The sequence below is a fragment of the Sandaracinobacteroides sp. A072 genome (genome assembly GCF_052616365.1).
In genome coordinates this window covers 225,079-277,854 of record NZ_JBQXGU010000001.1, presented here as the reverse complement: position 1 = coordinate 277,854, position 52,776 = coordinate 225,079, and the positions used below count along the sequence as shown (strand labels likewise).

60 protein-coding genes (2 of these 60 cut by a window edge) are annotated in these 52,776 nt (G+C 68.5%); 37 read left to right on the top strand and 23 right to left on the bottom strand.

Annotated features, from left to right (window positions below):
* Positions 1-330, bottom strand: the 5' end (the start) of a protein-coding gene (locus tag ACUJ46_RS01360) for an acyl-CoA dehydrogenase (protein ID WP_445388665.1). The gene continues 870 nt to the left of window position 1, outside the view; the window shows 330 of its 1,200 coding nt (coding positions 1-330); its start codon is at positions 328-330; its stop codon lies beyond the left edge, outside the window.
* A 91-nt stretch (positions 331-421) separates the two neighbouring features.
* Here ACUJ46_RS01360 and ACUJ46_RS01355 point away from each other — a divergent pair, with 91 nt between their 5' ends.
* The 19 genes from ACUJ46_RS01355 (at position 422) to ACUJ46_RS01265 (ending at position 16,759) form a co-directional block, all read left to right on the top strand.
* Entirely contained in the window at positions 422-1,630 is a 1,209-nt protein-coding gene (locus ACUJ46_RS01355; protein ID WP_445388664.1) for a multidrug effflux MFS transporter, read from the top strand.
* The gene (arfB, locus tag ACUJ46_RS01350; RefSeq protein WP_445388663.1) at positions 1,618-2,046 is read left to right on the top strand and encodes an alternative ribosome rescue aminoacyl-tRNA hydrolase ArfB; all 429 of its coding nucleotides are present in this window, start codon (positions 1,618-1,620) and stop codon (positions 2,044-2,046) included. Before ACUJ46_RS01355 ends, arfB begins: the two co-directional genes overlap by 13 nt.
* A gap of 287 nt (positions 2,047-2,333) precedes the next feature.
* Positions 2,334-3,488: a sigma 54-interacting transcriptional regulator gene (locus tag ACUJ46_RS01345; protein WP_445388662.1), complete on the top strand. Its 1,155-nt coding sequence runs from the start codon at positions 2,334-2,336 to the stop codon at positions 3,486-3,488.
* Positions 3,485-3,841: a flagellar hook-basal body complex protein FliE gene (locus ACUJ46_RS01340; RefSeq protein ID WP_445388661.1), complete on the top strand. Its 357-nt coding sequence runs from the start codon at positions 3,485-3,487 to the stop codon at positions 3,839-3,841. Before ACUJ46_RS01345 ends, ACUJ46_RS01340 begins: the two co-directional genes overlap by 4 nt.
* Before the next feature lies 1 nt (position 3,842).
* Positions 3,843-5,486, top strand: a complete 1,644-nt coding sequence (gene fliF / locus ACUJ46_RS01335; RefSeq protein WP_445388660.1) for a flagellar basal-body MS-ring/collar protein FliF — start codon at positions 3,843-3,845, stop codon at positions 5,484-5,486.
* 3 nt (positions 5,487-5,489) lie between these two features.
* Positions 5,490-6,476: a flagellar motor switch protein FliG gene (locus ACUJ46_RS01330; protein WP_445388659.1), complete on the top strand. Its 987-nt coding sequence runs from the start codon at positions 5,490-5,492 to the stop codon at positions 6,474-6,476.
* Positions 6,469-7,140 carry a FliH/SctL family protein gene (locus ACUJ46_RS01325; RefSeq protein ID WP_445388658.1) on the top strand — a complete coding sequence of 224 codons (672 nt, stop codon included), beginning with the start codon at positions 6,469-6,471 and terminating at the stop codon, positions 7,138-7,140. The genes ACUJ46_RS01330 and ACUJ46_RS01325 overlap by 8 nt, the downstream gene beginning before the upstream one ends.
* Positions 7,137-8,468: a FliI/YscN family ATPase gene (locus tag ACUJ46_RS01320; protein ID WP_445388657.1), complete on the top strand. Its 1,332-nt coding sequence runs from the start codon at positions 7,137-7,139 to the stop codon at positions 8,466-8,468. The genes ACUJ46_RS01325 and ACUJ46_RS01320 overlap by 4 nt, the downstream gene beginning before the upstream one ends.
* Before the next feature lie 4 nt (positions 8,469-8,472).
* The gene (locus ACUJ46_RS01315) at positions 8,473-8,910 is read left to right on the top strand and encodes a hypothetical protein (RefSeq protein WP_445388656.1); all 438 of its coding nucleotides are present in this window, start codon (positions 8,473-8,475) and stop codon (positions 8,908-8,910) included.
* A complete protein-coding gene (locus ACUJ46_RS01310; protein WP_445388655.1) occupies positions 8,903-10,171 on the top strand; it encodes a hypothetical protein in 1,269 nt (422 codons plus the stop codon). Before ACUJ46_RS01315 ends, ACUJ46_RS01310 begins: the two co-directional genes overlap by 8 nt.
* Positions 10,164-10,661, top strand: a complete 498-nt coding sequence (locus ACUJ46_RS01305) for a flagellar basal body-associated FliL family protein (RefSeq protein WP_445388654.1) — start codon at positions 10,164-10,166, stop codon at positions 10,659-10,661. The genes ACUJ46_RS01310 and ACUJ46_RS01305 overlap by 8 nt, the downstream gene beginning before the upstream one ends.
* Positions 10,662-10,669: 8 nt before the next feature.
* Complete coding sequence (locus tag ACUJ46_RS01300) at positions 10,670-11,611, top strand: FliM/FliN family flagellar motor C-terminal domain-containing protein (protein WP_445388653.1); 942 nt, start codon at positions 10,670-10,672, stop codon at positions 11,609-11,611.
* 104 nt (positions 11,612-11,715) lie between these two features.
* A complete protein-coding gene (locus ACUJ46_RS01295; RefSeq protein WP_445388652.1) occupies positions 11,716-12,105 on the top strand; it encodes a FliM/FliN family flagellar motor switch protein in 390 nt (129 codons plus the stop codon).
* Complete coding sequence (locus ACUJ46_RS01290; protein WP_445388651.1) at positions 12,102-12,416, top strand: flagellar biosynthetic protein FliO; 315 nt, start codon at positions 12,102-12,104, stop codon at positions 12,414-12,416. Before ACUJ46_RS01295 ends, ACUJ46_RS01290 begins: the two co-directional genes overlap by 4 nt.
* Positions 12,407-13,141, top strand: coding sequence for a flagellar type III secretion system pore protein FliP (gene fliP / locus ACUJ46_RS01285; RefSeq protein WP_445388650.1), 735 nt, complete (start codon positions 12,407-12,409; stop codon positions 13,139-13,141). Before ACUJ46_RS01290 ends, fliP begins: the two co-directional genes overlap by 10 nt.
* 2 nt (positions 13,142-13,143) lie before the next feature.
* Positions 13,144-13,413, top strand: coding sequence for a flagellar biosynthetic protein FliQ (locus tag ACUJ46_RS01280; protein ID WP_445388649.1), 270 nt, complete (start codon positions 13,144-13,146; stop codon positions 13,411-13,413).
* Entirely contained in the window at positions 13,413-14,210 is a 798-nt protein-coding gene (locus ACUJ46_RS01275; protein WP_445388648.1) for a flagellar biosynthetic protein FliR, read from the top strand. The genes ACUJ46_RS01280 and ACUJ46_RS01275 overlap by 1 nt, the downstream gene beginning before the upstream one ends.
* Complete coding sequence (locus ACUJ46_RS01270; protein ID WP_445388647.1) at positions 14,210-15,346, top strand: EscU/YscU/HrcU family type III secretion system export apparatus switch protein; 1,137 nt, start codon at positions 14,210-14,212, stop codon at positions 15,344-15,346. Before ACUJ46_RS01275 ends, ACUJ46_RS01270 begins: the two co-directional genes overlap by 1 nt.
* A 42-nt stretch (positions 15,347-15,388) precedes the next feature.
* Complete coding sequence (locus ACUJ46_RS01265; RefSeq protein WP_445388646.1) at positions 15,389-16,759, top strand: N-acetylmuramoyl-L-alanine amidase; 1,371 nt, start codon at positions 15,389-15,391, stop codon at positions 16,757-16,759.
* Here the strand turns inward: ACUJ46_RS01265 and ACUJ46_RS01260 are convergent.
* Positions 16,737-18,155: a protein adenylyltransferase SelO family protein gene (locus ACUJ46_RS01260; RefSeq protein ID WP_445388645.1), complete on the bottom strand. Its 1,419-nt coding sequence runs from the start codon at positions 18,153-18,155 to the stop codon at positions 16,737-16,739. The genes ACUJ46_RS01265 and ACUJ46_RS01260 overlap by 23 nt on opposite strands.
* Positions 18,156-18,168: 13 nt before the next feature.
* A complete protein-coding gene (locus ACUJ46_RS01255) occupies positions 18,169-19,005 on the bottom strand; it encodes a TetR/AcrR family transcriptional regulator (RefSeq protein ID WP_445388644.1) in 837 nt (278 codons plus the stop codon).
* Between the two features lie 163 nt (positions 19,006-19,168).
* Between ACUJ46_RS01255 and ACUJ46_RS01250 the strand changes: the two genes are divergently transcribed.
* Together ACUJ46_RS01250 and ACUJ46_RS01245 are read left to right on the top strand one after the other, a co-directional pair.
* A complete protein-coding gene (locus ACUJ46_RS01250) occupies positions 19,169-20,029 on the top strand; it encodes an alpha/beta fold hydrolase (protein ID WP_445388643.1) in 861 nt (286 codons plus the stop codon).
* Between the two features lie 129 nt (positions 20,030-20,158).
* Entirely contained in the window at positions 20,159-21,172 is a 1,014-nt protein-coding gene (locus ACUJ46_RS01245) for an NADP-dependent oxidoreductase (protein WP_445388642.1), read from the top strand.
* Between the two features lie 58 nt (positions 21,173-21,230).
* Here ACUJ46_RS01245 and ACUJ46_RS01240 read toward each other — a convergent pair whose 3' ends face one another.
* Genes ACUJ46_RS01240 through rph form a run of 4 tightly spaced genes read right to left on the bottom strand, consistent with a single transcriptional unit; the run spans position 21,231 to position 24,082 of the window.
* Positions 21,231-21,554: a hypothetical protein gene (locus tag ACUJ46_RS01240; RefSeq protein ID WP_445388641.1), complete on the bottom strand. Its 324-nt coding sequence runs from the start codon at positions 21,552-21,554 to the stop codon at positions 21,231-21,233.
* A 36-nt stretch (positions 21,555-21,590) separates the two neighbouring features.
* Positions 21,591-22,739 carry a radical SAM family heme chaperone HemW gene (gene hemW / locus ACUJ46_RS01235; protein ID WP_445388640.1) on the bottom strand — a complete coding sequence of 383 codons (1,149 nt, stop codon included), beginning with the start codon at positions 22,737-22,739 and terminating at the stop codon, positions 21,591-21,593.
* Positions 22,736-23,353 (bottom strand): RdgB/HAM1 family non-canonical purine NTP pyrophosphatase, encoded by a 618-nt coding sequence (gene rdgB / locus ACUJ46_RS01230; protein WP_445388639.1) that lies wholly within the window; start codon positions 23,351-23,353, stop codon positions 22,736-22,738. The genes hemW and rdgB overlap by 4 nt, the downstream gene beginning before the upstream one ends.
* Positions 23,354-23,365: 12 nt before the next feature.
* A complete protein-coding gene (gene rph / locus ACUJ46_RS01225; RefSeq protein WP_445388638.1) occupies positions 23,366-24,082 on the bottom strand; it encodes a ribonuclease PH in 717 nt (238 codons plus the stop codon).
* A 110-nt stretch (positions 24,083-24,192) separates the two neighbouring features.
* On the opposite strand from rph, the gene hrcA reads away from it, so the two are divergent.
* Complete coding sequence (gene hrcA, locus ACUJ46_RS01220) at positions 24,193-25,236, top strand: heat-inducible transcriptional repressor HrcA (RefSeq protein WP_445388637.1); 1,044 nt, start codon at positions 24,193-24,195, stop codon at positions 25,234-25,236.
* Positions 25,233-25,760, top strand: coding sequence for a nucleotide exchange factor GrpE (gene grpE, locus ACUJ46_RS01215; protein WP_445388636.1), 528 nt, complete (start codon positions 25,233-25,235; stop codon positions 25,758-25,760). The genes hrcA and grpE overlap by 4 nt, the downstream gene beginning before the upstream one ends.
* Positions 25,761-25,777: 17 nt before the next feature.
* Here the strand turns inward: grpE and ACUJ46_RS01210 are convergent, their stop codons facing one another.
* Together ACUJ46_RS01210 and ACUJ46_RS01205 are read right to left on the bottom strand one after the other, a co-directional pair.
* Entirely contained in the window at positions 25,778-26,215 is a 438-nt protein-coding gene (locus ACUJ46_RS01210; RefSeq protein WP_445389502.1) for a vgr related protein, read from the bottom strand.
* A 76-nt stretch (positions 26,216-26,291) separates the two neighbouring features.
* Positions 26,292-26,762, bottom strand: a complete 471-nt coding sequence (locus tag ACUJ46_RS01205; RefSeq protein WP_445388635.1) for a copper chaperone PCu(A)C — start codon at positions 26,760-26,762, stop codon at positions 26,292-26,294.
* Between the two features lie 261 nt (positions 26,763-27,023).
* Between ACUJ46_RS01205 and dnaK the strand changes: the two genes are divergently transcribed.
* Positions 27,024-28,925: a molecular chaperone DnaK gene (gene dnaK, locus ACUJ46_RS01200; protein ID WP_445388634.1), complete on the top strand. Its 1,902-nt coding sequence runs from the start codon at positions 27,024-27,026 to the stop codon at positions 28,923-28,925.
* Between the two features lie 56 nt (positions 28,926-28,981).
* Positions 28,982-30,127 carry a molecular chaperone DnaJ gene (dnaJ, locus tag ACUJ46_RS01195; protein WP_445388633.1) on the top strand — a complete coding sequence of 382 codons (1,146 nt, stop codon included), beginning with the start codon at positions 28,982-28,984 and terminating at the stop codon, positions 30,125-30,127.
* On the opposite strand, the gene ACUJ46_RS01190 is transcribed toward dnaJ, so the two are convergent.
* Positions 30,124-30,552 carry a hypothetical protein gene (locus ACUJ46_RS01190; protein WP_445388632.1) on the bottom strand — a complete coding sequence of 143 codons (429 nt, stop codon included), beginning with the start codon at positions 30,550-30,552 and terminating at the stop codon, positions 30,124-30,126. The two genes, dnaJ and ACUJ46_RS01190, sit on opposite strands and share 4 nt — an antisense overlap.
* Positions 30,553-30,624: 72 nt before the next feature.
* Positions 30,625-31,347, bottom strand: coding sequence for an endonuclease III (nth, locus tag ACUJ46_RS01185; RefSeq protein ID WP_445388631.1), 723 nt, complete (start codon positions 31,345-31,347; stop codon positions 30,625-30,627).
* A gap of 21 nt (positions 31,348-31,368) precedes the next feature.
* Here nth and ACUJ46_RS01180 point away from each other — a divergent pair, with 21 nt between their 5' ends.
* Together ACUJ46_RS01180 and ACUJ46_RS01175 are read left to right on the top strand one after the other, a co-directional pair.
* Entirely contained in the window at positions 31,369-31,851 is a 483-nt protein-coding gene (locus ACUJ46_RS01180) for a DUF2244 domain-containing protein (RefSeq protein WP_445388630.1), read from the top strand.
* The gene (locus ACUJ46_RS01175) at positions 31,848-32,477 is read left to right on the top strand and encodes a DUF938 domain-containing protein (protein ID WP_445388629.1); all 630 of its coding nucleotides are present in this window, start codon (positions 31,848-31,850) and stop codon (positions 32,475-32,477) included. Before ACUJ46_RS01180 ends, ACUJ46_RS01175 begins: the two co-directional genes overlap by 4 nt.
* Positions 32,478-32,600: 123 nt before the next feature.
* Here ACUJ46_RS01175 and ACUJ46_RS01170 read toward each other — a convergent pair whose 3' ends face one another.
* Both ACUJ46_RS01170 and ACUJ46_RS01165 read right to left on the bottom strand, forming a co-directional pair.
* A complete protein-coding gene (locus ACUJ46_RS01170) occupies positions 32,601-32,870 on the bottom strand; it encodes a GlsB/YeaQ/YmgE family stress response membrane protein (RefSeq protein WP_445388628.1) in 270 nt (89 codons plus the stop codon).
* A gap of 106 nt (positions 32,871-32,976) precedes the next feature.
* Entirely contained in the window at positions 32,977-33,453 is a 477-nt protein-coding gene (locus tag ACUJ46_RS01165; RefSeq protein WP_445388627.1) for a PRC-barrel domain-containing protein, read from the bottom strand.
* Positions 33,454-33,829: 376 nt separating this feature from the next.
* Here ACUJ46_RS01165 and ACUJ46_RS01160 point away from each other — a divergent pair, with 376 nt between their 5' ends.
* Positions 33,830-34,117, top strand: coding sequence for a hypothetical protein (locus ACUJ46_RS01160; protein ID WP_445388626.1), 288 nt, complete (start codon positions 33,830-33,832; stop codon positions 34,115-34,117).
* 94 nt (positions 34,118-34,211) lie between these two features.
* On the opposite strand, the gene ACUJ46_RS01155 is transcribed toward ACUJ46_RS01160, so the two are convergent.
* Genes ACUJ46_RS01155 through ACUJ46_RS01145 form a run of 3 tightly spaced genes read right to left on the bottom strand, consistent with a single transcriptional unit; the run spans position 34,212 to position 36,927 of the window.
* Positions 34,212-36,128 carry a sensor histidine kinase gene (locus ACUJ46_RS01155; protein WP_445388625.1) on the bottom strand — a complete coding sequence of 639 codons (1,917 nt, stop codon included), beginning with the start codon at positions 36,126-36,128 and terminating at the stop codon, positions 34,212-34,214.
* Positions 36,125-36,667, bottom strand: a complete 543-nt coding sequence (locus tag ACUJ46_RS01150) for a sigma-70 family RNA polymerase sigma factor (RefSeq protein ID WP_445388624.1) — start codon at positions 36,665-36,667, stop codon at positions 36,125-36,127. Before ACUJ46_RS01150 ends, ACUJ46_RS01155 begins: the two co-directional genes overlap by 4 nt.
* The gene (locus ACUJ46_RS01145) at positions 36,664-36,927 is read right to left on the bottom strand and encodes a NepR family anti-sigma factor (RefSeq protein ID WP_445388623.1); all 264 of its coding nucleotides are present in this window, start codon (positions 36,925-36,927) and stop codon (positions 36,664-36,666) included. The genes ACUJ46_RS01150 and ACUJ46_RS01145 overlap by 4 nt, the downstream gene beginning before the upstream one ends.
* A 248-nt stretch (positions 36,928-37,175) precedes the next feature.
* On the opposite strand from ACUJ46_RS01145, the gene ACUJ46_RS01140 reads away from it, so the two are divergent.
* The 6 genes from ACUJ46_RS01140 to ACUJ46_RS01115 all read left to right on the top strand — a co-directional run bounded on the left by ACUJ46_RS01140 (position 37,176) and on the right by ACUJ46_RS01115 (position 41,875).
* Positions 37,176-37,982 (top strand): response regulator, encoded by an 807-nt coding sequence (locus ACUJ46_RS01140; RefSeq protein WP_445388622.1) that lies wholly within the window; start codon positions 37,176-37,178, stop codon positions 37,980-37,982.
* 92 nt (positions 37,983-38,074) lie between these two features.
* Positions 38,075-38,272, top strand: coding sequence for a CsbD family protein (locus tag ACUJ46_RS01135; protein WP_445388621.1), 198 nt, complete (start codon positions 38,075-38,077; stop codon positions 38,270-38,272).
* A gap of 88 nt (positions 38,273-38,360) precedes the next feature.
* Complete coding sequence (locus ACUJ46_RS01130; RefSeq protein WP_445388620.1) at positions 38,361-38,708, top strand: hypothetical protein; 348 nt, start codon at positions 38,361-38,363, stop codon at positions 38,706-38,708.
* 180 nt (positions 38,709-38,888) lie between these two features.
* Positions 38,889-40,385 (top strand): sensor histidine kinase, encoded by a 1,497-nt coding sequence (locus ACUJ46_RS01125; protein WP_445388619.1) that lies wholly within the window; start codon positions 38,889-38,891, stop codon positions 40,383-40,385.
* 6 nt (positions 40,386-40,391) lie between these two features.
* Positions 40,392-40,835 (top strand): response regulator, encoded by a 444-nt coding sequence (locus ACUJ46_RS01120; protein WP_445388618.1) that lies wholly within the window; start codon positions 40,392-40,394, stop codon positions 40,833-40,835.
* Entirely contained in the window at positions 40,832-41,875 is a 1,044-nt protein-coding gene (locus ACUJ46_RS01115) for a histidine kinase dimerization/phosphoacceptor domain -containing protein (protein ID WP_445388617.1), read from the top strand. The genes ACUJ46_RS01120 and ACUJ46_RS01115 overlap by 4 nt, the downstream gene beginning before the upstream one ends.
* A gap of 43 nt (positions 41,876-41,918) precedes the next feature.
* Here the strand turns inward: ACUJ46_RS01115 and ACUJ46_RS01110 are convergent, their stop codons facing one another.
* On the bottom strand, positions 41,919-42,899 hold the full coding sequence (locus ACUJ46_RS01110; protein ID WP_445388616.1) for an aldo/keto reductase: 981 nt from the start codon (positions 42,897-42,899) through the stop codon (positions 41,919-41,921).
* Position 42,900: 1 nt separating this feature from the next.
* The gene (locus ACUJ46_RS01105) at positions 42,901-43,350 is read right to left on the bottom strand and encodes an acyl-CoA thioesterase (protein ID WP_445388615.1); all 450 of its coding nucleotides are present in this window, start codon (positions 43,348-43,350) and stop codon (positions 42,901-42,903) included.
* A gap of 103 nt (positions 43,351-43,453) precedes the next feature.
* On the opposite strand from ACUJ46_RS01105, the gene ACUJ46_RS01100 reads away from it, so the two are divergent.
* Positions 43,454-44,638 (top strand): acyl-CoA dehydrogenase family protein, encoded by a 1,185-nt coding sequence (locus ACUJ46_RS01100; protein ID WP_445388614.1) that lies wholly within the window; start codon positions 43,454-43,456, stop codon positions 44,636-44,638.
* Positions 44,639-44,746: 108 nt separating this feature from the next.
* Here the strand turns inward: ACUJ46_RS01100 and ACUJ46_RS01095 are convergent, their stop codons facing one another.
* Positions 44,747-46,795, bottom strand: coding sequence for a 3-hydroxyacyl-CoA dehydrogenase NAD-binding domain-containing protein (locus ACUJ46_RS01095; RefSeq protein ID WP_445388613.1), 2,049 nt, complete (start codon positions 46,793-46,795; stop codon positions 44,747-44,749).
* Positions 46,796-47,001: 206 nt separating this feature from the next.
* Between ACUJ46_RS01095 and ACUJ46_RS01090 the strand changes: the two genes are divergently transcribed.
* Positions 47,002-47,865 (top strand): FAS1-like dehydratase domain-containing protein, encoded by an 864-nt coding sequence (locus ACUJ46_RS01090; RefSeq protein ID WP_445388612.1) that lies wholly within the window; start codon positions 47,002-47,004, stop codon positions 47,863-47,865.
* A 95-nt stretch (positions 47,866-47,960) separates the two neighbouring features.
* Here ACUJ46_RS01090 and ACUJ46_RS01085 read toward each other — a convergent pair whose 3' ends face one another.
* Positions 47,961-48,968, bottom strand: a complete 1,008-nt coding sequence (locus tag ACUJ46_RS01085) for a zinc-dependent alcohol dehydrogenase family protein (RefSeq protein ID WP_445388611.1) — start codon at positions 48,966-48,968, stop codon at positions 47,961-47,963.
* A 78-nt stretch (positions 48,969-49,046) separates the two neighbouring features.
* Positions 49,047-50,030, bottom strand: a complete 984-nt coding sequence (locus ACUJ46_RS01080) for an NAD(P)H-dependent flavin oxidoreductase (RefSeq protein WP_445388610.1) — start codon at positions 50,028-50,030, stop codon at positions 49,047-49,049.
* Between the two features lie 304 nt (positions 50,031-50,334).
* Here ACUJ46_RS01080 and ACUJ46_RS01075 point away from each other — a divergent pair, with 304 nt between their 5' ends.
* Entirely contained in the window at positions 50,335-51,591 is a 1,257-nt protein-coding gene (locus ACUJ46_RS01075; RefSeq protein WP_445388609.1) for an acetyl-CoA C-acetyltransferase, read from the top strand.
* A 118-nt stretch (positions 51,592-51,709) separates the two neighbouring features.
* Here the strand turns inward: ACUJ46_RS01075 and ACUJ46_RS01070 are convergent, their stop codons facing one another.
* Together ACUJ46_RS01070 and ACUJ46_RS01065 are read right to left on the bottom strand one after the other, a co-directional pair.
* Positions 51,710-52,747, bottom strand: coding sequence for a DUF2889 domain-containing protein (locus tag ACUJ46_RS01070; RefSeq protein WP_445388608.1), 1,038 nt, complete (start codon positions 52,745-52,747; stop codon positions 51,710-51,712).
* A protein-coding gene (locus ACUJ46_RS01065) for an SDR family oxidoreductase (protein WP_445388607.1) crosses the window boundary here: on the bottom strand, positions 52,744-52,776 show its 3' portion. It continues 759 nt past the right edge of the window; 33 of the gene's 792 nt are visible here — the last part of the coding sequence; its start codon lies off the right edge, out of view — the gene reads right to left on this strand; it ends in the stop codon at positions 52,744-52,746. The genes ACUJ46_RS01070 and ACUJ46_RS01065 overlap by 4 nt, the downstream gene beginning before the upstream one ends.

The following is a 52,776-nucleotide window of genomic DNA, read 5'->3' as shown; positions in this document are numbered from 1 at the left end:
CATCACCAGCGACGACTGGACGGAAAAGGCCGAGCGATAGGCGCTATCCACCCGCTCCACCTCGCGCGCGGCCAGCCCGTAGGCGACATAGGAAACCCCCGCGCAGCCATAGCCCCTGATGGTGGGGCCAAGCAGCCCGGCCTCGCCGAAGGCGCGCATCAGGCTGCGGTCGCAGCTTTCGTGGCGGTTGGCCTCCTTCACGATGGGGGCGAGGTGGCGCGCAGCGAAGGCGCGGGCGCTGTCGCGCACCATGCGTTCCTCGTCCGTCAGTTCGGATTCGATGAGAAAGGGGTCTGCCCAGTCGAAGGAAGGCCATGGCCGGCTGGTCATCGAAGAATCCTTGCGCAGATGATTGCCCGTCACCGGAATAGAGCGCCGGCGACGGGGTGCCAAGCCGGGCGGGCCGTGCTAGCTGCGGCGGATGCACGCGACGCACGGCGCCACCAGACCCTCGGTCGGCCTCATCATCCTTCTCGGCACGCTGACAGCCTTCGGGGCGATCTCGATTGATCTCTACCTGCCCGCCATGCCGGCGATCGCCGCCCATTTCGACCAGCCGCCGGCGGCCGCGCAGGCCAGCATGTCGGCCTTCTTCGCCGGCATGGCCATCGGCCAGCTGGGCCTTGGCCCGCTTTCGGATCGCATCGGCAGGCGGCCGCCCCTGATCGCGGGGGCGTTTCTCTATACGCTGGCCTCGCTGGCGCTGGCCGCCGCGCCCAGCCTCGATGCGCTGACAGCCGGCCGCTTCGTGCAGGCGCTGGGGGCCTGCGCCGGGGTGGTGGTGGCCCGCGCCATCGTGCGGGACAGGTTCGACACGGTCGAATCCGCCCGGCTCTTCAGCCTGATGTTCCTGGTGCTGGCGATTGCGCCCATGCTTGCGCCCTCGCTCGGCGCGCTGATGCTGAAGCTCTTCGGCTGGCAATCCATCTTCCTGCTGCTGGCGGTCTTCGGCCTGATATCGGGCATCGCCGTCTTCTTCGGTCTTTCCGAAAGCCGCAGCGACGAGACAGCCGCGCTGGCCGCCAGCGAAAACGCCCTGCAAAGCTATGTCGCGGCCCTGCGGGATCGCCGGGTGCTGGGCTTCGTGCTGGGCGGCGCGCTCAATGGCGCGGCGCTCTTCACCTACATCGCCACATCGCCCGCGCTGTTCATGGGCCATTACGGGCAGAGCGCCGCCGCCTTCGGCTGGATCTTCGCCCTGAACGCGGGCGGGCTCATCATCGCCAGCCAGCTGAACCGCCTGGCGCTGCGCCACCATGCACCGCAGCGGATTGCGCGGGTGGCCGTGATGGTCGCCACGGGCTTCAGCCTGCTGCTGGTGCTTGCCGCCATCACCGGGCTTGCCACCATGTGGGTGGCCATGGCCCTCATCTTCCTCAGCATGGGCAGCTACGGCTTCGTTTCCAGCAACAGCATGGCGCTTGCCCTGTCGGCAATGCCCACGCGCGCGGGCGCCATTTCGGCGCTGCTGGGCGCGGGCTCGTTCGCAAGCGGGGCGCTGGCCAGCGCGCTCACCGCGCCGTTCGCCGATGCCGGGCCGATCACCACAGCCCTCGCCATGGCCGCAGGCTTTGCCGGATCGGCCTATGCGCTCCTCAGGCTTGCCGGGCTGGGCCGATGGACCGGCTGATCCCCATATGCCGCGGGCTCGCCCTGCACGAGGACGAGCTGGAATTCCGCTTCGTCCGGGCGTCGGGGCCGGGCGGGCAGAATGTGAACAAGGTCTCGACAGCAGTGGAGCTGCGGTTCGATCTGGCGCGTTCACCCTCGCTGCCCGATGCCGTGAAGCAGCGGGCGGCGCGCCTGGCGGGCAGCCGCCTGTCTCTGGATGGTGTGATCCGCATCTTCGCGGAACGGTTCCGCAGCCAGCCCGCCAACCGCGAGGATGCGGTTGACCGGCTGGTGGCGCTGCTGGCCGAGGCCGCCGTGCCGCCGAAACCCCGCCGCCCCACCCGGCCCGGTGCCGGTGCGCGCGCGCGGCGGCTGGATTCCAAGCGCCGCCGCAGCGACGTGAAATCGACGCGCGGGCGCCCAAGGGACGATTGAGCGCAACGCCACAGCTGCGCTGCACCGTCAATTTTCTGACACCCGGCGTTGCGAAGCGTCAGGATCCTGACGCCTGAAAGGCGCAGAGGCCATGCCCGGCAGAGGGCGCACCCTTCGCCGGCAGGCTGGCATGCTTCTTGCTTCTGGTCCTCCCGGCGGAAGAACGGCCACGCCCGCGATTTCTTGCATCGAAGTCGATGGCAGGCCGCCAACCGCCGCATTTCAGGGCGCGCAACCGGAAATCGCGGCAGAAAGACGGGGCACGACGGATGAACGCAGACCAGGGCATGGGCCGTGAAGAAATAGGCGCAACCGACCCCTGCGGCCCAAGGCAGGCAAGGCTTGCCGCATGGCTTGCCGGCCGCCATGCGGATCATGATGCAGGCAAGGATAATGGCAGGCCAGTAATCGAAGGGCCGGTAATCGAAGGGCCGGTAATCGCGGACCCCGTCACCAAGGCCCTGTTTGCCGAGGCCGCCGCCGCCGCCGCCAGCAACGCCACCATTCTCGTCACTGGCCCGTCGGGCGCGGGCAAGGAGGTGATGGCGCGCTTCCTTCACGACAGGAGCGCCCGGCGCAGCGGCCCCTTCCTCGCCATCAACTGCGCGGCCCTGCCCGAGACCATGCTGGAAGCGCTGCTGTTCGGCCATGAACGCGGCGCCTTCACCGGGGCGCATGGGCAGCAGCCCGGCCTGTTCCGCGCCGCATCGGGCGGCACCCTCTTCCTCGACGAAATCGGCGAACTGCCGCTGGCGCTGCAGGCCAAGCTGCTGCGCGCCGTGGAGCAGCGCGAAATTCTGCCACTGGGCGCGACTGCCCCCGTGCGGGTGGATGTGCGGCTGCTGGCCGCCACCAACCGCGATCTTGAAGCCGAAGCCGCCGTCGGGCGATTCCGCGAGGATCTGCGCTGGCGGCTGGCGGTCTTTCCGCTGGCCCTGCCGCCGCTGGCGCGCCGCCCGCTGGATATTGTGCCGCTCGCGGCTGCGCTTGTGGCGCGGCTGGGGGGCGATCCGCGCGCCATCGGCGAAGACGCGCTCATCCGGCTGGAAGCCCATGGCTGGCCGGGCAATGTGCGCGAGCTTTCGAACGTGCTGGAACGCGCGCTGATCCTTGCCGCCGGCGGCCCGCTGGAAGCGCGCCATATCCGCATCGAGGGCACCGCCCGCGCACCGATGCCGGCCGCACCAGCCTGCGCCCTGCCCAAGGCCATCCCCCCGCAGGGCGAGCTTGCCCACGCCGTCCGCGCGCGGGAGGCCGAGGCCATCCGCCTGGCGCTCGCCAACAGCGGCGGCCGGCGGATCGAGGCAGCCCGCCGCCTCGGCATTTCCGAACGCACCCTGCGCTACAAGCTGGCCGCCCTCGACGGGCGGCCGCGCCGCGCGGCCTGCGCCGCCCCAGCGCGCGAAATGGTGCGGGAAATGGCGCGGGAGACGCTGCAGTGAACGGCATCGACCGCTCCCTCGGGCTTTCCGGCGTGCTCGCGCTCAGGGCCTCCATCCTCGAGCGCGCCACCCATCTGTCCGCACCGCTGGCGGCCCCCGCCGCCGCCCTGAAGGGACAGGCCGGCCGGGACGGCGGCGGCTTCGGCGCCGCCATGACCGAGGCGATTGCAGCGGTGAACGGCCAGCAGGCACGCAGCGCGGCGGCCTCGGCTGCCTGGGAACGGGGCGAAACCCATGACATCGCCGCCGTGATGCTGGAACGGCAGAAGGCCTCCATCGCCTTCGAGGCGACGCTCCAGGCCCGCAACCGCCTGCTGTCCGCCTATCGCGACATCATGAACATGCCGGTGTGACATGGTGGATAGCGCAAAACCCGACGCGACACGCTCCCTGCCCTTTCGCCCCGACGGCACGGCGGATGACGAAGGCGGCGCGGCATCCCTGACAGCCCGGCTGGGGCAGTGGCGCGACAACCCGCTGGCTGCGCGCGCCTTCTGGCCCGCCATGGGGGCATCGGCGCTCGCGCTCGGGCTGATCGCCTATCTAGCCCTTTCCCCGGCCGGGCGCAGCCCGCTCTACGGCCAGCTTCCCGATGCCGACAAGGCAGCGGTCGTCTCGGCCCTTGAAGGGGCGGGCCTCGATGTCGCGCTCGACCCGCGCACCGGCGCCGTGCTGCTGCCACCCGACGATCATGCCCGCGCGCGCATGCTGCTGGCGGCACAGGGCCTGCCGAAGGCCGCGCCAGCCGCCACCGACATGCTGATGGACCTGCCGCTGGGCGCGAGCCGCGCGGTGGAGGGCGCGCGCCTGAAGGCCGCCGGCGAACGCGATCTCGCCCGCGCGATCGAATCCCTCGATGGCGTGGACTCGGCGCTGGTGCTCATCGCCCGGCCGGAGCCTTCCCCCTTCATCCGCGAACAGGCACCCCCGACGGCCTCTGTCACGCTGACACTGGCGCCGGGCCGGTCGCTCGGCGCCAGCCAGGCGCGCGCCATCGTCCACCTGGTGGCCGGCGCCGTTCCGGGCCTGCGGCCCGATCAGGTGGCCATCGCCGACCAGAGCGGCCGGCTGCTGGCCGGCGGCGCCGAAGCCCGCGACCGCATGATCGAAGACCGGCTGGCGCTTCGGGCACGCATGGAAGCGCGGGCGCGCGAAGCCATCCTCAGCGTGCTGAACCCGATGCTGGGGCCTGGCAATGTAACGGCCGAAGTGGCGATCGAACTGGATTTCGCGTCCCGCGCCGCCGCCCAGGAAAGCTATGAACGGGAAGGCGCGCTACGGTCGGAGCAGACAAGTCGTTCCACCACGCGCCAGCCGCGCGCCATCGGCATTCCCGGCGCCCTCACCAACAGCCTGCCATCGGCCGCCACGGTCACGGCCGCGCCGCCGCCAGCCGCCCCGCCTGCTGAAAACCAGGCAAGCGATGAATCCGCCACCCGCAATTACGAACTGGGCCGCTCGGTGGAAGTGACCAGCCGAACGGGCGGCGAAATCCGCCGGCTGACGGCAGCGGTTGCCGTCAGGGCCGATGCCCTCGGCCCGGCCGAAGGCCGCGCCCGCATGCTGGCCGAAATCCGCGAACTGGCGGAAGCCGCAGTCGGCCATGACGCATCGCGCGGCGACAGGATCGCCGTAGCGGCACGCCCCTTCGCCCCCCCGGCCGATAACGCGCCGCCGCTGTGGCGCGATCCGCTGGCCATCGAGGGCGCGAAATGGCTGGCCACGGCGCTGGTCATCATCGCCTTGCTGGCGCTGGTGGTGCGACCCATGCTGGCGCGATGGCTGCCGCCCGCCGCCCGCCTGCGCAATGGCGCGGCCGAAGGCGTGGCGGCATCCGGCCCCATCGCCCTTACCTCCATCCCCGTGCCGGAAGAGCCGCTGCACGCGCCCGTCGATTATGCCGGCAAGCTGGAAGAAGCCCGCCGGCTGGCCGCCAGCGACAACGCCCGCGCAACACTGGTCGCCCGCCGGCTGCTGGCGGCGCCTTCGGAAGGTTGAGCCATGCTTTCAGGTGCCGAAAAGACAGCGCTTCTCCTGCTGCTTCTGGAAGAACCGGAAGCCGCCGCCCTGCTGGCGCGGCTGGACCCGGCGGAAGTGGAGCTTGTGGGCCGGGCCATGCTTTCGGTGGCCGACGCAAGCCCGGCCACCATCGACGCCCTGCTGGACGAAGTGCTGGCCATCGCGCGCGAGACGGTCGCCGTGGGCGAAGGTCCGCCGACAGTGCGCGGCCTGTTCGGCCGGGCGTTGGGCGAAGACCGCGCCGGCGGCATGATCGAGCGGCTGGGCGAAGAAGCGCGCGCCCCGCTTTTCGAGCGGCTGCAATGGCTTGAGCCGCACGCCATCGCCAGCCTGCTGGATGGGGAGCACCCGCAGGCGCAGGCCGTGGTGCTGGCCCAGATGCCGGGGGAGCGTGCCGCCAAGGTCCTCGCCCGCCTGCCAAAGGACGTGCAGCCCGATCTGGTGCGGCGGGTGGCGACGCTTGGCCCGGTCAGCCCGCATGCACTCGAAGCACTCGACCAGGCGCTGGCCGACCGGATCGCCGTGGCGCGTCCGCGCCAGCCGGTCAGCAATCTGGGCGGCATGAAGCGGGCCGCCGATCTCATCAACATGGCCGGGCTCGACGAGGATGTGGCGCTGCAGGCGCTGTCCGCCGCAGACCCGACCGCCGCCGAAGTGCTCGCGGAAACCCTCTTCACCTTCGCCGACCTTGCGATGCTCGATGACCGGGCGCTGCAATCGGTGCTGAGAACCCTTGAGGCGGAGCTGCTCATCCCGGCGCTGCGGGCAGCGCCCGACGACCTGCGCGCACGGCTGCTGGCGGCCATGCCGCAGCGCGCGGCCCAGGCGCTGGAAGACGAAATGGACAACCGCGGCCCGGTGAAGATCGAGGAAGCGCAAACGGCGCAAAAGCAGATCGCGGCCGCGGCCCGGCGGCTGGCTGCCGACGGCGCGATCAGCCTGCCCGGCAAGGGGCCGGCTTATGTTTGAGGGGCCAGTCCTGCCCGGCGGGGAACCGCAGCCCTTCAAGGAACAGGGCGCGGCGGCAGCCCGGGCTGTGCCGCTTACAAGCCTGTTCCAGTCCGCGCCGGAAGGCCCCGCGCTCGACTGGCTGCTGGCCGAAGCCGAAGCCCGCGGCCGGGCGGAAGGCGCGGGCGAAGCCGAAGCCCGGCTCATGGCGCGCCTTGACGCAGGCGAACAGGCGCTTGCCGCAGCACAGGCGGACCATGCCAGAGCGCTCGCTGCCATGGAAGAGGCGCATCAGGCCGCGACCATGGCGCTGGCGACCGCGCTCGATGCGGCATTGTCGGACAGTCTGGCCCTGCTCGGCATCGCCGTGGCGCGGGCCGTGCTGGCGGCCGAACCGGCGACCGGGCCGGAAACCCTTTCCGCCCTTCTGGCCGATGTGCTGGGACAACTTCCCGAAGGGGCGGCCGGCACGCTCTTTGTCAGCCCCTGCATGGTGCAGCGGGCAGGCGCCATGCGCCCGGCGGGCTGGCGCGTCGCGACGGACCCGGCGCTCGGACCCGGCGCGGTGCGCGCCGATGTCGATGCCGCCAGCTTCGCCAGCAGCCTCGCCAGCCGGCTCGCCCAGCTGGAAGCGCGGCTGCAGGACGCCCCGCCACCGGAAGACCGGCTGGAGGATTGCGCATGAGCAAAAGCCCGGCCCTTGGCAGGCGCGCGGAAGCGCTGGCGCGGCTGGCGGCCGCCACCGCCTTCCGGCCCGAAGCCGGCGGGCGCATCCGCGCCTTCGACGGCATGCTGCTGCGGGCCGAAGGCCTGCACGCGCCGGTTGGCGCGCTGGTGCGGGTGGATGCCGATGGCGGCGAGCTGCTTGCCGAAGTCGCCGGTTTCCGCAGCGGGGATCTTCTGCTGATGGCGCTGTCGCGTGGCGCCGTCGCCCCCGGTGCGCGGGCTGTGCTGGCGGGCCAGGCCGACAGGGTGGCCGTGGGTCCGGGGCTGATGGGGCGGGTTGTCGATGCCATGGGCGCGCCCGCCGATGGCCTGCCCCCACCCCGTGCCGAATCCCGCTGGCCCCTGCATGGCGCTCCGCTTCCGGCGCTGGACAGGGCCGAGGTGACGGCGCCGCTGCCCACGGGCGTTCGCGCCATCGACATGCTGCTGACCCTCGGCCGGGGGCAGCGCATGGGCCTGATCGCCGGAAGCGGCGTCGGCAAATCGGTGCTGATGCAGCAGCTTGTCGCCGGTGCGGCTGCCGATGCGGTGGTGGTGGCGCTGATCGGCGAGCGCGGGCGCGAGATCGCCGGCTTCGTCGGGGCGCTGGCCGATTCCGCCCGCGCCCGCACCCATGTGATCGCCGTGCCGGCAGACCATGCCGCCCCGCTTCGCCTTCGCGGCGCGCTGTCTGCCCTTGCCGTATCGGAATGGCTGCGCGCCCGGGGGCAGCATGTGCTGCTGCTGATGGACAGCCTGACCCGTGTTGCCCATGCCCAGCGCGAAATCGGCCTGGCCACGGGGGAACCGCCCGGCCCGCGCGGCTACCCGGCATCGGCTCTGGCCCTCATTGCGCAACTGGTTGAGCGCGCGGGCAACGATGCCCGCACGGGCGGCGCGGTGACGGCGCTGTTCACCGTGCTGGCCGATGGCGACGATGTGGTGGGCGACCCGGTGGTGGATGCCGCGCGCGGCGTTCTGGACGGCCATGTGGTGCTGGACCGGGAAATCGCGGCGCGCGGGCGCTTTCCGGCGATCGACCTCGGCCACAGCATCAGCCGCACCATGGCGGCCTGTGTCAGCCCGGCCCACATGGCTGCGGCCACGACGCTGAGGAAGGATCAGGCAAGGCTCGACTCCAGCCGCGACCTGATCGCCATGGGGGCCTATGCACCGGGCCGCGACCCGGCGCTGGATGCAGCCCTTGCCCGCGAGATTTCGCTCGAAGCCTTCCTTGCCCAGAAGCGCGACGAGAGGGCCGCCTGGCCCGACAGCCTCGACCGGCTTCTGGCCGGCTGGGGAGGCTGAGCCGATGGCCGATTCCCACCGCCTGCGGCTTCTCGAACGGCTTGCCCGGGCCGAGGACATCGCGCGCCGGCAGCATATGCTGGATGCCGCCCGCGCGCTTGCCGAAGCCGGCGAAGCCAGCGCCCTTGCCCGCCGGGCCGAGGCGCTGATCGAATCCAGCCCGGCGGCCAGCGGGACTGTTGCCGGGCTTGCCGGGGCGGCGGGGCTGCGGGCGCTGCTCGGCCCGGCGGCGGAAACGGCGCACAAGCGTGCTGCCGAAGCCGACCAGAGGGCAAGGGTGGCGGAGGATGCACTGGCCCGCCGGGCGGCGCGCGCCCGGCGGATCGACAGGCGGCTGGAAACGGAAAGGCACGGACAGACCCTGCTGGCCGTGCAGAAGGCGGAAGATCGCGCGCCACCGCCACGCCCACGCAAGAGGCCAGGGGAAACGGCGGATGCTTGAGATGCCGACAGGCCCGGCCCTTCCGGAACGGGCAGACGAGGTGCTGAGCCCCGTCGGCAGGAGCGCCAGCCGGCGCGGAAAGGCAGCGCCTGCCGAGGATTCGGGCGCGCCCGATTTCGCCGCCCTGCTGGAAGCGCCGATGCCCCCAGTCCAGCCCTCCCAGCCCTCCCAGCCATCCCCAGCGCTTCCGGCTCCGGCAAAGGGCGCGGATGGCGCCGGGCACGCGAACGGGGACGAAAAGGAGACAGCCGGAAGCCGGAAGGCCGGGCGCGCACAGGAGGATGCCACCGGGCTGGCGCTGCCACCCCTCGACATTCTGGCCCGGATGCAGGCCGAACGGCCTGATGGGCAGGCTGGCGTGTCGCTGGCTGCGCGGGGCAGTGAAAGTGGAAGGGTGAAAGACGCGCCGCCGGCTGGCCCGGCCGATGCTGCGACGTTACTTGCTGCAGGGTCACTGGCCGCAGGGTCACTGGCCGCCAGCACATCGTCCGAAGCACGGGCGCTACCCGCCACGGAAAAGGCGGAAACATTGACCGCCGGGACCCGCAAACCGGTGCCAGATCAGGGTTCCAGTCAGGCCCCGGATCAGGCCCCGGATCAGGGCCAGGATCAGGGCCAGGATCAGGGCCAAAATCAGGGCCGCAACCCGGCCCGGAACATGGCGCCCGAACCAGTCATGCCGCACAGGGCGGACATCGCCCCGCAGTTGGCCACAACCGCCCTGTCTCGGCCGCTTGCCATGCCTGCACCCGGCCAGCCGGCGGCGGGGCCACCCCCGGCCATGGCCGGCGCGGCAGCTGCGGACGCGACCGCCGTCATGGACATGCCCGTCGCCGCCACCCTGCGCATCGGGCTCGACCGGCTGCAGCGCCTCGACCTACACTTCACCACTGCCAGCGCCCCGGTCGCGGCGCGGCTGGAGCAGGGCATCGACAGCTTGCAAGCCGAACTCGAAGCCATGGGCACCCAGGTCGAGCGGATCCGCATCGAAGCTGCACCCGATGCAGCCCTGCCCGCTGCACCGGAAGAAACCCGGCCCGGCGAAGATTTGCAGGAAGATCGGGCGGAAAGGCCCGACAATAGCCGGCAGGAAAACCGCGACACACCGGGCGGCTCCGGCCAGCCCGGCCGGCGGGCGGGGCAGGATGGCGCGGCACTCCAGCTCTTCGCATGTGCGCAACTGACCCGCCACGCGGATGAAACCAGCGCCGCCGCCACATCGTCGGCCGGGGCGAACGGAAGGATTGACCAATATGCCTGAAACGCCCCCCGCATCCGGTGATGCGCCACCCCGGCCCGGCCTCGTGAAGCGGCTGGCCCTGCCCCTGCTGTTCCTCGTCACCGGCGTGGCGGCGGGGGTTGGCGGCTCCATCTTCGTGCCGCCGCTGCTGCCCGCCGCCGAAAACCCGGACAAGGCCCCCACGCCCCGGCATGCGCCGCTGGAATATGTGGAAATCGACAACAGCTTCACCGCCAATCTGAAGGATACCGGGCGCTTCGTGCAGGTGCGGGTGGCCATTTCCACCCAGGGCGGGCAGCCGGTTGTCGATGCCGTGGAACGGCACCGCATCGCCATCATCGCCGCCGTGCTCGCGATCCTGGCCGATACCGGGGAAGAGGAACTGGCCGCACCCGATGGCCGCGACCGGCTGACTCGGCGGATGCGGGTCTCGATCAACGATGTCCTGCAGCGAAAGAGCGGGATCGCCGGGGTCGATGACGTGTTCCTCACCAGCTACGTCGTTCAATAGGCCCGGCGATGATGGGAACACCCCATGCCGCGCCGGTAGAGACAGCGGGACCGGGCCGCGCCCTTTCCTGGCCGCAGGCCATGCCGGCCGGAGACACGCCCGAAGGCGCCGCCAGCGCCCCGCCAATCGCGGCAGGCGGCCCCGACCTCCCGGGCTTCGCGGCAACGCTGGGGCCGGAGCTGGGCCGGCTTTTCGGCTGCCGCATAACGGCGCGCCGGCTATCCGGCCCGGAGGACAGCGGAACCGGCCCGGCCCTGCCGCGCGGCTGCATGAGCCTCGCCAGCCTCGACCCCCTCGATGGCGCCCCGCGCCTTCACCTTGCAACCGATGGCCCCGGCGCCAGCCTTTTCCTCGAACAGCTGTTTGGCGCCCGCAAGCCCGGGCTGGTGGCCGCCGGGAAGGACGCGGATGCGGAGCCGGCGGGCACGCCCTCTGCCCTGCCGCCCATCCTTGCCGCCCTGCCACCGGGCAGCGCATCATGGATGAGCCTGTGCGGCCTTGCGGCAGAGGCAGCAGGGCGGGCGCTGGCGGCACATGGCCAGCCGGCCGGCGCGGTGCGGATCGCCGCGCGCGCGGCCGCGCCAGACGCCCGGCTGAGTATCGTGGCATGCCTGGCCCTCGATCTCGACGGGCAGGCGGCGCGGCTCTGGCTGCTGCGGGATCCGCCCCCGGTCACGCCGGCCCCGGCGCACGATGTGGCAGCCTGGCGCAGCCGGGCCGTGGCGCGCGCCCTTGAAATCGACCTGCCGGTGGCGCTGCGGCTGGCGGAAACCCGCGTTCCGGTTTCCGAACTCGCCGCCCTTCGTCCCGGCGACATCCTGCCCCTCGCCCGCCCGAAACAGCTTGGGGTGATGGTGGCGGGCCGCTGCATCGCCGGGATTCCGGCCGATGAACTGGCCGCACGCACCGGGTCGGAAAAGGGCACAGCCAGAAGGGAAGAGGACCGTTGAACGCCATTCCACCTCCGATCACGCCTCCGGTCGCGCCTCCGGTCGACAGGGATCAGGCACAGGACGCGCAAGAAGGGGCCGCCACCGATTCCGTGCGGCTCAGCATGGATGCCGAAGCAGGCCGCCCGGCGGCGGAAAAGAGACGCGCAGCCGAAGCAGCTGCGCGCGACGTTCCGCCAGACCCCCTTCCTGACCCATGGCCCGATGCGGGCACGGGCCAGCCCGGCCGCGCCCGCGCGCGCGACACACTGGCGGTTCCGCCGCTGCTGGCCGACATCGAGGTGACGCTGTCCGTCGAGGTGGGCTGCCACAGGCTGCCGCTCAGCCAGCTGCTGGCGGTGGAGCCGGGCCAGATCTTCGCGCTTGACCGGATGACGAACGAACCGGTCAGCATCCTGGCCAATGGCAAGCCTTTCGGACAGGGCGATATCGTCGCCCTGGGCGAGCGCTTCGGCATCCGCCTCCTCAGCCTCGCCGGATCGGATGCGCCATGACGGCGTCGGACTATCTGCTCCGCCTGGCTGTCGCCCTGCCGCTGGTGCTTCTGCTGGCGGCCATCACACTGCTGGCCGCGAAACGCGGCTGGTTGCCATTTGCCGCTCCGGGGCCAGGCAAGCCATGGCTGGCTGGCCGGGAGCAGGCGATGCTGGAAATCCGCCAGGTGACGGCATTGGGGCCGGGCGCGCGCATCGCCCATGTGCGCTTCGGCGGCCGCGATCTCCTCCTCGGCGTTTCCGGGCAGGGCGTGGTGCGTCTGGCGGCGGACGACACCACGACAAGGCGGGAGAGCAGCCCATGCCCGTAACGCTGATCGCACAGGGCGCAGGCGCAGACGGGGCGATGCTGGAGAGCCTGATGGCGCTGGCGGGCAAGGCCGAGGGCGGGCCGCTGTCGCTGCCGCTCCAGGTCCTGCTGCTGATGGCGCTTCTCACGCTGCTGCCCTCCATCCTGCTGATGATGACGGCCTTTGCCCGCATCCTCATCGTGCTTTCGATCCTGCGGCAGGCCCTCGGGCTGCAGCAGGCCCCGCCAAACCAGCTTCTGGTCGGCATGGCGCTGTTCCTCACCCTGTTCGTGATGCAGCCGGCCCTCGACGAGATCGACCGGACGGCGCTGAGGCCCTTCGTGGCCGACAGCCTGGCCGCCGAACAGGCCATCGGCCGCGCCGGCGAGGTGCTGCACCGCTTCATGATGGCCAACACCCGACGCACCGATCTCGACATGTTCGCGCGGATGGCTAAGGCTGGGCCGTTCGCCGCCCCGGCCGATGTGCCGATGCGCGTGCTGGTGCCGGCCTTCATCACCTCGGAGCTGAAGACAGCCTTCCAGATAGGCGTGCTCGTCTACCTGCCCTTTCTCGTGATCGATCTCGTGGTGGCGGCGGTGCTGATGGCGCTGGGGATGATGATGGTTTCACCGGTCATGATCGCCCTGCCCTTCAAGCTGATGCTGTTTGTGGCGGTGGATGGCTGGGCCTTGATCATGGCATCGCTTGCCGGGGGCTTCGCCATCCCGGCCATGGGGGGCTGAGCATGGGCGAGGATCTTGTGGCCGACAGCCTTGCCCGCGCCTTCCGGGTGCTGATGCTGGCTTCGCTTCCGGCGCTTCTGCCGGCGCTGCTGATCGGTCTCGTCGTCGGGCTGGTGCAGGCGGCAACCTCCATCCAGGAGGCAACCCTCAGCTTCATCCCGAAGCTGGTGGGCGTGTTCCTTGCCCTGCTGTTCTTCGGCGGGCTGGCGGGCGGCATTCTGATGGATTTCACCCGCGACATGCTGCAGGCGGCGAGCCTGGTCGGCCGCTGATGGAGGCAAGCGCCGCCATCGCCTTACTGTCAGCCGAACCCGGCCAGCTGCTTGCCGGCCTGCTCTTCGCATCGCTCAGGACAAGCGCCGCCCTTGCCCTTCTTCCGGCGCTTGGGGGGCAGATGATCCCGCTCAGGCTGCGCATCGGCCTTGCCGGCGCGGTCGGGCTGCTGGTGGCCGGCGGCACTGCCCCGCCAACGCCACCGGCCGATCTGCTGTCGCTTTCGGGCATGCTGATGATCGCGGGCGAGATCCTCATCGGCGCCGTGGCGGCGCTGGCGCTGCATGCCGCCTTTGCCGCCGCCCGGCTGGCGGGCGAATGGGTGGCGCAGACCATGGGCCTCGGCTTTGCGATGCAGGTCGCACCCGGCGCGCCGCCGCAGCCGCTTCTGTCGGGCCTGTTCGCACTCGTCACCTGGGCCGTCTTCCTTGAATCCGGCGGGCACATCCTTTTCATCCAGCTCATCGTGGAAAGCCATGTCGCCATGCCGACGGCAGCCGCCCTCCTCCAGCCCGCCCGGCTCTGGGCGGTCACGGGCTGGGCGGGCTTCGCCATCGCCTCGGGCCTGATCGCGGCGCTGCCGCTGGGCGGCGGCCTGCTGCTTGCCAACATCGCCATCGGGGTGGCCGCGCGGTCCGCGCCGCAGCTCAATCTTTTCGCTGTCGGCTTTCCGCTGATGCTGCTGGCCGGGCTGGCCGGGCTGCCGCTGGCCTTTCCCGGCCTTGTCGAAAGCCTGTCCTCGGCGCTGGCCGACATGCAGGCCGCCAGCCGTGCCCTGCTTCTGGGAACTGCCTGATGGCAGAGGACAGGCCCGACGACGAAAAGACCGAGGCTCCGACCCAACGCCGCCGCGAACAGGCGCGTGAAAAGGGCGACAGGCTGGCGTCGCGCGATCTGGCGACAGGGCTGGCCGGGCTGGCCGGGGCCTTGTGGCTGTGGATTTTCGCCGACGGGCTGGGGCAGGCCTTCCGCACCCTGATGGCCCGGGCGCTTGTTGCAGCGGGCGGGGCGGCAAATACCCCCCCGGCGCGCCTGCTCGTCGATCTGCTGATGCCGCTTGGCTGGCCGCTTGCCGCCCTTGCCCTGGTGATCGTGGCGGCAGCGGTTGCCGGGCAGGGGCTGACCGGCGGACTCGGCTTCACCCCGGCCCTGCTGGCGCCCAGGGCCGGCCGCCTCGACCCGCTGAAGGGCCTCGGGCGCATGTTCGGAAAGCGCGGCCTCGTCGAACTGCTGAAGGCGCTGGCAAAGGCCGCCATCCTGCTGGGGGTATCGGCGGTCATGCTGCATGCCAGCCTGCCTGCCCTTGCCGGCCTGCCGCGTGCGCCGCTGGGCGATGCACTCCTCAAGCTGACGGCGCTGGGGCTGAAGCTGATGCTGTGGCTGACTCTGGGGCTGGCCGTGATCGCCGGCGGGGATCTGCCGATCCAGATCATCGACTGGCTGAAGCGCCTGCGGATGACGAAGCAGGATGTGAAGGATGAAATGAAGCAGCAGGAGGGCGCAGCCGATGTGAAATACGCCATCCGGCGCATGGCGCGCGAAAATCTGCGGCGGGCCAACCGGCAGGCGATTGCGGAAGCCAGCGTCGTTCTGACCAACCCAACCCATTTCGCCGTGGCGCTGCGCTACCGGCCAGAAACGGATGCCGCCCCGGTGATCGTGGCGCGCGGGCGCGGCGTGGTGGCCGGAGTGATCCGCGAACTGGCGGCAGAGCATGGCGTGCCCATCCTCTCTTATCCCAGCGTGGCGCGCGCCCTCTATTTCACCGGCCGTGTCGGCGCGTCGATCCGGCCGGAACTCTTTGGCCCTGTCGCCACCATCCTCGCCTGGGTCATGCGCACCGGCGCCCTTTCGGCTCCGGCGCCCGAAGCCGAAGCCCCGCCGCAGGCTCGGTTCGACGAAAAGGGGCGCCGCATCGGCGCCAGCGGCTAGGCCACGGGTTTTCATATGCGCTGCGGCTTGGCATGGGGCGGCATGCCCATTTTCCGGCTCATCCTCTCTGCCTTGCTGCTGGCGCTCGCTGCCGGGCCGTTGCTCGCGCAGGCCGCGACCCGGCCGGACGCCGCCGGCCCGCTGGTGGTTGCCGGAACGGTGCGGGCCATCGAAACGGCGGAAGGGATCAACATCAGGCTGGCGCTTTCCGGCCCGCTCTCAGGGCCGCCGCGCGCCTTCGCGCTCGATGCGCCGATGCGCTGGGCCATCGACCTCCCCTCGACGTCGAGCCTGCAGCGCGAAATTCCCGCCAGCGGCGGCGCGCGCCGGGTGCGCCTGTCGCAGTTCAATGCCGCAACCGCGCGCCTCGTCCTCGATCTCGAAAGGCCGATGCAGCTCGTTTCCGCCTTTCAGGACAGGGATCAGGTGCTTGAACTGCGCTTCCGGCCGATCGACACCGCCGGCTTCCAGCGGCTGGCCCGCCGCGGCCCCGCCCCGGTGTCAGGCTTTGCCCAGGAAGTGCCGCGCGCCGTGCCGCCTGGCCCGGCCCCGGCGCCTGATCTCGCCGCCCAGAGCGCGGCCCGGCTGGATGATGTGGAAAGCGCCCTTGCCGAAGCTTCGCGGCAGATGGCCCAGCCGGGTGCGGAAGCCGCCGCCGCGCCGCCGCTGGCCGCCCCGCGCGAGACCCCGGTCGCAACCGCACGCCCGGCCCGGCGCGCCCGGCAGGTGGTGGTGCTGGACCCGGGGCATGGCGGCAAGGATCCGGGTGCGCCATCGGTTGCGGGCGGCGTGGAAAAGGATGTGACGCTGGCAATCGCACGGGCCGCGAAGGATGCCATCGAGCGGCGCGCCCGGGCGCGCGGGCAGCGCATCGAAGTCCGGCTGACGCGCGATGACGACCGCTTCATCACGCTGGGCGGGCGGGTACGGCTGGCCCGGCAGTGGAACGCCGATCTCTTCATTTCCATCCACGCCGACAGCGCGCCCAATCCGGACGCGCGCGGCGCGTCCGTCTATACGCTGTCCGATGTCGCCTCGGACCGCGAGGCCGCGCGCCTTGCCGCCAAGGAAAACCGCGCCGATCTCATTTCCGGTGTCGACCTGACAGGCGAAAACCGCGAAGTCGCGACCATCCTGATCGACCTTGGCCTCCGGGATTCGATGAACGCCAGCGCCGATTTCGCGCAGGCCCTGCAACGGGCGATGGAACCGCAGGGCGTGCGCTTCCGCAGCCAGTTCCACCGTTTCGCCGGCTTCCAGGTGCTGCGCAACCTCGGCGTTCCTGCCGTGCTGCTGGAAAGCGGCTATCTCTCCAACGCGGAAGACAGCGCCTATCTCTTTTCCCGCCGGGGGCAGGCGGCCATCGCCGAAGGGGTCGCGGACGCCGTCGTCAGCTATCTGTCGCAGCGCTGAAAAGCGGCTCGAATTCGGTGCGCGGCGGCACGCCATGCGCTTCCCCCATCCGACGGATGGCGGCGATCTTCGCCTCCAGCGGGCGCCAGTCATCCGCGTCGGCAATGGCGGACCACAGCGCCTCCACCGTCTCGACCGGCATGGTTTCCGGCCCCGGCCCGGCCCAATAGGGGTGGTCGAGCGCGCCCGCCACCGGCGCGTGGCCGGGCAGTAGCGCGGCAAAGCTGGCGAACTCAGGCGGCAGCGGGTCCGGCAGGCGGCCGCCCCGGAAGGCGAACCAGGCGCTGTCGGGCTGGATTCCGCTTTCGGTGAGCCCGGCCTCGAACGCCCGGAGCAGCGCCTCGTCTTCTGCTTCCCCGCCTGAGGCAAGGCCAAGCCGCCAGAGCGCTTGTGCCGTCCATGCCCTGGCAAGGCGCGCGGGCCAGGCCTTCAGCGCCGGAATCAGGCTTTCGGCGGGTGCCACCAGCCGCAGCGCCTGCGCCAGCTGGAACAGGTTCCATTGCAGCGCCTCGGCCTGTCGCCCGAAGGCATAAAGGCCGAAATGATCGAAATAGGCGGCGGTAAAGCCCATGTCCCACTGCGGCAGGAAGCGCCATGGGCCATAGTCGAAGCTTTCGCCGGTGATGTTGATGTTGTCGGTGTTGAGGACGCCGTGGACGAAGCCGGCGGCATGCCATTGCGCCACCAGCCGGGCGGCGTTGCCGACCGCCTCGTCCATCAGCGTGGCATAAGGGTCCGGCCCGGGCGCACGGTTGCACAGCCGCTCCAGCACATAATGGGTCAGGCGCCCGATCTCGTCACGCAGCTCCAGCGCCGCCAGCCGCTGGAAGGTGCCGTAGCGCACATGGCTGTGCGACAGGCGGACCAGCACGGCCGACCGTGTCGGCGATGGCTCGTCATTGCGCTCCAGCGCCTCCCCCGTCTCGATCAGGGAAAAGCTGCGTGACGTATTCACGCCCAGCGCTTCGAGCATTTCGGTCGCCAGTATCTCGCGCACGCCGCCCTTCAGCGTCAGCCGCCCGTCCCCGAAGCGGGACCATGGCGTCTTGCCCGAGCCCTTGGTGCCCAGGTCCATGAGGCGGCCATCGGCATCGTCCATCTGGGCGAAGAGAAAGCCGCGCCCGTCGCCCAGATCGGGATTGTAGGTACGGAACTGGTGACCGTGGTAGCGCAGGGCCAGCGGCCGGGGGAAGCTTCCCGCCAGCGGCTCGAAGCGGCCGAAATGGGCGATCCACGCCGCATCCGTCAGGCCATCGAGCCCGACGTCCCGTGCCGCCCGGTCGTTCCGGTAGCGCAGGATATGCGCCGGGAAGTCCGCCGGCTCCACGACATCGTGGAATTCAGGCCCCAGATCGCAAAAATCGGTGCGGGGTCGAAAGCCCGCTGGCCCTGTCACGCTGCAGGCCCTGTCACGCCGCCGGCCCGGTATCGACGACCGGATGCCCGGCGGCGGCCGTGCAGAAGCGGATGCATTCCAGCCGCACGCGCCGGCGATCTTCCGCCGTGGCGGCGGGGTGGAAATATTGCTGCATCGCATCCCCCACCAGCGCGAAGATGAGGGAAGCGGCGATGCCCGTATCCACCGGGGACGGCCCGTAGCGGCTGGCGATCGCTTCGAGATGGGCGCGGGTCCAGGTGACGGCTTCCTCGCGGGCGGCGTTGAAGAAGGGCTCGGCATCCGGGTTGCGCTTCAGGCTGGCGGCGGGCGAAGCGCATTGGGCCGCGCCCTTTTCCACAGGCTGGGCCGCGCCCGGCGAGACGTTCCGGGCGTCCTCGCAGCCGCCCTCGCTCCAGACATTGTGGATCTCGCAGAAATCGAAGCAGCGGTTCAGCGTCACCTCGAAGCTCAGCCTGTCGAGCGGGTCGTCGCCCTGCATATGGGCGATCATCTTCTGGCCGTGCAGGCGGCCAAGTTCCACCAGAAGCGCGCGCTTGGAGCCGAAATGGTAGAAGATGGAGCCTTCGGACACGCCAGCAGCGCGGGCTATATCCGCAGTGCCGGTGCTGGCGTAACCGCGCGCCGCGAAAAGCTGGTAGGCTGCCTCAAGGACCCGGCTGCGGGTTTCGGCCGGATCGTAGCGGCGGGCCCGGGCGTCAGCCTCGCCCTTCTGGGCGCCATTCCTGTGGGCGCCATTCTTGTGGGCGCCGCCCTTCTCCTCAGCAGGCTTGCGGGCGGGCGCGGTTGCGGCCCCTGCCCGGGCATTTGGCCTGCCATTGGTTCCGGGTGCGCTCGCCTTCGTCGCCACAGACGTCCGTCCTCTCTCGATCGTCCCGCTACCCGCAAGCCATATGGCGCAAAACTGAGTGGCAGTCAAAACCCCCTCGGGGCAGGTTCAGGCCTTTCGCCATCCTGCCATTTCGATGGACGGCTTCGATTGACAGGCCCCCCGCCGGCTCTAAACCTGCAGCATGGCATCCGCCTTCCAAGACCGCTATTTCTGGACACCGGACAATGTCCGCCTCCATTTCCGCGACCATGAAGGAGACCCGGCGCGCCCGGCGCTCCTGTGCCTGCCGGGGCTGAGCCGCAACCTGCGCGATTTCGAGCCGCTGGCCAGCCGGTTCGCACCGCGCTTCCGCGTGCTGACGGCCAGCCTGCGCGGCCGGGGCGAATCGGGCTATGCGCGCGACCCGCTGACCTATGTGCCCCTTACCTATCTGCGGGATGTCGGCCACCTGATGGACGAGGCCGGGCTGGAGCGCACCATCATCATCGGCACTTCGCTCGGCGGGCTGATCGGCCTGATGCTCGACGTGACGCAGAAGCAGCGCATCGCCGGCCTCGTCCTCAACGATGTCGGCCCCGACATGGAGCAGGCAGGGCTTGACCGGATTCGCGCGCAGTTCGGCCGGGGCGGCGGCTGGCCCAGCTGGTACATGGCCGCGCGCGACCTCGCCCGCCGCCAGGGCGACATCTATCCAGACTGGGCGCTCGAAGACTGGCTGGCGCACGCAAAGCGCCTGTGCCGTGTCTCGCCCGAGGGGCGAATCGACTGGGATTTCGACCCGGAAATCTCGGCCCCCTTCCGCCTTCCCCATGGCGACCAGGCGCTCGACCTGTGGCTGGCGCTCGACAGTTTCCGTGACCGGCCCGTCCTCAGCATCAGGGGCGAATTGTCCGACATATTGTCGGCTGCAACACAGGCGCGCATGGCTGCGCGGCTGCCGAAGCTGGAAATGGTGACGGTGCCGCGCGTCGGCCATGCACCCACCCTGGAAGAGCCTGTCGCCATCGCGGCGCTGGAAGCCTTTCTCGACAGATTCCGCTGAGTGCGCTGCCCCGACAGGCCACAAGGCATCGCCCACTATGAAGATGGCGACCTGTGCGGCCCGGGTGGAAAAGGGTAGAAGCCGGCGATGGCGCGCCCCGGCGGGCGCTGCCGCGGAGGAGAGATGACGATGGCGGAAAAACGGCATGTGTGGCGGCTGGCGAAGCGGCCGGTGGGCGACATTCAGGATTCGGACCTGAAGTATCATGAAGAACCGGTCCCGGCGCTGCAGGACGGGCAGTTCCTGGTGCAGGTGGGCTATCTGTCGCTCGATCCGACGAACCGGATCTGGATGTCCGACATGGAGCAGTACATGCCGCCTGTCGGCCTGGGTGACCCGATGCGCGGCGGCATCGTCGGCCGTGTCGTCGAAAGCCGCAAGCCCGGCGTGGAAGCGGGAACGCTGGTGGCCGGGCTTGGCGAATGGGCCAGCCACATGGTGAGCGACGGCACCGGTCTTTCCCCCTTCCCGGAAGTGCCGGGCATCAGCATCGCCCAGGCCTTCGGCACGTTCGGCGGCGTCGGCCCCACGGCCTATTTCGGCCTGCTCGACATCGGCCAGCCCAAGCCGGGCGAAACGCTGGTGGTTTCGGCAGCAGCCGGTGGCGTCGGCCAGATTGTCGGCCAGATCGGCAAGATCCGGGGGTGCAAGGTCATCGGCATTGCCGGCGGCCCCGACAAATGCCGCTTCATCACCGAAGAACTGGGTTTCGATCACGCCATCGACTACAAGTCCGAGGATGTGGGCCAGGCGCTCGACCGGCTGGCGCCCGAGGGCGTTGACATCAATTTCGAGCAGGTGGGCGGGCCGATCATGTCGGCGGTCGTCTCGCGGATGAAGCTTTTCGGCCGCATACCGCTGTGCGGGCTGATTTCCAGCTACAATGCGACCACGCCGCAGGAAGAGCCGGGCCGCTGGACGCTCATCCTGATGCGCCGCCTGATGATCCGCGGCTTCATCGTGACCGATTTCGCCGACCGCTTCCCCGAATCCTTCCAGGCGCTGGGCGGCTGGATGCTCGAAGGCAAGCTGAAGACGCGGCAGGATGTCCGGCCGGGTCTCGACAAGGCGCTCGATTATGTGAAGCTGCTCTATTCCGGCGGGAATTTCGGCAAGCTTCTGGTCGAGGTGTCGAAGATCTGAGAAGATGTGAAAAGGCATCCGGGAGCCGCGCGGCCCCCGGATGCTTCATAGCGGTAGATCAGGTCCGGCGCTTCAGCTCGCCTTCCAGCGCGCGCGGCTTCTGCGGCGCGCCAAGCACCGCCTGGGGCGCGTTGGGTGGCATGGCGGCAATCGCCGCCGTGCGGGCATCATGGCGCGCCTTACGCCTGTCGAGGTAGCGCTTGAACAGCATGCCGCCAACGGCCGCCGCGACCATTCCGCCCGGCCCCAGCCGGCGCGCGATGGCCGGGATCATGGCGGGCGCTGCCGCGCCGATAACGGCCCCGGCCGGCCCGGCGGATGCCCCGCCGATCGTGCGGGCAATGGACCTGCCAGCGGCTGCAGTCAGTAATTTTCCGATCATCAGTAACCTCCAGTTCCATCAACTGGGACTGGGGCCTCATTGTTTCAAGCGGCAGGAAAGATCGAGCAGAATCCTGTTGGTGAGCGGCCGCCCGGCAGGAGTCACCCGCAGGCGGTCCCCCGGCTCCAGCAGCCCCATGCGCACAAGCCGCGCGCGTGCGCCTGCATCGATGACGCTTTCGAGCGGCGTGCCCGTGCGGGCGGCGAAGCGGGCCGGGTCGATGCCTTCGGCCAGCCGTAGCCCCATCAGCAGCGCTTCTTCCGCCGCTTCGGACGGCTGGACGGGGATTTCGGCCTCGATTCCGCAGCCGCCCGTTTCCACCGCCTCGAGCCAGGTTTCCGGGCGGCGCAGGCGCGTGGTGGCAAGGCCGCCGCGCCGGCCATGGGCGCCGGGGCCGATCCCGGCATAATCGCCATAGGTCCAGTAGACGCGGTTGTGGCGGCTTTCCGCGCCGGGCCGGGCGTGATTCGATATTTCGTAGAGCGGCAAGCCTGCCGCCGCGCACAAGTCGCCTGTCAGGTCGAACATGTCGGCCGCCGCCTCCTCGCCCGGCAGGTCCAGGAGGCCCTTTGCCGCAAGGCTGTGAAAGCGCGTGCCCGGCTCGATCGTGAGCTGATAAGCGGACAGATGGCTGGTGCCGAAGGCAAGCGCGCGCGCCAGTTCGTCATGCCAGGCTTCCGGCGTCTGCCCGGGCCGGCTGTGGATCAGATCGAAGCTGACGCGCGGAAAATGCCGCTGCGCGACATCGAGCGCCGCCAGCCCCTGCGCAAGATCATGCGGCCGGCCAAGCAGCCGGAGCGCGCCGTCATCCAGCGCCTGAAGCCCGAGCGAGACCCGGTTGATTCCGGCGGCGGCGAAATCGGCGAAGCGGGCCGCTTCGACCGAGGAGGGGTTCGCCTCCAGCGTGATCTCGGGCGTGCCGTCGGCCGGCCACAGCCGGAGGGCTTCCGCGATGATGGCGCCAGCGGTGGCCGGCGGCATCAGCGATGGCGTGCCGCCGCCGAAGAAAATGGAAACAAGGCGCATGCCCTGCGTCCTGCCGGCTTCATGGCGGAGTTCGGCGAGCAGGGCGTCCCGCCAGCGCACGTCGTCCACCCGGGCGCGCACATGGCTGTTGAAATCGCAATAGGGGCACTTGGTGACGCAGAAGGGCCAGTGCACATAAAGGGCGAGCGGCCCGCTCACGCCAGCAGCGCCGCCTTCAGCTGCGCGAAAGCCCTGGCCCGGTGGCTGATCCCATGCTTCAGGTCCGGGTCCATTTCGCCGAACGTCTCCGCATGGCCTTCGGGCACGAAGACGGGATCATAGCCAAAGCCCCTGTCCCCGCGCGGCGGCCAGACAAGGTGGCCCGCCACCCGCCCCTCGAACAGCCGTTCGCGGCCATCGGGCCAGACAAGGGCAAGGGTGCAGGCGAATTCCGCCCGGCGGGACACATCCGGCCCGAGGGCTGCGAGCTTTTCCTCGACCTTTCCCATGGCCAGCATCCAGTCCCGCCCGGTGGGCGTTTCGGCCCAGTCGGCCGTGTAGACGCCGGGCGCGCCGCCAAGGGCGTCCACGCACAGGCCGCTGTCATCGGAAAGGGCGGGAAGGCCGGTGCCCTTTGCCGCGAACCGCGCCTTCAGCAGGGCATTGCCGGCAAAGCTGTCCTCGGTTTCCTCGGGCTCGGGCAGGCCGAAATCCGAAACCGGCACGGCCGCGATCCCGAACGGCTCCACCAGGGCCGCAATTTCCTTCAGCTTGCCCTTGTTGTGGCTGGCGAGCACCAGCCTCGGGCCGATTTCCAGCCTGTCGCCTGCCATGCCGCCCTCCGCTCAGCGCCCGGTTGCGGCGCGCTGCTTGGCGAAGATCGCGTCGCAGCCCATGCGGGCCAGCCGCAGCAGCCTGAGCAGTGTTTCCTCATCGAAGATGTCGCCTTCGGCGGTTGCCTGCACCTCGACAAGGTGGCCGCTGGACGTCAGCACGAAATTGCCGTCGGTGTGGGCGGTGCTGTCCTCGGGGTAGTCGAGATCGAGAACGGGCGTGCCCTCATAGACGCCGCAGGAAACGGCTGCCACCTGCAGCGGCAGGGGGTCGGTTTCGAACGGGGTCACGGCATTGATCTTGTCAAGCGCCATGCGCAGCGCCACCCAGGCGCCGGAAATGGCGGCGGTGCGCGTTCCGCCATCGGCCTGCAGCACGTCACAGTCGATCACGATCTGCCGCTCGCCCAGCGCCTTCAGGTTGGTGACCGCACGCAGGGAGCGGCCGATCAGCCGCTGGATTTCCTGCGTGCGGCCCGATTGCTTGCCCTTGGCCGCTTCGCGGCTGCTGCGCGTGTGGGTGCTGCGGGGCAGCATGCCATATTCGGCCGTCACCCAGCCTTCGCCCTTGCCGCGCATGAAGGGCGGCACCTTTTCCTCGACGCTGGCCGTCACCAGCACGTGGGTCTGGCCGAACTTCACGAGGCATGAGCCTTCGGCATGGGCATTGAAGCCCGGAATCATCTCGATCTCGCGCATCATGTCCGGCGAACGTCCCGAAGGGCGCATGGTCTGTCCTTGATCTGTGCTGGGGAAAAACAAGCCCGGGCGATAGGCTTCCTGGCCGCCGGACGCAACCATGGTTGAGAAGGCGGCGCTGGCGCACTAGATACTGTCTCATGCAGGAGCCACAGGGAATCACGGTCTCCCAGCTGACCGAGCGCGCGCGCGGCATCTTCCGTGACATCGTCGACAGCTACCTCGAAACCGGGGCTCCGGTTGGTTCGCGCACGCTTTCCAGAATGGGCGGCCTCCAGCTTTCCGCCGCCTCGATCCGCAACGTGATGCAGGATCTGGAGGAACTGGGCCTGCTTGCGGCGCCGCACACTTCGGCCGGGCGCGTGCCCACCGAACAGGGGCTGAGGCTCTTTGTCGATGGCATGATGCAGGCAGCACAACCCTCGCGCGAGGATGTCGCCGCGATCGAGGCCGAAGCCATGCGCGCCGGGGCAAGCCTCGAAGACCTTCTGTCCCGCACCACCTCCGTGCTTTCCGGCCTTGCCCAGTGCGCGGCCGTCGTTGCAACGCCCAAGACCGAACCGGCGCTGCGGCAGCTCAACCTCGTGCGGCTGGGGCCGGGCCGGGCGCTCGCCGTGCTGGTGGGTGCCGATGGCAGCATCGAGAACCGGGTGATGGCCCTGCCCGAGGGCCTGCCGGACCATGTGCTCGAACAGGCGCAGAATTATGTGAACGCCCGGCTTTCCGGGCTGACGCTTGCCGATGCCGCGGGCAGGCTGCGCCAGCAGATGGCGACCGACCGCGCCGAACTCGACCGGCTGACGGCGGACCTTGTCGAGCAGGGGCTGGCGATCTGGTCGAACGATGGCGCGCGGCCCGTGCTGATCGTGCGCGGGCAGGCCCATATCCTCGATTCCGCCGACCTCGACCGCACGCGCGCCCTGCTGGAGGAACTGGAGCAGAAGGAGGAACTGGCCCGCCTGCTCGACCGGGCGCGCGAGGCCGAGGCCCTGAGGATCTTCATCGGCGCCGAAACCCAGCTTTTCGCACTGACAGGGTCGAGCGTGATCGCCGCACCCTATCGCGGCGCCGACGGCCGGGTAATCGGCGTGGTCGGCGTGATCGGCCCCACGAGGTTGAACTATGCGCGCGTCGTCCCCATGGTGGACTTCACTGCGAACAGATTGTCGAGGTTGATGGCATGACCGAAGAAGCGCCGGCCGATGCGCCGAAGCCGCTGGAACAGGAACTTGAGGAGGCGCGCGCCGAAATCGTCGCGCTGACGACGGAGCGCGACGCCGAGCGCGACCGGGCGCTCAGAATGGCTGCCGAGGCCGAGAATACCCGCCGCCGGCTGGAGCGCGACAAGACCGAGGCGGTGCAGTTTGCCGCCGCATCCTTTGCGCGCGACATGCTGACCGTGGCCGACAATCTCGCCCGCGCCCTCGCTTCCATCCCCGAGGAAGAGGCAAGTGCTGCCATCCGCACCGGAATCGAGGCGACCCAGCGCGAGCTGTTCGCCATTTTCGAACGCAATGGCGTGAAGCGCGTGCCCGCCGTCGGCCTGCCGCTCGACCCCAATTGCCACCAGGCCATGGTGGAAGTGGAAGCCGAAGCGGAACCGGGCACCATCGTTTCGGAACTGCAGGCGGGCTGGGTGATGAAGGAACGCCTGCTGCGCCCGGCGCTGGTGACGGTGGCCAAGGCCCGCGCCGCAGCCGAAGGCTAAAACCCGAACGCCAGCCTTCAGCCGGCTGGCCTGTCCGGCCAGAAGGGGATGAGGGCGGCATAGGTTTCGAGTGGTGGGCGCGCCTTCGCAGGCGCGCCCACGCTCAGTTCATAGGCATCGCGCACGATTTCCGCCTGCTGCTCCAGCCCGTAGCGGTGGAACGGCTTGCCGGGCACAAGCGGCAGATAGGCGTAACGGGCCAGCGGCGGCCGCCGCCAGCGCAGGTCGATGCCCTGCTGATGCTGCCACACATGCACCATTTCATGCACGAAATGGCCGCGCAGCCACAGCGGCTCGGCACTGAAATCCATGCTCCAGCCGCTGCCATTGGGGTGGAACCACAAGTGCCCGTCGGGCGCCATCGTCACCCATGCGGGCTGCCACATCCACCATTTGCGCGGGTGAACCCGCACCGGGTCCATGGCGAGCGCAGTGCCGAACACGCCGGACAGCATCTGCCTTTCCCCCGGCGTCAGCGGGCGGCTGAACGGATCCGCGGTCACGCCCGTGGTCAGGCCGGCGGCGGGCGGCTCAGTGCCCCTTGTGGCCGCCATGGGCCGCAGCCGTCACCGCGCGGGCCTCCGCCTCGAAGCCCAGCGTCGCGCCGGACTGGAAGCGAAGCGTCACGGGGATGCGGTCCCCGGGCTTCAGCTTGCTGTCGAGCCCGAAGAGCATCAGGTGATTGCCGCCGGGCGCGAAGACGAGCGCAGCGCCCGCCGGCACGTCGAAGCCGGTCTCGGCGCGCATCCGCATCACGCCATTATGCATGACCATGCTGTGCAGTTCGATCCGTTCGGCCCGTGGCGAGGTGGCCGCTACCAGCCTGTCGGCCGAGTCGCCGCCCTTCAGGGTGAAATAGCCGGCCGCGGGGCGGCCCGTGGCCGCCGGCAGCCGCACCCAGGCGCCGGAAAGTTCCGGGCCTTTCGCAACGGCGGGGGCGGCGGCAATGCTGGCGGCAAGGGCGACGACAATGCTGGCGACAGGCCCGAAACTGCGGATCATGATGATCTCCTCTGCGCTGATCAAACGGACGTAGGCACGCTGGGCCGGCGATGCAACGGGGCGCACACATCGGAGGGGGGCAGGCCGGGCCGGAGCGCTGCCGCATTGCAAAAACACCCCATGCTGGTTGCGTGCGTGCCATTGATGCGCCGAATGATGACCCTATATGCCGCAGTGAACCGGGCCATAGTGGCCCACATGCATCAGTGAATCGCCCGGGCAACAGCGGCGATCATGAAAGACGAAGGCAGAGGACAGACTATGGCAAAGGTTATCGGGATCGACCTTGGCACCACCAACAGCTGCGTCGCCGTCATGGAAGGCAGCACGCCGAAGGTGATCGAGAATGCGGAAGGCGCGCGCACGACTCCGTCGCAGGTTGCCTTCGCCAAGGATGGCGAGCGTCTCGTCGGCCAGCCCGCCAAGCGCCAGGCCGTGACCAACCCGGAAAACACCGTCTTCGCGGTGAAGCGCCTGATCGGCCGCCGCTTCGACGACCCGATGACCCAGAAGGACAAGGATCTGGTGCCCTACCGGATCGTGTCCGGCGCCAATGGCGATGCCTGGGTGCAGGCGGGCGGCAAGGATTACAGCCCCTCGCAGATTTCGGCCTTCATCCTGCAGAAGATGAAGGAAACCGCCGAGGCCTATCTCGGCGAGACGGTGACGCAGGCCGTGATCACCGTGCCTGCCTATTTCAACGACGCCCAGCGCCAGGCCACCAAGGATGCCGGCCAGATCGCCGGCCTCGAGGTGCTGCGTATCATCAACGAACCGACGGCGGCGGCGCTGGCCTATGGCCTCGACAAGAATGTCAACGCCAGAACCATCGCCGTCTATGACCTTGGCGGCGGCACCTTCGACGTGTCCGTCCTCGAACTGGGCGACGGCGTGTTCGAGGTGAAGTCGACAAGTGGCGACACCTTCCTGGGCGGCGAGGACTTCGACGCCAAGCTGGTCGAGTATCTGGCCGAAGGCTTCAAAAAGGACGAAGGCATCGACCTGCGGAGCGACCGCCTGGCGCTGCAGCGGCTGAAGGAAGCCGCCGAAAAGGCCAAGATCGAGCTGAGCTCGTCGGCCACCACCGAAGTGAACCTGCCCTTCATCACGGCGGATGCGACCGGGCCGAAGCACCTCGTGCGCCAGCTCAGCCGCGCCGACCTCGAGAAGCTGGTGATCGACCTGATCGAGCGCACCCGCAAGCCTTGCATCGACGCCATGAACGAAGCCGGCGTGAAGGCGAGCGAAATCGACGAAGTGATCCTGGTGGGCGGCATGAGCCGCATGCCGCGGGTCCGCCAGTTTGTGAAGGAGCTGTTCGGCAAGGAGCCGAACACCGGCGTAAACCCGGACGAAGTGGTGGCCATGGGCGCCGCCATCCAGGCCGGCGTGCTGCAGGGCGACGTGAAGGACGTGCTGCTCCTCGATGTCACGCCGCTGTCGCTGGGCATCGAGACGCTGGGCGGGGTCTTCACCCGCATGATCGACCGCAACACCACCATCCCCACCAAGAAGTCGCAGACCTTCTCCACGGCCGATGACAACCAGTCCGCCGTGACGATCCGCGTCTTCCAGGGCGAGCGGGAAATGGCGGCTGACAACAAGATGCTGGGCCAGTTCGACCTCGTGGGCATTCCCGCCGCGCCGCGCGGCGTGCCGCAGATCGAGGTGACCTTCGACATCGACGCCAACGGCATCGTCAGCGTGAACGCCAAGGACAAGGGCACCGGCAAGGAACAGCAGATCAGGATCCAGCCGTCGGGCGGCCTTTCCAAGGACGACATCGACAAGATGGTGAAGGAAGCGGAGCAGTTCTCGGCCGAGGACAAGAAGCGCCGCGAGACGGCCGAAGCCCGCAACCAGGCCGACAGCCTCGTCCACGCCACCGAGCGCCAGCTTTCCGAGCATGGGGACAAGGTGGACGCCGAAACGAAGTCCGCGATCGAGGCCGCAATCGCCGATGTGAAGGCAGTGCTCGATTCGGATGATGCCGCACAGATCGGCCAGAAGGCGCAGGCGCTGGCCCAGGTGGCGATGAAGCTTGGCGAGGCGGTCTATGCCGCCGAGCAGGCAAGCGCCCAGGGAGAAGCCGCAGCAGAAGCCAAGCCCGCCGAGGATGTGGTGGACGCCGACTTCACCGAAGTTGACGACAGCAAGAAGTGATCTGATACGGCCGGGGGCTTGACACCCCCGGCCCTGCCTTCAGAGGGCTGTCGTCAATGTATACCGAAATGGACTATTACGAGCTGCTCGAGGTCGAGCGCGGCTGTGATGAAGGCGCGCTGAAAACCGCTTATCGCAAGCTCGCCATGCGCTGGCACCCGGATCGCAACCCCGGCGATTCCGAGGCAGAAAGCCGCTTCAAGGCCATCAACGAGGCCTATGACGTGCTGAAGGACCCGCAGAAGCGGGCCGCCTACGACCGCTTCGGCCATGCCGCTTTCCGCAATGGCGGCGGCGGGGCCGGCGGCGGCGGCAACCCCTTCGGCGATTCCGCGCCCTTCTCGGATATCTTCTCGGATATCTTCGACCAGTTCATGGGCGGTGGCGGCCGTGGCAGGCGCGCCGGGCCGCAGCGCGGCGCCGATATCCGCCACGACCTTCAGGTCAGCTTCGAGGACGCCTTCCACGGCATCGAGATGGACCTCGCCGTCGATGTCGCGGTGAGCTGCGACCATTGCGCAGGAACAGGCGCCAAGCCCGGCGCCCGCGCCCAGAATTGCGGCACCTGCGGCGGGCGCGGCCAGGTGCGCATGCAGAACGGCATGTTCATCGTCGAGCGCACCTGCCCTTCCTGCCATGGCTCCGGCTCGGTCATTTCAGACCCGTGCGAGCATTGCGGCGGCGAAGGCCGGGTCGAGCGGCGCAAGTCGCTGAAGGTAAAGATTCCGCCCGGCGTGGACGATGGCACCCGCATCCGCCTGGCAGGCGAAGGCGAAGCCGGCCCGCGCGGCGGCGAAGCCGGCGACCTCTATCTCTTCATCCACATGAAGCCGCACGCCATCTGGAAGCGGGACGGAACCACCCTCTTCGCGCAGGTGCCCATGAGCTTCGTGGACGCGGCATTGGGTGGCGACATCAGCATCCCCGGCATCGATCGCAAGCCGGTCGATGTGAAGGTGCCCGCCGGCACGCAGACCGGCCGCCAGTTCCGCGTGCGCGGGCGCGGCATGCCGGCGCTCAATGGCCATGGCGTGGGCGACCTGGTGGTGCAGGTGGAGCTTGAAACGCCGACGAAGCTGAACGCCCGCCAGAAGGAACTGCTGGAGGAATTCCGCGGAACAGCGGGCGGCAGCGAAGGCTGCCCGCGTTCCAAGGGTTTCTGGGACAGGCTGAAGGGCGCCTGGGACGAACTGACGGACTAGTCCGCCGCCGCCTTCGCGTCTTCTGCAGCGTCAGCCTTCTTCATTGGCGTGAACTTGCCCAGCCCGCAGGATGCCCCGCGCATCGGCCCACCGGATGTCTGCAGCACGGTGATGATGTCCACGTTGCAGAGCTGGCTTTGCGAGGTCGAATACATGAAGGCCCGCTCGAACCCGAGGCCCGGGCAGCGGTTGGGCAGGGTGTTGCGCATGATCTTGCCGCCAGCCATCACGAAATCGATCGTCTGGTCATCGATCACGCGGGTGCTGTTGATGCGATGCCGGTCGATGCAGGTCACGGGCTCGCCATCGGGAACCAGTTCCACCGGCTTTTTGCCCATGGCGGCCGCCGGGGCATGGGCCGCCATGGCAAGCGCTGCGGCAAGGACCAGCCCGGTCAGCCTGTCTTTCCTGTTGCGGTATCCCATTTCGCGCCTCCTCCTCTGAAGCAGGCGCAAATCTGAACTCCGGCGGCCTGAATGGCAAGTTAACACGTGCTTTCAGGCAGCTGGCTTGCGGCTGCCTTTGCGCGGTTCGGGTGTCTTGGGCATGTGGCGGCACCAGCTGGCCACAGGGCAACGCCAGCATTCGGGCTGGCGTGCCTTGCACAGATAGCGCCCGTGGAGGATCAGCATATGATGGGCCGGTCGCGCCCAGCGGGCCGGCACCTGGGGCACAAGCTGCCTTTCCACGGCCTCGGGCGTCTTGCCGTCGCACAGGCCGATTCGCCGCGCCACCCGGAAGACATGGGTGTCGACCGCCAGGGTCGGTTCCCCGAAGGCCTCGTTCAGCACCACATTCGCCGTCTTGCGGCCCACGCCCGCCAGCGCTTCCAGTTCGGCGCGGGTGCGTGGCACCGCGCCGCCATGCCGCTCGATCAGTTGTTCGGACAGGCGGATCACATTGGCCGCCTTGGCGTTGAAGAGCCCGATGGTGCGGATATGCTGGCGCAATCCCTCAAGCCCGAGGTCGAGCATGGCCTGCGGTGTCTGCACCGTCTGGAACAGCGCCTTCGTCGCGCGGTTCACTCCGGCATCCGTCGCCTGCGCCGAAAGCACCACCGCCACCAGCAGGGTATAGGGGTTCACATAATCGAGTTCCGTCCGGGGGTCTGGGTTTGCCGCGCCCAGCGCATCGAAGATCGCCTCCACTTCGGCAGGCGAAAGCGGCCGCGCCTTGGCGGCGCGTACCGGGGGCTTTTTGTCACTGGGCGTACGGGCCATGAATTTGCTAGAGCAGCCCGCATGCGACCCCGCAAGCCCGCCATCTTCGATCTTGAAATGCGCCCCAGCCGCTCGCTCGACCGGCGCAGCTTCTGGCTGATGATCGCCGGCGTCTCCCTCATCTTCCTTCTGATGGGGGTGCGCTTCCTGATGCTGGGCGCCTGGCCCATCCTGCCCTTCATGCTGGCCGATATCGCGCTGCTGGCCTGGGCCATGCGCGCCTCCTACCGTTCGGGCCGCGCGTCCGAGCATCTGCGCCTCGATTCGGAGGGGCTGGAATTCATCCGCATCGCAGCGCACGGCCAGGCCCGGCGCACGCGGCTGGAACCCTGGCACGCCCGTGTCGAGCTGGAGGAACTGGGCGAGGCTGAAAACCGCCTGTGGCTCAGGGCTGGCGACCGCCGGCTGAGGCTGGGCAGCTTCCTTTCCCCGGCGGAAAGGGCAGCCATCGCCGATGTGATCGACGACGGGCTGCGCCGCTTCCGGCGCGGCGACCGGCCATGACGGAAGACCCGCGCCTTTCCTCGCCGGCGGCCCATCGCAACCGGGATCCCATTCTTGCCGTGCTGCGGAAGGTGCTGCCGGAAACGGGCAGCGTGCTCGAAATCGCAAGCGGCACGGGCGAGCATGTGGTCCATTTTGCCCGTGCACTCCCGGCCCTGTCGTGGCAGCCGAGCGACCCATCACCTGAAGCCCGGGCATCCGTTGCCGCCCATGCCGCCGATTCAGGGCTTGCGAACATCCGCCCGGTTGCAGCACTCGATGCCGCGCGCGGGCAGGAAGCAGGCGCATGGCCGGTCGAAAGGGCCGATGCGATCCTGTGCATCAACATGGTGCACATAAGCCCCTGGGAAGCAACGCAGGGGCTGATGGCCGGGGCCTCGCGGCTGCTTCCGCCCGGCGGGTTGCTCATCCTCTATGGCCCCTATCTGCGGGACGGGGTGGAAACGGCGCCATCCAATCTGGCCTTCGACACCGACCTCAAGGCTCGCGACCCGCGCTGGGGCCTGCGCCGGCTGGAAACGGTCTCCGCCGAGGCGGCGGCCCATGGGCTTGGGCTGGAGCGGATGGACGAAATGCCGGCAAACAACCTTCTGCTCGTCTTCCGCCGGGAGCAGGGACCGGCCTGACGCCGCCCCCATGACAAGGCGCCATTCCATGACAATGCGCCATTAAGAACTGGCGCCACAAGGAACAGGGGCCGCGACCATCTCAGGTCGCGGCCCCCGGCCATTGTGTGTCAGGGCAGGCGCTTACCGCACGCGGCCCCGACGGAAGAGGTTCACGATCCCCAGCAGTACGATGGCCCCGAGGAACGACGCAAGAAGCGAGCGGATATCCATCGCGCCCGAAGTGATCGGTGCGCCGCCGATCAGTGGCGTGATGAGGAAGCCGGCGAGAAAGGCGCCGACGATTCCGACAACGATATTCAGAAGAATGCCCTGTTGCGCGTCGGTACGCATGACGATGCTGGCCAGCCAGCCAAGGATGCCGCCGACGACGATGATGAGAAGAAGGCCCATGTTCAGTCTCCTGCCAGATGCTGCACGGATCGTTTACGCCCGTGTCCGGTGATGGAATGCCGGGGGCTGTCGCTCCCCTGCTTTGGATGTGCGTTTTCCGTCGGGCTCAGGGGCGCGGCTGCGGCGAGGTGCCAACCGCCATGCTGCTACCCACGCCCGCCGTGGAGGGCGGCATCACGCCATAGTGGCGGTCAGCGTCCGGGCCCCATTTCCCGCGGTCGATCTGGGCGCGGTCATAGCTGGGCGCGTCTTTCAGCGTCGCCCCGGCCATGTCGATGCGATAACCGCCGACCGACGTGTCATAATCGAGCCGGTGCCAGGGTACGGGGTGATATTTCTCGCCGATGCCGAGAAAGCCGCCGAAGCTCATGATCGCATAAGCGACCTTGCCGGTATATTTGTCGAGCATGACGTCATCGATGGCGCCGATCTTCTTGCCATCGCAGTCATAGCAGGCGGTGCCTTCGACCTTGCTGGCGGAAATCAGCGTCCCGCTTTCATCGCGTGGAAAATCACGCCCATTGCCCAGGCCATCATGGCGGGCGGTGTCCTGATCCTTGCTGCTGTGCATGTGCTGGTTCATGTCTGTCCTCCGGTATCGGGCCGGTGTTCCGGCGCTCATGCCAACAAAACCCGGAAGCCCCCCGAATGTTCCACGCCTGCTTTTCCCTTCGAAACAGGACCGGATGAAAGAAATGAAGAAGGGCACGAAGCATGGCGCGCCCCGCATCCTTGCAGGCCTGATAGAAGCGGCATTGAATAGTTTTTCCATACATGCGCCGATGGCCTGGATATTTTTCAGGAACCTTTCCGGATCAGGCCGGTTCTCCGCTCATGCCCACTGGCCAGACCCGCACTCGCACGGGGCAGGTCGGTTTTTCGCCCCCACGGGGCAGGCCAGGGGCCGGACACATGCGGCTGCATCCGGGGGGTGCGCTGCAAGACAGGAGGCAGACAAGATGAACGCCAATCCGCACGACAGCAGCACCAGCGGCAATACCGGTCGCGTCGTCGCCATCATCCTCGTGGCCGCAGTCGCGGTTCTCGCCCTTGCCTGGGCGCTCGGGCTCTTCAACGTCGACGCCTCGGGCAAGCTGCAGGCGCCCGATGTGAAGATCGAGGGCGGTGAAGTCCCCGATGTACAGGTCGAGACTGCCGATGTCAGCGTCGGCACCGAGACCGCCACCATCGAAGTGCCCACGGTCGATATCGACAAGCCGGGCGACGATGGGAGCGCCAACCGCTAAGCCTGACGAAGCCGGAATGAAGGCCGTGGCCAGCCTGGCCACGGCCTTTTTCATGCGCGCCTTCAGGCGCACCCGGAACGGCTGGCCGCGCCCTTCAGCCAGGCTCTTCAGATGATGTCAGGATCGCGCGTTCGAACCGGTCAAGATTGGCTGCCGGCATCTCGAGCCGGATCAAGGGCAGGCCATCCGCATCGGCACCGACAAGACAAGTGCCGCCAAGCTGCCGCGCGAGCGCCCGGAGCATCCGCGTCTCCTCGTCGGCGATGGGGCATGCCTGCCCGCCACCACCAGTCCGGATGGCCAGCAGCGCCGAACCACCTGCCAGACGGAAGGAAAGCCGGAACCATGACGCGCTTCGCCCGGCGCCGGCGGCTTCATGTCCCGCATTCTCCCCTTCCGGGGCCGGAGGCCTCGCCATCAGTCCGGCGGCTTCCACGATCCAGAGGGACAGCGGCACAGCCGTATCGATGCTGATGTCGGCCGCATCCGGTCTCTGGTCCAGGATGAACCCGCTGACACCCGGCATCGACCGCCCCAGAAGGGCCGCCAGCTCTTCCAGAAGCTGCCGTGCCCCGATGCTGGTTTCCTGCCCGGCGCTGTAATGCAGCCGGTGCACGAGCGACAGGACCGCCACACGCAGGCGGACATGGGACAGCACATCCCGGCCCTCGCCGGGGCCGGCCTCGCGCGCCTGCAGGCTGAGATAGCTGCCCATGATCTGCAGCGTGTTGCCAACACGATGATGCAGTTCGAGGGTCAGCGCCTTCTGGCGCGCGATGGCGGCCTTCAGCGTGCGGTCGCGCTCCGCGATCATGTGCGCCATGGCCTGCAGGTCCTGCGCCAGCGCGCGCATTTCTTTCGGCGCATCGGCAAAACGCCCCTCGCGCTGGATGTAGCGCCCGGCGCCGATTTCGCGCGCCTTGTCCCCCAGCCGCCCCACCCAGCGCAATATGGCATGGTTGGCGCCCACCCAGATTGCGGCGGAGGCCAGCACAAGCGCCAGGACCGGAAGCGCGAAATAGCTGGCGATGAACCACCATTCCTCGGTGAAGAGGTAGGGTGCAGGCGCCGCCGTCACGACATGAAAGGCGCCCTCGGGGTCCGTATCCGGCAGCAGCGGCTCGGCCACATAGGACCAGCGGTGACCATCGGCATCCCGGGCGCTGAACATGGCCGCCGCTCCGGTGCCGTCTCCATGCTCCTCATCATGCTCTTCTGCACCCGAATCATGGGCATATCCGGGGGCGTTACCGGGGGCGTTGCCGGGCGCAATGGCGTGCCGGGGATCCAGCGACAGCCGGCCCCAGTCAACCGGCCGGGTGGACAGCAGGATCCGCCCTGTCCCGTCCACCAGCATCACCACGGCGTTGCGGGAATGTTTGTGGATGCGCACCCTGTCCTGAAAGGCGCGCAGGTCGATCGAGGCAGCGATCATGCGCCCCCCCCCTGCAGCACCCTCCCGGTCCTCCGGAACGGGGCCATCCGGCACGGGAAGGACGGCCACGAAAACGGTGCGCCGGGAATGCGTGCCCCAGACTGGCGGCAGCAGCCGGAAACCCGGCCGTTCAGCGACCATGCGCCAGGCGCTCCAGCCGGCCATGCTTTCACCCACCATCTCGGGCATGGCCGAGCAGAGGACCCGGCCATCGGCAGTCACGAGCGACAGCTGGGTATAGGGGTCCAGCGCGTTCCACGCGTTCAGCAGCGCCGGGCCGCAGCGCGCCTGCTCGCCGGACAGCACATCCGGGTTCGTGGCCAGCAGCGACAGCAGCATGCGGATGTTGCGGATCTCGCCCCGTTCGGACATGGCGGCAAGACGCGCAGTATCGGCCAGCGCCTCGGCATGGAGCGCCCGGTCACGGTCGAGCCGAAAGATGCCGTTGATGGTGGCAAGGGCCGCCAGCGGCAGCAACGAGGCCAGCACCACCAGCAGCATGGCCGAACGGACACCCGTGCGCCGCGCGAGAGACGACAGCAAACCTCGCTGTTCGCCCAGCACGCCGCCTGTCACGTGCCGGCCGGCACAGCGTGCCGCAGCGCGCGCGCAGGGCTGGCCGGGGCGGCCTCGGGTGGCCCGTCCATATAGCGTTTCAGCGCCTGCCGCCCGCGCGTGATGCGGCTTTTCACCGTGCCCAGCGGGCAGCCCATCACATCGGCGATCTCGTCCCACTGGAGGCCCGATTCCAGCAGCACCAGCGCCTCGCGCTGTTCGGCCGGCAGGGTGGCAAGGCCGCGCTGCAGGTCGGCAAGCGTGCGCTCCCCGCCCTGCGTTGGCGGGGTTGTCATCACATGCGCCGGGCTGTCGGGATCATAGGCGACGAAACGCCGGGCGACCGTTGCCGTGGTGTAGAAATGGTTGCGCAGGATCCGGAACATCCAGGCGCGGAAATTGGTGCCCGGCTGGAAGGACTGGCGCGCCGCCCAGGCCTTGGTCAGGGCCTCCTGCGTCAGGTCGTCGGCAAGGTCGCGGTTGCCGCAGAGGCCGCGCGCAAAGGCGCGCAAGGACGGGATGATGGCGACGAGGTCGCGCCTGAAGACCGTATCGCTCATTTCGCGCGCTCCACGGCATCCGGGCCAGCGGATGCAAGGTCGTTTCCGCCCTGCTCTTGGCTTTCAGCGCCGCCGGCCCGCGCATCGATCGCATCGAGAATGGCAAGGAAATCATCGGGCACCGGCTCATTCTCGACATCGGCCCACAGCTGCCGCAGCCCGAGGGAGATGGGATCATCGCTCCGGCCGCGCCGCCTGCCTGCCTGCTGTCCGCCCGCTTGCGAGCCGGTGCCGCGCTTCCTGTCCTGATCCGCCTTCATGCACAGACCCTTTCCGCTTTACTGGTCGCCTTGATTGCCGTCTTGATTGCCGTCTTGATGCCCACTGGATTGTCACCATGGCCATGCATCTGTCGCTTGCCGAACAGGGCATGTGCAAAAATGTTCCCGGCAATCGGGAACAGAAATGTCCATCCCCGGTTTCATGCGGATGACATCAGGCCATCGCGGCCCTTGGCGACCTCTGGCAGCCCCAGGCAGCCCCAGGCAGCCCATGACGGAGATTGTGAATGACCGACACCGCCGTTTCGCTTCGCGCAACACTCGGGCCGCACCTGCCCTTCCTTCGTCGCCATGCCCGCGCCCTCACGGGTTCGCAGAAAAGCGGCGACAGCTTCGTCCGCGCGACGCTCGAGGCGCTGCTGGAAGACCCTGCCAGCCTGCCCGCCGGCAGCCCGCCGAAGCTGGCGCTGTTCCGCCTGTTCCACGCCTGCTGGGGCCCGCATGCCGATGCGGCGTCCGTCGGGGCCACTACGGACGAAGGCTCCGAAGGCCATGACGTGCTGCCCGGCCTTGCCACCGGCCGGCGCGAGGCCCTGCTGCTAACAGCCGTGGAAGGGTTCAGCACCCATGAGGCGGCCGAGATCCTCGGCCTTGGCACGGACGAGGTGGAGGCCGCCATTGCCGGCGCCCTTGCCGCGATTTCGGACGCCATCCGCTCGCGTGTGCTGGTCATCGAGGACGAGCCGATCATCGCGATGCACATCGAGCAGATCGTCGAGGACATGGGGCACAAGGTTGTCGCCAGCGCCACCACGCGCGACGAAGCCGTGGAAGCCGCCACGCGGGAAGCACCGGACCTCGTGCTCGCCGACATCCAGCTGGCCGACGGATCGTCCGGAATCGACGCGGTGAAGGACATCCTCGACCGGTTCGACGTGCCGGTCATCTTCATCACGGCCTACCCCGAACGCCTGCTGACAGGCGAGCGGCCCGAACCCACCTATCTGGTCACCAAGCCCTTCGAGCCGGAAACCGTGGTGGCGACCATCGGCCAGGCGCTGCTGTCGCGGCAGAAGGGACTGGCGCCGGCCTGAGCGGCGGCAATCAGCCAGCCGGCTGGCGGAACCATTCGCCCGCTTGCCTGTTATCCTTTCATGACATTCACGCAGAATTGAAAGGACAGGCCATGAACTGGGACAGGATCGAAGGCAATTGGACACAATTCACCGGCAAGGTGAAGGAACAGTGGGGCAAGCTCACGGATGACGACATGACTGAAATCGCCGGAAAACGCGATGTCATGATCGGAAAGATCCAGGAACGCTACGGAATCGCCAAGGACGAGGCCGAACGCCAGATCGATCATTTCACGAAACATAGCTGATCACACGCCCCGCAGGGGTGTCAGGCATGCGGCAGGCCCCTTAGCTGGCCAGCCGCTGACGCCCGGGCGAAGCAGCGGGAGAAAGACCATGACAGCCAAGGTTTCCGGGCAGGGCGTGCCGCAGGCGGGCCTTCCCGGAGAGGATTTCGATGCCGCCGCGGCCGACCCCTCGGCCTTCTATCCGGCGCCCGAAGCCATCATGTCGGACCCGGAACTGAGCCATGCGCAGAAACTGCGGTTGCTGCAGGAATGGGGCCATGACATCACCGACCACCAGACGGCCACGAACGAGGGCATGGCGCCACCGGATGCGGAAACCCGCACGACCGAAGCCGGTCTTGCCCAGCGCATCAACGCGCTACTCGACCAGCTTGGCGCGGCGCCGGAGGGCGATGACAGCCCCGGCCGCACAGTCTGGAAGCGGCTGGGCAGCTGATGCAGGCAGCAGGACTTCACGCGCGGAACTGCCCGTTGCGGCACCACCTGCCGGCGTGACGAACAGGCGACCCTGAACTGGGGCCAGTCCATCGTGGCTGGCCCGTTTTTTACTGATCACGATAGAGACCTGGCGACACGCTATACGTCCCGCTCCCATGCTGTTACTCCTTTATCCCTGATGCAGGCCTTCCGCGCATTTCGCCCCCTGCCGACCGGCAAGGTGAAGGACTGGCTGCCGCTGCTTTTCGGCCTCGTCCTCGTCATCCTGGTCGGCGCCATGAGCGCCCGGCTGGTGCTGATGAATGGCCGGCACAATGCAGACCTCGTCCGCTCCCTCGATCTTCTGGCTGCCGGCGCCGAGCTGAACCTGCACGTCACCGAAGCCGGATCAGCGCAGCGCGCCTTCATGGTCACCGGCCGGGACGTCTTCCGCCAACGCTATCATGATGCCATCCGCCATATCGGCCCGGATTTGCAGAAGCTCGAGGCGCTGGCTGGAGGAAACCCTGACAAGGCCCGTCAGGTGGCGGACCTGCGCCGCCAGACAGAAGCGCGCGTCCGCGAGCTGGAAATCGTCGACGAACTGGTCCTTGCGGGTGACATCCGGCAGGCGGCCGAACGCATCTTTCTTGCCCGCCTGCAGGTGGATGCCATCCGCCTGAAGCTCGATGGCCTGCTATTGACGGAACGCAACGCCCTCGATGCCCGGCGCGACAGGGCGCTGGAAAGCGGCCGCTGGCTCCTGCTGATGACGATTGTCGGCCTGGCGCTTGCAATTCTCCTCGTCGGCACGTCAGTCTTCAAGCTGCGCGCCCGCGCCCGCGAGCTGGAAGCCGCCAACGCCGAAGTCCGCGCGCTCAATGCAGGGCTGGAAAGGCGCGTTGCCGAACGCACCGCCGATCTTGCCGAGGCGAACGAGGAAATCCAGCGCTTCGCCTATATCGTCAGCCACGATCTCAGGAGCCCGCTGGTGAACCTGATGGGCTTCACCGCCGAGCTTGAAGAGTCGCAGCAGGCGATGGCCGGGCTTGTCGACAGGCTGGAGGCCGAGGGGCCTGACAGGGTGGAACGCGCCGAGCGGGACGCGGTGAAGGTGGACATGCCCGAGGCCATCGGCTTCATCCGCGCCGCCACCACCCGAATGGACCGGCTGATCAAAGCCATCCTCCAGCTGTCGCGGCAGGGCCGGCGGCCGCTTTCACCCGAAGAGGTCGATCTTTCGGCGCTGCTGACGGGCCTGTCGGCGGGGCTGAAGGCCCAGCTGGAACAGGCCGGCGCCACCATCAGCCTCGGGCCGCTGCCAGTGATCGAGAGCGACCGCCTCGCGCTCGAGCAGCTGTTCGGAAACCTTCTCGACAATGCGGTGAAATATCTGCGCCCCGGCGTGCCGGGCCGGATAAGCGTCTCGGCCGAGGAAAAGCCGGCGCTGGTCCGCATCCATGTCGCGGATAATGGCCGCGGCATCGCCCGCGAGGACATGGAGCGCGTGTTCGACCTGTTCCGCCGCGCCGGCCCGCAGGACCGGCCGGGCGAAGGCATCGGCCTTGCCCATGTGCGGGCGCTTTGCCGCCGGCTTGGCGGCGCCATCACCCTCGACAGCACGCCCGGCCAGGGCAGCCGCTTCACCGTCAGCCTGCCAAGGCGACTGTCGCGCCATCTCGATCAGCAAGGATAGATCCGCATGCCCAACCGCACCGAACCGCGCCAGGTCACGATCCTGATGGTGGAGGATGATGCGGGCCACGCCCGCCTGATCGAACGCAACATCCGCCGTGCCGGCGTCTGCAACGAAATCATCCACGCTGCCGATGGCGCCACAGCCCTCGATATCCTGAACGAAGGGCTGGCGCGCGCGCACCGCCCCACCCTCGTCCTCCTCGATCTCAACCTGCCCGACATGAGCGGCATCACCATCCTCGAGCGGATGAAGGCCGCAGAAGGGCTGAAGCGCATTCCCGTCATCATCCTGACAACCACCGATGACGAGCGCGAGATCCGCCGCTGCTACGACCTTGGCGCCAATGTCTACATCACCAAGCCGGTGGATTATGAGCAGTTCGCCACCGCCATCCGCCAGCTCGGCCTCTTCCTGTCCGTGATTCAGGTGCCCGAGGCTGGGGAATGACCGCCGTGGCGGATGGCGTTCCGCTTCGGCTTCTCTACATCGACGATGATTACGGCTTTGCCCGGCTCGTCAGCCGGGCGCTGGGACGCAAGGGGTTCGAAACCGTGCATGCCCCCGGCGGCGACGAAGGCCTTGCCCGGCTGGACGAGGGCGGCTTCGACGTGATCGCGCTTGATCATTTCATGCCCGGCCGCTCGGGAGAATCGACCCTCGCGGCCATCCGCGAACGGCCCGGCGCGCCGCCTGTGGTCTATGTCACCGGCTCGGATGAAGGGCGGGTGGCGGTTGCAGCGCTGAAGGCGGGGGCCGCCGATTATGTGCTGAAGGATGCCGGCGAAAGCTTCTTCGACCTGCTCGCCGAAACCCTGCGGCAGGCGCATGAGGCAGCGCGCATCCGCCAGGAAAAGCGCGCGGCGCAGGCTGAGGTCGCGGCCCAGCGCGACCGCGCCGAAATGCTGCTGAAAGAAGTGAACCACCGCGTCGCCAACAGCCTGGCGCTGGTGTCCTCGCTGGCGCACATGCAGGCGTCCGCCCTGCCCGACGGCCCCGGCCGCGACGCCATGCGCGACTTCCAGCGCCGCGTCACCGCCATCGCCCAGGTCCACCGCCGCCTCTACACCTCCGACGACGTGACCATCGTGTCCCTCGACAGCTATCTTTCCGGCCTTGTGGAGGAGCTTTCGGCGGCGATGGAGGAAGGCGGCGCCCACCCGCGCCTGCGGCTCGAGGCCGAACCGGTCCGCGTGCCGACGGACAAGGCCATCGCGCTTGGCGTCGTGGTGTCGGAACTGGTCACCAACGCCGTGAAATATGCCTATGCCGGCCGGGAACCGGGCGAGATCCGTATCCGCCTCGTGCGGGACGCCGATGGCGTGGCACTGCTGGTGGAGGATGACGGCATCGGCCTGGGAGATGGCCCGCCCAGGGGCACGGGGCTTGGCAGCCGGGTGCTGGAGGCCATGGCGCGGGGGCTGAAATCCACCCTCAGCTACGCGCCATCGCCGGGCGGAACCCGCGCCCGCCTGCATTTCCAGCCCTGAAGCGAGGCCAACCCTGAAGCGAGGCCAGGCCTGAAAGCGGGCTTCAGCCGTGCCCGGCGACAGGGTGCGGCAGATAGGCGGCCTCCAGCCGGGCGATATCCTCGTGCGTCAGCCTGACCGAAAGGGCGGCGATGGCGTCATCCAGATGGGCATCCCGCGTCACGCCGATGATGGGCGCCGTCACGCCCGGCACGGCCAGCACCCAGGCCAGCGCCAGCTGCGCCATGGGGATTCCGCGCTCGGCAGCCATACGCTCCACGTCGGCGACGATGGCGCGGTCATTCTCTTCCATGCGGGTGTAAAGCGTGCCGCCGAAGATGTCGCGCCCGGTGCGCCATGTCTCCACGCCCCATGGCCGCGCCAGCCGGCCCCGCGCCAGCGGGCTCCAGGGGATCACGCCCACCCCCTGGTCGCGGCACAGGGGCAGCATCTCGCGCTCCTCCTCGCGGTAGAGGAGGTTCAGATGGTTCTGCATGGAGATGAAGCGGGTCCAGCCATGGCGCTCGGCAACCGCCTGCGCCTTGGCGAACTGCCATGCATACATCGAGGATGCCCCGATGTAGCGTGCCTTCCCGGCCTTCACCACGTCGTGCAGGGCCTCCATCGTCTCCTCGATGGGGGTGTGCGGATCCCAGCGGTGGATCTGGAAGAGATCGACATGATCCATGCCAAGGCGGCGCAGGCTGTCGTCGATCGCCTGGAAGATCGCCTTGCGCGAAAGCCCGCCCTGGTTCGGCCCGCGCCCCCAGGGCATGAAGCATTTGGTGGCCACCACGATCTCGTCGCGCCGGGCAAAATCCTTCAGCGCGCGGCCGATGATCTCTTCCGACGTGCCGCCCTGATAGGCGTTGGCGGTATCGAAGAAGGTGATCCCGGCCTCGACCGCCCGGCGGATGAGAGGGCGGCTCGCCTCCTCGTCGAGCGACCAGCTGTGCGGACCCCTGTCCGGCACGCCGAAGCTCATGCACCCAAGGCACAGGCGCGATACCCGAAGCCCGCTATTCCCGAGGCGCTTCAGCTCCATCTCAGTCCCTCCCGATCATCCGCGCCTGCAGCGCTTCCCGTTCGGCATCGCTCAGCGGGGCGGAAACGCCATCGATCGCCTTCACCATGGTGGCGGTTGCAAGGGCGGCGCAACGCCCGTCCTGGAACACAGCCTGCGCCAGCTGCCAGGATGACCGGCCGATGCGCTCGACCGCCGTGCCCACCTCGACCATGCCGGGGTAGCGCACCTGGGCCAGAAAGTCGGTGGTGACGCTGGCGAACAGCAGCTGCAGCCCGCCGGGCGGATCGACAAGCGAGGCCTCGCCGAAGATGCGCATGTTCATGTCGGCGCGGCCTTCCTCGAAATAGCGGCCGATGGCGCCATTGTTCACATGGCGGAAGCCGTCCATGTCGGCATAGACCGGGCGCAGGGCGATCAGCTGGCCATAGCCCCCGCGTGACAGACGGAAGTGTTCATCCTTCAGCGGCATCCCGGCATCTCCCTCCGACCCTTTGATCAGTGTCATGGCATGTCGATCGGGGCTAGTGCCTTCCCCGGACGAACGTTGCCAGGGAAAAAAGGAAGGACAGGACATGTCGAGCCATGCGGAACAGCTGACGGAGGCCGAGGTCACGGCGCTCGCCGATGCGGTGGAGCGCTTCGTGCGCGATGTGGTGGCCCCTTACGAGCGCGACCCGCGCTGCGGCGCCCATGGCCCCACGGAAGAGCTGGTGATGGAGCTGCGCGAAAAGGCGCGCGCCGCCGGCGTGCTCACACCCCACATCCGCCCGGATGGCCGCCACCTGACGCAACGGCAGACAGCCGTGGTCCTCCAGCGGTCGGGCCTGTCGCCGCTCGGGCCTGTCGCAGTCAACACCATGGCGCCGGACGAGGGCAACATGTACCTGCTGGGCAAGGTTGGAAGCCCCGAACTGAAGGAACGCTTCCTGAAGCCGATGGTGGAAGGCCGCGCCCGATCGGCCTTCTTCATGACCGAGCCAGCCGAGGAGAATGGCGCCGGCTCGGACCCCTCGATGATGCAGACGACCTGCCATCTCGATGGAAACCACTGGGTGATCAATGGCCGCAAGGCCTTCATCACCGGCGCCGAGGGCGCAAAGGTCGGAATCGTGATGGCGAAGGCAGAGGAAGGGGCCTGCATGTTCCTGGTGGACCTGCCCAACCCCGCCATCCGCATCGACCGGGTGCTCGAAACCATCGACAGCTCCATGCCCGGCGGCCATGCGGTCATCACCATCGACAATCTGCGCGTTCCGGCGGACCAGATGCTGGGCGAGGCCGGCGAGGGCTTCCGCTACGCCCAGATCCGCCTGTCCCCGGCGCGGCTTTCGCACTGCATGCGCTGGTATGGCGCCTGTGTCCGGGCGCAGGAAATCGCCACGGCCTATGCGGTGAAGCGCAAGGCCTTCGGCAAGCTGCTGATCGATCATGAAGGCGTCGGCTTCATGCTGGCCGAGAACCGGATCGACCTGAAGCAGGCCGAGCTGATGATCGACTGGTGCGCCAGCGTCCTCGACACCGGCGCACTGGGCACCAAGGAAAGCTCGATCGCCAAGGTCGCCGTGTCGGAAGCGCTGATGCGCATCGCCGACCGCTGCGTGCAGGTGATGGGCGGCGCCGGAGTGACGGGCGACACCATCGTCGAGCAGGTCTATCGCGAAGTCCGCGCCTTCCGCATCTATGACGGCCCGACCGAAGTGCACAAATGGTCGCTGGCCAAGGCCATCAAGCGCGAGGCGCTGACGGCGCAGGGCTGAAGCAGCCCCCCCAAGGCCCGGAAAAAAGACCCGGGGAAGAAACCCAAAAAAAAGGGCCGCGGACTTCACCAGTCCGCGGCCCCTTTCGTTTCAGCGTGCCGCCGGCTGTCAGCCGCGCGTGAAGGTCTTGCCTTCCTCGGCCAGCTTGACCAGCAGCTTCGCCGGTTCATGGCCCATCGCCTTCAGGCCCTCGACGATCTTCTTCAGGCCGACGGTATCGGCCCAGAACATCGGGCCACCGGTATAGACCGGCCAGTTGTAGCCGAGGATCGCCGCCATATCGATGTCGGACGCGCGGATGGCGATGCCCTCCTCGAGGATCTTCGCACCCTCGTTCACCACCGGATAGAGCAGGCGGGCAACGATCTCGTCCTCGGGCAGCGAACCATGGCTGTTGATGCCCTTGTGCGCGGCAAAATCGGCAATGACCTGCGCCGCCACCGGCGACGGGGTCGCCTTGCGGTTCTCGTCATAGTCGTAGAAGCCGCCGCCCTGCTTCTGGCCGAGGCGTCCGAGCTTGACGAGATCGCCCGTCAGGGTGCGCTCGGTGGAGTCGCGGCCGATGACATCGAGGCCGACAAGGTCGCTCATGGCGAACGGGCCCATGGCAAAACCATAGTTGTAGCTCGCCTGGTCGATTTCCTGCGGGGTCGGCCCCTGCAGCACGAGGATCTGCGAGGCAACGCCACGCGGCTTCATCAGGCGGTTGGCGATGAAGCCGTCGCACACGCGCGCCAGCACCGAGACCTTGCCGATCTTCCGGCCCAGTTCCATCGCCGTGGCGATGACATCGGTGCGGGTCTTTGCGCCGCGCACCACTTCCAGCAGGCGCATGACATTGGCCGGCGAGAAGAAGTGCATGCCGACCACCCATTCAGGGCGCGAAGTCGATGCGGCGATCTCGTCGATGTCGAGGAAGCTGGTGTTGGTGGCGAGGATCGCACCCTGCTTCACGATCGTGTCGAGCTTGCCGAACACTTCCTTCTTGATCGGCATGGATTCGAACACGGCCTCGATCACGAGGTCGACATCGGCCAGGTCTTCCAGCTTGAGGCTGGGGGTGATCAGCGCCATGCGCTGCTCGACCTGCTCCATGGTCATGCGGCCCTTCCTGGCCGTATTCTCATAGTTGCGGCGAATCACGGAAAGACCGCGATCGAGCGCTTCCTGCCTGGCTTCCACCAGCGTCACGGGGATGCCGGCGTTGAGGAAGTTCATGGTGATGCCGCCACCCATGGTGCCGGCGCCGATCACACCAACCTTCTTCACGGGCAGGATGGGCGTGTCCTTCGGCACGTCGGGGATCTTGGCGGCTTCGCGCTCGGCGAAGAAGACATAGCGCTGGGCTGCGGATTCGGTGGAGGTGACAAGTTCGCCGAACAGCTCGCGCTCGCGCTCCATGCCCTTGTCGAACGGCAGTTCGACGGCGGCCTCGATGGCCTTGATGATGTTTTCCGGGGCCTTGAAGCCACGGAAGGCGCGGGCATTGGCCTTGCGGAAGGCAGCGAAGATCTCGGGCTTGCCGCGGGCTTCGGCCACCTTGTCGTCACGGTCGCGCACGCGCAGCAGCGGCCTGCCTTCGGCAAGGATGCGGCGGGCGAAGGCGATGGCATCCTCGCGCAGCTTGCCTTCTTCGGCGAGCGCGTCGACCATGCCCAGTTCCACGGCCTTCTTGGCAGGCACGGGGCGGCCGGTCGTCATCAGGTCGAGCGCGGCTTCGGCGCCGACGATGCGCGGCAGGCGCTGGGTGCCGCCAGCGCCCGGCAGCAGGCCGAGATTCACTTCCGGCAGGCCGACCTTCGCCGAGGGAACGGCGATGCGATAGTGGCAGATGAGCGCCAGTTCATAGCCGCCGCCAAGCGCCGTGCCATGGATGGCGGCGACAACCGGCTTGGAGCCATTTTCGATGATGTCGAACACTTCGTGCAGGCCCGGGCCTTCCGGGGCCTTGCCGAATTCCGAGATGTCGGCGCCGGCGAAGAAGGTGCGGCCGCCGCAGATCAGCACGATCGCCTTGACGCTGTCGTCCTGGGCGAACTTGCTGAAGCCCTCGTTCAGTGCGCGGCGGACATTGACGCCCAGCGCATTCACCGGGGGCGAATTGATTTCGACGATCCCGATGCCGTCTTCGGTGGTGTAGGTGCCAACACTGGTCATGCAGAGTCCTCCTGATCCCGTTTTCGTGGCAGTCCTTGCCGCACGGGGTGACGCTTCGCAAGGCTGGCATCACCGCCAGTGCCGGGAGACGCTTGATTTCGGGAGGTCCGCACGGGCAGACGGGCGTTGCTGCGGCGGCCTGCTCGCCGGGGCATCGCCGCTTTCGCATGAAAACACCCCCGACGCATCCAGAGGAGCCCCGCCCGATGACCGAATCCACCGATATCCAGGCCTGGGTGGGGCGCAGGAACGAAGAACAGGACCTGCTGACGCACGGCCTCGTCACCCGCTATCGCGCAGCACTCGATCTTCCGCCGGCCAGCGGCGGCGCGGCGCCGGCCGGAATCCACTGGTGCCTGTGCCTGCCGGATGCGCCCACGGCCGGCCTCGGCGTGGATGGCCACCCGGCGCGCGGCGGCTTCCTGCCGCCGATCGAGCTGCCCCGCCGCATGTGGGCGTCGAGCGATGTCGAATTCCATGCGCCCATCATGCCGGGCGCCCGCATCGGCCGCGTCTCGACCATTGCATCCGTGGACGAAAAGCACGGCCGCACCGGACGGCTCGTCTTCGTGCGCGTGGCGCATGACACGCTTGCAGACGACAGGCTTGCCGTGCGGGAAACCCAGACCATTGTCTATCGGGAGGCCAGCCGCGATACAGGCGGCGCCAGCCCGGCCGCCACACCGCCGCCGCCTGCGCAAAGCTGGGACATGCAGCGCACGATCCTGCCCACGCCGCCGCTCCTGTTCCGCTATTCCGCCCTCACCTTCAACAGCCACCGCATCCACTATGACCTGCCCTACGCCACGGGCGAGGAAGGCTATGCCGGGCTCGTCGTCCACGGGCCGCTGATGGCGAGCCTGCTTCTGGCGCTGGCAGAGGACATGGGCGCGGCCGGACCTGCGCCCGCCACTCTCGCCCGCTTCCGTTTCCGCGCCCAGTCGCCCGCCTTTGCCGGCAACCCGCTGGTGCTGGCGGGCCGGCGCGAAGGCGAAAAGCTGGTACTGGAAACGCAGGATGCGCAGGGCCGCCCCCATGTCGCGGCCGAAGCGGATCTGCGCCCGGCCTGACGGGGCCGCCAGAAAGCCGGACATGCGGCCGGCCCGCGCGGGCCGCCAAAAAAGCCGGGCATGCGGCCGGCCCTCACGGGCCGGCCGCCGGGTCGTCAGATGTCGATGACGATCTTGCCGAAATGGCCGCCCGATTCCTGGTGGCGGAAGGCCGCCGCCAGGTCGGCGAGCGGAAAGGCGCGATCGATGACCGGGCGGATGCCGTTCGCATCCACGGCGCGGATCATGTCTTCCTGCTGGCGGCGGGTGCCGACGGTGATTCCGATCAGGCGGATCTGCTTGCCCATGATCTGCACCGTCGGAATCGGGCCGCCAAAGCCAGCCAGAACGCCGATGAGCGAGATGTGCCCGCCGATCCGCGCGGCGGTGATCGATTCCGGCAGGGTGCCCGAGCCGCCGATCTCGATCACATGGTCGACCCCGCGGCCGCCGGTGATCTTCAGCGCTTCCTCGCCCCATTTGGGTGTGGACTTGTAGTTGACAAGATGATCGGCCCCCATCGCCTTCAGCCGCTCCAGCTTCTCGTCGGACGAGGAGGTGGCGATGACCGTTGCGCCCATGGCCTTGGCGAACTGCAGCGCGAAGATGGAAACGCCGCCCGTGCCCTGCACCAGCACCGTGTCCCCGGCCTTCAGCTGCCCTTCGGGAACGAGGGCGCGCCATGCCGTCAGCCCGGCGCAGGTGAGCGTCGCGGCTTCCTGGTGGCTGTAGCCCCTGGGCACATGGGTGAAGGCGGTTTCGGGCGCGACCACCTGCTCCACGGCATAGCCGTCGGCGCCGTCGCCCGGCACGCCGGCGAAGCCGCCCGGAACCGGCTCGCCATCGAGCCAGTTGGGAAAGAAGGTCGAGACCACATGGTCGCCCGGCTTGAAGGCGGTGACGCCCTCGCCCACCGCCATCACCTCGCCGGCGCCATCCGAAAGCGGAATACGGCCATCGGGCGTCGGGATTCCGCCCACGCAGACGATATAGTCATGATAGTTGAGCGATGAGGCACGGATGCGGACCTTGATCTCGCCCCGGCCCGGTGCGCCGGGCTCGGCCATGTCCTCATGCTTCAGATTGTCGAGACCCGCCGGTTGGCGGAGCCGGATCGCCTTCATGCATCTTCCCCTTGGCTGTTCGGTGCGCCGAGCCTTCGGCAAGGCCCGGCGCCCGTCAAGCGCAAGAAATGTGAGGGGTCAGCCGGCGCGGAAGCCCGGAAGCCGGCTGTCCACGATCTCAACCGCCTCGCGGATGATGCGGTCGATCAGGTCCTGGACCGTCGGGATGTCGTGGATCAGGCCCTGGATCATGCCGGCCCAGAAGATGCCGGTATCGAGGTCGCCGGTATCGAGCAGGACCTTGCCGGCCTTGCCGCTGACAAGCTCCGCCACATCCTCGAACTTCGCATCCGGCTTCGACAGCCGCTTCACCACTTCGTCGGATACCGCGCTCTTGCCGACACGGGCGGTGTTCTTCAGGCTGCGGAAGATGAGATTGGTGCCACGCTCGTCATTCTCGACATATTTCTGCTTCACATTCGGGTGGATGGGCGCTTCCTGCGTGGCGCAGAAGCGGGTGCCCATGTTGATGCCCTGGGCGCCGAGCGAAAGCGCCGCCACAAGACCGCGCCCGTCGCCGAACCCGCCCGAGGCGAGCAGCGGAATCTTCACCTTGTCGGCTGCGGCCGGAATGAGGATCAGGCCGGGGATGTCATCCTCGCCCGGGTGGCCGGCGCATTCGAACCCGTCGATCGAGATGACGTCCACGCCCTTCTTCTCGGCCGAGACGGCATGGCGGACCGCCGTGCACTTGTGCAGGATGAACACGTCCTTCTTGCGAAGCACCTCCCAGACCGCGGCGACGGCCGGGGTGCCGGCCGTCTCGAAGATGCGCACCCCGGCATCGAGCGCGGCCTGCGCATAGCCGGCATAATCGGGCGCGTTCACCGTCGGGAAGACGGTGAGGTTCACGCCGAAGGGCTTCGACGTCATCGTGCGGCAGCGCTCGATCTCGGCGGCAAGCGCCGCGGGCGAAGGCTGGGTGAGCGCCGTGAGGATGCCGAGCCCCCCGGCATTGGAAACCGCCGCCGCGAGTTCCGCGACGCCGACGGACTGCATGCCGCCCTGGACTATGGGGTGCTCGATGCCGAGCATGCGCGTGATTGCCGTGTTGAAAGCCATGGTTGCCTCTCTGTTGCGAAGGGTGTGAATGCCGCTCGACTTATATAACCTATTTAGATAGGTGAATGCATGTTGCGTGGCAGTCCGGGCAAGGTCAATGGCCAAAACGCCCCTTGCCCCTTCCGCCTGCAACAGCTTGTGGCAGGGCGGGTGCGGGTTTCCCAACTCACCTATTTTCAGGGTCGACACAGGCGCGGCCAGGAGTAGGGTGCGCCTCGCGAAGCCCGCCAAAAGGATTCTGCAAGACCTGCGGCCCCTTTCCGGGCCGCACCCGGAAACAGTTCGCCTGGAGAGGAATAGAATAATGGGTGAAGCCTATATCATCGACGCGGTCCGCACGCCGCGCGGCATCGGCAAGGTGGGCAAGGGCTCGCTGGCCGACATGCATCCCCAGCATCTCGCCGCCGCGGTTCTCAAGGCCGTTGCCGAGCGCAACAACCTGAACACCGCCCATGTGGACGACGTGATCTGGTCCACCTCCACCCAGAAGGGCAAGCAGGGCGGCGACCTCGGCCGCATGGCGGCGCTCGACGCCGGCTATGACGTCCGTTCCTCGGGCATGACCCTCGATCGCTTCTGCGGCGGCGCCATCACCAGCGTGAACCTGGCGGCTGCCTCGATCATGTCGGGCATGGAAGATGTCGTCGTTGCCGGCGGCACCGAAATGATGTCGCTGACGGCGACGATGGCGCAGGAAGAAGCCGCCGCCGGCATCCGCCCGCTGGGCATGGGCTCGGGCAACGAGCGCCTGCAGAAGGTGCACCCGCAGTCCCACCAGGGCGTCTGCGGTGACGCGATCGCCACGCTCGAAGGCATCAGCCGCGCCGACCTCGATGCGCTCGGCCTCGAAAGCCAGAAGCGCGCCGCCAAGGCGATCGCCGAAGGCCGCTTCGCCAAGTCGGTGATCCCGGTCTATCGCGCCGATGGCACGCTGGCGCTCGACCGCGAGGAATATCCGCGCCCCGAAACCACCATGGAAGGCCTGTCGCAGCTGAACCCCGCGTTCACCAAGCTCGCGCAGATGCCGATCGACGAGCATGGCAACACCTTCACCTCGCTGATCCAGCAGAAGTACCCGCAGCTGAAGACGATCGAGCATGTGCACCATGCCGGCAACTCCTCGGGTGTTGTCGATGGCGCTGCGGCGATCCTGCTTGCGTCCAGGGCCTATGCCGAAAAGAACGGCCTGAAGCCGCGCGCTCGCGTTGTCGCCATGGCGAACATGGGCGACTGCCCGACGCTGATGCTGAACGCCCCGGTTCCGGCCGCGAAGAAGGTGCTCGCCAAGGCCGGCCTGACCGTCGATGACATCGACCTTTGGGAAATCAACGAAGCCTTCGCCGTCGTCGCCGAAAAGTTCATGCGCGACCTGAAGCTCGACCGCGAGAAGGTGAACGTGAACGGTGGCGCCATTGCGCTCGGCCACCCGATCGGCGCCACCGGCTCGATCCTGATCGGCACCGTTCTCGACGAACTGGAGCGTCGCGACCTGAAGCGCGGCCTTGTCACCATGTGCGCCGCCGGCGGCATGGCGCCCGCGATCATCATCGAACGCGTCTGATCGCAACGCCTGCTTGCGCGGGCGGAATGAAAGGGCGCCCGCCGGACCATCCGGCGGGCGCCTTTTTCATGGCCGCTGCTGTTGTCGACGCCTCGAAGATGGCCGGGCGCGCCCGGCTTCAGCCGAGGTGGCGCGAAACCAGCGCCGGCACATCCGCCAGCGAGCGCAGCACATCGTTCAGATGCGTGCAGCCGGCCGTTCCCGGAAGCTCCCTGAGCACGGACAGGCGGAAGTGGCGCAACGACCGGCCGACGAGGCGCTGCACATTGGGCACCGCACCCGGGCATTCCGCATAGGGAAGGACATGGGGCCGGGCCTCGATCTCCGCCAGCCGGCCCTCGCTGTCGGCGCGCGCCCTAACCCGATATTCATGGATCGCGACCCGGCCGCCACCCGGCGCCGTCGCGCTGTCCTGGAAGCCGGCATCGATATGGATGTCGCCATCCTCCAGCCAGATGTCGAGCCGCCGGGCACGGCGCATGCCCGTACCCTGCTGTTCGGCCAGCGGATGCCAGCCTTCGGGATCGTCGGGGTTCTGCAACGACGGCACAGGGCTGAAAGACTGGCTATCCTGCCGCGGCCCGCCATCATCGGCCAGCGCGCCGGAACCGGGCGCGAAGCCCGTGCACACGCCCGCCATCTGGCCGCCGCGCCCCGCCGTCGATTGCGTGCCGGCCGCCTTCATGATGTCGCGCCAGTCTTCCACCCAGCGGGACCAGGCCCAGCCCGCCACCAGGCTCGCGCCGGCAAAATCGTCGAGCAGCAGGTGCAAAGGCGTGCTTTCGACCCCCTCGTCACGCAGCAGTTCGGCCAGGATGGCGCGGCTGTGCCCGCCGCCCCGCGCGCCGACGAAGCGCGGCAGGGACGGATGGTTGCCGGACGAGGAAATGGCCAGGATCTCGCGCAGGGGCGAGACCATGAGCTGCACATCCTCTTCCGCCACCGTCACGGGCGCGCCCCCGGCCACAGGCGTCAGCGCATCGCGGCAATGCCCCTGCATGCGCATGGTCTTGCCGGGGCCTTCGGGCCAGCCGGTATCGAGCGTGGAGGTGCGCCGCAGAGACCCGGGCCGCCGAAGCGGCGCCGGCCCGGCGGGATCGCGCGGCGCTGCCGCCGCGCGTGTCGCCGCACCGGCCGGTGCCGCTCCGTCCGTCATTTCGGCGGCATCCGGATCGCGCCGTCGAG

Excerpts from the sequence above, each read along its gene's own strand:
- ACUJ46_RS01250 (WP_445388643.1), top strand. The coding sequence starts at position 19,169 with ATGGCATCCGCCTTCCAAGACCGCTATTTCTGGACACCGGACAATGTC.
- ACUJ46_RS01290 (WP_445388651.1), top strand. The coding sequence starts at position 12,102 with ATGACGGCGTCGGACTATCTGCTCCGCCTGGCTGTCGCCCTGCCGCTG.
- ACUJ46_RS01135 (WP_445388621.1), top strand. The coding sequence starts at position 38,075 with ATGAACTGGGACAGGATCGAAGGCAATTGGACACAATTCACCGGCAAG.
- ACUJ46_RS01240 (WP_445388641.1), bottom strand. The coding sequence starts at position 21,554 with ATGATCGGAAAATTACTGACTGCAGCCGCTGGCAGGTCCATTGCCCGC.
- ACUJ46_RS01160 (WP_445388626.1), top strand. The coding sequence starts at position 33,830 with ATGAACGCCAATCCGCACGACAGCAGCACCAGCGGCAATACCGGTCGC.
- rdgB (WP_445388639.1), bottom strand. The coding sequence starts at position 23,353 with ATGGCAGGCGACAGGCTGGAAATCGGCCCGAGGCTGGTGCTCGCCAGC.
- dnaJ (WP_445388633.1), top strand. The coding sequence starts at position 28,982 with ATGTATACCGAAATGGACTATTACGAGCTGCTCGAGGTCGAGCGCGGC.
- ACUJ46_RS01150 (WP_445388624.1), bottom strand. The coding sequence starts at position 36,667 with ATGAGCGATACGGTCTTCAGGCGCGACCTCGTCGCCATCATCCCGTCC.
- ACUJ46_RS01170 (WP_445388628.1), bottom strand. The coding sequence starts at position 32,870 with ATGGGCCTTCTTCTCATCATCGTCGTCGGCGGCATCCTTGGCTGGCTG.
- ACUJ46_RS01120 (WP_445388618.1), top strand. The coding sequence starts at position 40,392 with ATGCCCAACCGCACCGAACCGCGCCAGGTCACGATCCTGATGGTGGAG.
- grpE (WP_445388636.1), top strand. The coding sequence starts at position 25,233 with ATGACCGAAGAAGCGCCGGCCGATGCGCCGAAGCCGCTGGAACAGGAA.
- ACUJ46_RS01205 (WP_445388635.1), bottom strand. The coding sequence starts at position 26,762 with ATGATCCGCAGTTTCGGGCCTGTCGCCAGCATTGTCGTCGCCCTTGCC.
- ACUJ46_RS01330 (WP_445388659.1), top strand. The coding sequence starts at position 5,490 with ATGCTTTCAGGTGCCGAAAAGACAGCGCTTCTCCTGCTGCTTCTGGAA.
- dnaK (WP_445388634.1), top strand. The coding sequence starts at position 27,024 with ATGGCAAAGGTTATCGGGATCGACCTTGGCACCACCAACAGCTGCGTC.
- ACUJ46_RS01315 (WP_445388656.1), top strand. The coding sequence starts at position 8,473 with ATGGCCGATTCCCACCGCCTGCGGCTTCTCGAACGGCTTGCCCGGGCC.
- ACUJ46_RS01275 (WP_445388648.1), top strand. The coding sequence starts at position 13,413 with ATGGAGGCAAGCGCCGCCATCGCCTTACTGTCAGCCGAACCCGGCCAG.
- ACUJ46_RS01320 (WP_445388657.1), top strand. The coding sequence starts at position 7,137 with ATGAGCAAAAGCCCGGCCCTTGGCAGGCGCGCGGAAGCGCTGGCGCGG.
- arfB (WP_445388663.1), top strand. The coding sequence starts at position 1,618 with ATGGACCGGCTGATCCCCATATGCCGCGGGCTCGCCCTGCACGAGGAC.
- ACUJ46_RS01145 (WP_445388623.1), bottom strand. The coding sequence starts at position 36,927 with ATGAAGGCGGATCAGGACAGGAAGCGCGGCACCGGCTCGCAAGCGGGC.
- ACUJ46_RS01140 (WP_445388622.1), top strand. The coding sequence starts at position 37,176 with ATGACCGACACCGCCGTTTCGCTTCGCGCAACACTCGGGCCGCACCTG.
- ACUJ46_RS01265 (WP_445388646.1), top strand. The coding sequence starts at position 15,389 with ATGCCCATTTTCCGGCTCATCCTCTCTGCCTTGCTGCTGGCGCTCGCT.
- ACUJ46_RS01295 (WP_445388652.1), top strand. The coding sequence starts at position 11,716 with ATGGATGCCGAAGCAGGCCGCCCGGCGGCGGAAAAGAGACGCGCAGCC.
- ACUJ46_RS01355 (WP_445388664.1), top strand. The coding sequence starts at position 422 with ATGCACGCGACGCACGGCGCCACCAGACCCTCGGTCGGCCTCATCATC.
- ACUJ46_RS01210 (WP_445389502.1), bottom strand. The coding sequence starts at position 26,215 with ATGCTGTCCGGCGTGTTCGGCACTGCGCTCGCCATGGACCCGGTGCGG.
- ACUJ46_RS01305 (WP_445388654.1), top strand. The coding sequence starts at position 10,164 with ATGCCTGAAACGCCCCCCGCATCCGGTGATGCGCCACCCCGGCCCGGC.
- ACUJ46_RS01130 (WP_445388620.1), top strand. The coding sequence starts at position 38,361 with ATGACAGCCAAGGTTTCCGGGCAGGGCGTGCCGCAGGCGGGCCTTCCC.
- ACUJ46_RS01280 (WP_445388649.1), top strand. The coding sequence starts at position 13,144 with ATGGGCGAGGATCTTGTGGCCGACAGCCTTGCCCGCGCCTTCCGGGTG.
- nth (WP_445388631.1), bottom strand. The coding sequence starts at position 31,347 with ATGGCCCGTACGCCCAGTGACAAAAAGCCCCCGGTACGCGCCGCCAAG.
- fliF (WP_445388660.1), top strand. The coding sequence starts at position 3,843 with ATGGTGGATAGCGCAAAACCCGACGCGACACGCTCCCTGCCCTTTCGC.
- ACUJ46_RS01105 (WP_445388615.1), bottom strand. The coding sequence starts at position 43,350 with ATGCCGCTGAAGGATGAACACTTCCGTCTGTCACGCGGGGGCTATGGC.
- ACUJ46_RS01090 (WP_445388612.1), top strand. The coding sequence starts at position 47,002 with ATGACCGAATCCACCGATATCCAGGCCTGGGTGGGGCGCAGGAACGAA.
- ACUJ46_RS01085 (WP_445388611.1), bottom strand. The coding sequence starts at position 48,968 with ATGAAGGCGATCCGGCTCCGCCAACCGGCGGGTCTCGACAATCTGAAG.
- ACUJ46_RS01080 (WP_445388610.1), bottom strand. The coding sequence starts at position 50,030 with ATGGCTTTCAACACGGCAATCACGCGCATGCTCGGCATCGAGCACCCC.
- hrcA (WP_445388637.1), top strand. The coding sequence starts at position 24,193 with ATGCAGGAGCCACAGGGAATCACGGTCTCCCAGCTGACCGAGCGCGCG.
- ACUJ46_RS01325 (WP_445388658.1), top strand. The coding sequence starts at position 6,469 with ATGTTTGAGGGGCCAGTCCTGCCCGGCGGGGAACCGCAGCCCTTCAAG.
- ACUJ46_RS01165 (WP_445388627.1), bottom strand. The coding sequence starts at position 33,453 with ATGAACCAGCACATGCACAGCAGCAAGGATCAGGACACCGCCCGCCAT.
- ACUJ46_RS01300 (WP_445388653.1), top strand. The coding sequence starts at position 10,670 with ATGATGGGAACACCCCATGCCGCGCCGGTAGAGACAGCGGGACCGGGC.
- ACUJ46_RS01110 (WP_445388616.1), bottom strand. The coding sequence starts at position 42,899 with ATGGAGCTGAAGCGCCTCGGGAATAGCGGGCTTCGGGTATCGCGCCTG.
- ACUJ46_RS01075 (WP_445388609.1), top strand. The coding sequence starts at position 50,335 with ATGGGTGAAGCCTATATCATCGACGCGGTCCGCACGCCGCGCGGCATC.
- ACUJ46_RS01270 (WP_445388647.1), top strand. The coding sequence starts at position 14,210 with ATGGCAGAGGACAGGCCCGACGACGAAAAGACCGAGGCTCCGACCCAA.
- fliP (WP_445388650.1), top strand. The coding sequence starts at position 12,407 with ATGCCCGTAACGCTGATCGCACAGGGCGCAGGCGCAGACGGGGCGATG.
- ACUJ46_RS01310 (WP_445388655.1), top strand. The coding sequence starts at position 8,903 with ATGCTTGAGATGCCGACAGGCCCGGCCCTTCCGGAACGGGCAGACGAG.
- ACUJ46_RS01115 (WP_445388617.1), top strand. The coding sequence starts at position 40,832 with ATGACCGCCGTGGCGGATGGCGTTCCGCTTCGGCTTCTCTACATCGAC.
- ACUJ46_RS01190 (WP_445388632.1), bottom strand. The coding sequence starts at position 30,552 with ATGGGATACCGCAACAGGAAAGACAGGCTGACCGGGCTGGTCCTTGCC.
- rph (WP_445388638.1), bottom strand. The coding sequence starts at position 24,082 with ATGCGCCCTTCGGGACGTTCGCCGGACATGATGCGCGAGATCGAGATG.
- ACUJ46_RS01125 (WP_445388619.1), top strand. The coding sequence starts at position 38,889 with ATGCAGGCCTTCCGCGCATTTCGCCCCCTGCCGACCGGCAAGGTGAAG.
- ACUJ46_RS01180 (WP_445388630.1), top strand. The coding sequence starts at position 31,369 with ATGCGACCCCGCAAGCCCGCCATCTTCGATCTTGAAATGCGCCCCAGC.
- ACUJ46_RS01095 (WP_445388613.1), bottom strand. The coding sequence starts at position 46,795 with ATGACCAGTGTTGGCACCTACACCACCGAAGACGGCATCGGGATCGTC.
- ACUJ46_RS01345 (WP_445388662.1), top strand. The coding sequence starts at position 2,334 with ATGGGCCGTGAAGAAATAGGCGCAACCGACCCCTGCGGCCCAAGGCAG.
- ACUJ46_RS01070 (WP_445388608.1), bottom strand. The coding sequence starts at position 52,747 with ATGACGGACGGAGCGGCACCGGCCGGTGCGGCGACACGCGCGGCGGCA.
- ACUJ46_RS01100 (WP_445388614.1), top strand. The coding sequence starts at position 43,454 with ATGTCGAGCCATGCGGAACAGCTGACGGAGGCCGAGGTCACGGCGCTC.
- ACUJ46_RS01175 (WP_445388629.1), top strand. The coding sequence starts at position 31,848 with ATGACGGAAGACCCGCGCCTTTCCTCGCCGGCGGCCCATCGCAACCGG.
- ACUJ46_RS01245 (WP_445388642.1), top strand. The coding sequence starts at position 20,159 with ATGGCGGAAAAACGGCATGTGTGGCGGCTGGCGAAGCGGCCGGTGGGC.